General features: G+C 60.0%; 33 protein-coding genes and 1 tRNA gene. 19 read left to right on the forward strand and 15 right to left on the reverse strand.

All coding sequences use genetic code 11. The features are described 5' to 3' along the window. Positions 1 to 234: 234 nt before the first annotated feature. The 5 genes from ACP7EE_RS26265 to pvdM all read right to left on the reverse strand — a co-directional run bounded on the left by ACP7EE_RS26265 (position 235) and on the right by pvdM (position 8,180). A complete protein-coding gene (locus ACP7EE_RS26265) occupies positions 235 to 2,715 on the reverse strand; it encodes a TonB-dependent siderophore receptor (protein ID WP_426205170.1) in 2,481 nt (826 codons plus the stop codon). Positions 2,716 to 2,830: 115 nt separating this feature from the next. Then, entirely contained in the window at positions 2,831 to 4,480 is a 1,650-nt protein-coding gene (locus tag ACP7EE_RS26270; protein ID WP_426205171.1) for a cyclic peptide export ABC transporter, read from the reverse strand. A 108-nt stretch (positions 4,481 to 4,588) separates the two neighbouring features. After that, complete coding sequence (locus tag ACP7EE_RS26275) at positions 4,589 to 5,479, reverse strand: formylglycine-generating enzyme family protein (protein ID WP_426237854.1); 891 nt, start codon at positions 5,477 to 5,479, stop codon at positions 4,589 to 4,591. Positions 5,480 to 5,514: 35 nt separating this feature from the next. Beyond that, positions 5,515 to 6,813: an aminotransferase class V-fold PLP-dependent enzyme gene (locus ACP7EE_RS26280; RefSeq protein ID WP_426237856.1), complete on the reverse strand. Its 1,299-nt coding sequence runs from the start codon at positions 6,811 to 6,813 to the stop codon at positions 5,515 to 5,517. Next, entirely contained in the window at positions 6,810 to 8,180 is a 1,371-nt protein-coding gene (pvdM, locus tag ACP7EE_RS26285; RefSeq protein WP_426237858.1) for a pyoverdine-tailoring dipeptidase-like protein PvdM, read from the reverse strand. The genes ACP7EE_RS26280 and pvdM overlap by 4 nt, the downstream gene beginning before the upstream one ends. Before the next feature lie 208 nt (positions 8,181 to 8,388). On the opposite strand from pvdM, the gene ACP7EE_RS26290 reads away from it, so the two are divergent. Next, positions 8,389 to 10,014 (forward strand): PvdJ/PvdD/PvdP-like protein, encoded by a 1,626-nt coding sequence (locus ACP7EE_RS26290; protein ID WP_426237860.1) that lies wholly within the window; start codon positions 8,389 to 8,391, stop codon positions 10,012 to 10,014. Between the two features lie 57 nt (positions 10,015 to 10,071). On the opposite strand, the gene ACP7EE_RS26295 is transcribed toward ACP7EE_RS26290, so the two are convergent. The 3 genes from ACP7EE_RS26295 to ACP7EE_RS26305 are packed head-to-tail and all read right to left on the reverse strand — an operon-like array spanning position 10,072 to position 14,608. Continuing rightward, complete coding sequence (locus ACP7EE_RS26295) at positions 10,072 to 11,466, reverse strand: efflux transporter outer membrane subunit (RefSeq protein WP_426237862.1); 1,395 nt, start codon at positions 11,464 to 11,466, stop codon at positions 10,072 to 10,074. A 7-nt stretch (positions 11,467 to 11,473) separates the two neighbouring features. Continuing rightward, complete coding sequence (locus tag ACP7EE_RS26300) at positions 11,474 to 13,444, reverse strand: MacB family efflux pump subunit (RefSeq protein WP_426205177.1); 1,971 nt, start codon at positions 13,442 to 13,444, stop codon at positions 11,474 to 11,476. Then, positions 13,445 to 14,608: an efflux RND transporter periplasmic adaptor subunit gene (locus ACP7EE_RS26305; protein ID WP_426237864.1), complete on the reverse strand. Its 1,164-nt coding sequence runs from the start codon at positions 14,606 to 14,608 to the stop codon at positions 13,445 to 13,447. Positions 14,609 to 14,913: 305 nt separating this feature from the next. Between ACP7EE_RS26305 and ACP7EE_RS26310 the strand changes: the two genes are divergently transcribed. The 11 genes from ACP7EE_RS26310 (at position 14,914) to ACP7EE_RS26360 (ending at position 29,865) form a co-directional block, all read left to right on the forward strand. Further along, on the forward strand, positions 14,914 to 15,396 hold the full coding sequence (locus ACP7EE_RS26310) for a sigma-70 family RNA polymerase sigma factor (RefSeq protein ID WP_426237866.1): 483 nt from the start codon (positions 14,914 to 14,916) through the stop codon (positions 15,394 to 15,396). A 134-nt stretch (positions 15,397 to 15,530) separates the two neighbouring features. Continuing rightward, on the forward strand, positions 15,531 to 16,865 hold the full coding sequence (locus tag ACP7EE_RS26315; RefSeq protein WP_426237868.1) for a lysine N(6)-hydroxylase/L-ornithine N(5)-oxygenase family protein: 1,335 nt from the start codon (positions 15,531 to 15,533) through the stop codon (positions 16,863 to 16,865). Positions 16,866 to 17,451: 586 nt separating this feature from the next. Next, on the forward strand, positions 17,452 to 20,151 hold the full coding sequence (mgtA, locus tag ACP7EE_RS26320) for a magnesium-translocating P-type ATPase (RefSeq protein WP_426237870.1): 2,700 nt from the start codon (positions 17,452 to 17,454) through the stop codon (positions 20,149 to 20,151). A 70-nt stretch (positions 20,152 to 20,221) separates the two neighbouring features. Next, on the forward strand, positions 20,222 to 20,938 hold the full coding sequence (locus ACP7EE_RS26325; RefSeq protein WP_426205182.1) for an MgtC/SapB family protein: 717 nt from the start codon (positions 20,222 to 20,224) through the stop codon (positions 20,936 to 20,938). Between the two features lie 135 nt (positions 20,939 to 21,073). After that, a complete protein-coding gene (locus ACP7EE_RS26330; protein WP_426237872.1) occupies positions 21,074 to 21,460 on the forward strand; it encodes a response regulator in 387 nt (128 codons plus the stop codon). A gap of 121 nt (positions 21,461 to 21,581) precedes the next feature. Next, entirely contained in the window at positions 21,582 to 22,205 is a 624-nt protein-coding gene (locus tag ACP7EE_RS26335) for a response regulator (RefSeq protein WP_426237874.1), read from the forward strand. Positions 22,206 to 22,215: 10 nt separating this feature from the next. Beyond that, positions 22,216 to 25,434, forward strand: a complete 3,219-nt coding sequence (locus ACP7EE_RS26340; RefSeq protein ID WP_426237876.1) for an ATP-binding protein — start codon at positions 22,216 to 22,218, stop codon at positions 25,432 to 25,434. A gap of 150 nt (positions 25,435 to 25,584) precedes the next feature. After that, on the forward strand, positions 25,585 to 26,451 hold the full coding sequence (locus ACP7EE_RS26345) for a pirin family protein (RefSeq protein WP_426237879.1): 867 nt from the start codon (positions 25,585 to 25,587) through the stop codon (positions 26,449 to 26,451). Between the two features lie 159 nt (positions 26,452 to 26,610). Further along, entirely contained in the window at positions 26,611 to 28,053 is a 1,443-nt protein-coding gene (locus ACP7EE_RS26350) for a mechanosensitive ion channel domain-containing protein (protein ID WP_426237881.1), read from the forward strand. A gap of 75 nt (positions 28,054 to 28,128) precedes the next feature. Beyond that, entirely contained in the window at positions 28,129 to 28,923 is a 795-nt protein-coding gene (locus tag ACP7EE_RS26355; protein ID WP_426237884.1) for an exodeoxyribonuclease III, read from the forward strand. A 99-nt stretch (positions 28,924 to 29,022) separates the two neighbouring features. Further along, a complete protein-coding gene (locus ACP7EE_RS26360; RefSeq protein WP_426205189.1) occupies positions 29,023 to 29,865 on the forward strand; it encodes an arylamine N-acetyltransferase family protein in 843 nt (280 codons plus the stop codon). Here the strand turns inward: ACP7EE_RS26360 and ACP7EE_RS26365 are convergent. From ACP7EE_RS26365 to ACP7EE_RS26375, 3 genes are read right to left on the reverse strand one after another with little or no spacing between them, the layout of a single operon-like run. Next, a complete protein-coding gene (locus tag ACP7EE_RS26365; RefSeq protein WP_426205190.1) occupies positions 29,847 to 30,272 on the reverse strand; it encodes a DUF4952 domain-containing protein in 426 nt (141 codons plus the stop codon). The two genes, ACP7EE_RS26360 and ACP7EE_RS26365, sit on opposite strands and share 19 nt — an antisense overlap. Further along, positions 30,273 to 31,022, reverse strand: coding sequence for a hypothetical protein (locus ACP7EE_RS26370; RefSeq protein WP_426237886.1), 750 nt, complete (start codon positions 31,020 to 31,022; stop codon positions 30,273 to 30,275). It lies immediately after the preceding gene. A 46-nt stretch (positions 31,023 to 31,068) separates the two neighbouring features. Next, positions 31,069 to 31,563 (reverse strand): PAAR domain-containing protein, encoded by a 495-nt coding sequence (locus tag ACP7EE_RS26375; protein WP_426205192.1) that lies wholly within the window; start codon positions 31,561 to 31,563, stop codon positions 31,069 to 31,071. A gap of 216 nt (positions 31,564 to 31,779) precedes the next feature. On the opposite strand from ACP7EE_RS26375, the gene ACP7EE_RS26380 reads away from it, so the two are divergent. Then, a complete protein-coding gene (locus tag ACP7EE_RS26380) occupies positions 31,780 to 33,300 on the forward strand; it encodes a nucleobase:cation symporter-2 family protein (RefSeq protein ID WP_426237888.1) in 1,521 nt (506 codons plus the stop codon). A 64-nt stretch (positions 33,301 to 33,364) separates the two neighbouring features. On the opposite strand, the gene ACP7EE_RS26385 is transcribed toward ACP7EE_RS26380, so the two are convergent. Further along, a complete protein-coding gene (locus ACP7EE_RS26385; RefSeq protein WP_426237890.1) occupies positions 33,365 to 34,114 on the reverse strand; it encodes an NADPH-dependent F420 reductase in 750 nt (249 codons plus the stop codon). Positions 34,115 to 34,215: 101 nt separating this feature from the next. Here ACP7EE_RS26385 and ACP7EE_RS26390 point away from each other — a divergent pair, with 101 nt between their 5' ends. The 4 genes from ACP7EE_RS26390 to ACP7EE_RS26405 all read left to right on the forward strand — a co-directional run bounded on the left by ACP7EE_RS26390 (position 34,216) and on the right by ACP7EE_RS26405 (position 39,712). Beyond that, positions 34,216 to 34,599, forward strand: coding sequence for a winged helix-turn-helix transcriptional regulator (locus tag ACP7EE_RS26390; RefSeq protein WP_426237892.1), 384 nt, complete (start codon positions 34,216 to 34,218; stop codon positions 34,597 to 34,599). 130 nt (positions 34,600 to 34,729) lie between these two features. Further along, positions 34,730 to 35,350 (forward strand): TetR/AcrR family transcriptional regulator, encoded by a 621-nt coding sequence (locus ACP7EE_RS26395; RefSeq protein ID WP_426237894.1) that lies wholly within the window; start codon positions 34,730 to 34,732, stop codon positions 35,348 to 35,350. A gap of 175 nt (positions 35,351 to 35,525) precedes the next feature. Then, the gene (locus ACP7EE_RS26400) at positions 35,526 to 36,647 is read left to right on the forward strand and encodes an efflux RND transporter periplasmic adaptor subunit (RefSeq protein ID WP_426237896.1); all 1,122 of its coding nucleotides are present in this window, start codon (positions 35,526 to 35,528) and stop codon (positions 36,645 to 36,647) included. Continuing rightward, the gene (locus tag ACP7EE_RS26405; RefSeq protein WP_426237898.1) at positions 36,644 to 39,712 is read left to right on the forward strand and encodes an efflux RND transporter permease subunit; all 3,069 of its coding nucleotides are present in this window, start codon (positions 36,644 to 36,646) and stop codon (positions 39,710 to 39,712) included. Before ACP7EE_RS26400 ends, ACP7EE_RS26405 begins: the two co-directional genes overlap by 4 nt. A gap of 74 nt (positions 39,713 to 39,786) precedes the next feature. Here the strand turns inward: ACP7EE_RS26405 and ACP7EE_RS26410 are convergent. Continuing rightward, positions 39,787 to 39,862: transfer RNA gene (locus ACP7EE_RS26410), tRNA-Asn, on the reverse strand. 221 nt (positions 39,863 to 40,083) lie between these two features. Between ACP7EE_RS26410 and ACP7EE_RS26415 the strand changes: the two genes are divergently transcribed. Beyond that, entirely contained in the window at positions 40,084 to 40,314 is a 231-nt protein-coding gene (locus ACP7EE_RS26415; RefSeq protein WP_420648719.1) for a hypothetical protein, read from the forward strand. Here ACP7EE_RS26415 and ACP7EE_RS26420 read toward each other — a convergent pair. After that, complete coding sequence (locus ACP7EE_RS26420) at positions 40,311 to 40,511, reverse strand: hypothetical protein (RefSeq protein WP_420648718.1); 201 nt, start codon at positions 40,509 to 40,511, stop codon at positions 40,311 to 40,313. The genes ACP7EE_RS26415 and ACP7EE_RS26420 overlap by 4 nt on opposite strands. Before the next feature lie 112 nt (positions 40,512 to 40,623). Continuing rightward, on the reverse strand, positions 40,624 to 41,820 hold the full coding sequence (locus tag ACP7EE_RS26425) for an amino acid aminotransferase (protein WP_426237900.1): 1,197 nt from the start codon (positions 41,818 to 41,820) through the stop codon (positions 40,624 to 40,626). Positions 41,821 to 42,156: 336 nt separating this feature from the next. On the opposite strand from ACP7EE_RS26425, the gene uvrB reads away from it, so the two are divergent. Continuing rightward, the gene (uvrB, locus tag ACP7EE_RS26430) at positions 42,157 to 44,172 is read left to right on the forward strand and encodes an excinuclease ABC subunit UvrB (RefSeq protein WP_420648716.1); all 2,016 of its coding nucleotides are present in this window, start codon (positions 42,157 to 42,159) and stop codon (positions 44,170 to 44,172) included. Positions 44,173 to 44,407: the final 235 nt, after the last annotated feature.

Here is a 44,407-nt window from a genome sequence, read left to right on the forward strand (position 1 = left end):
GAGGCGATGCCCCTGATGGGCGCCGTAGCGAGGGAACACTGAGCCTAAGCGAGGTGCCGTACGTCAGGGAGAAGCCTTTTGGGTTACCTTTTTGGCGTTTGAAAAAGGTGACCCGCCGTCAGGGCGGAACCCTAAGAAGCCGTTACCGCAGCAACGGATAATCACCCAACCCCCAACCCCCAGCCAAAAAAAAGCCCCACCAAAGCAGGGCTTTCTTACAAACCAAACGAAAAATCAGAAATCAGCCTTGACCGACATCACGAAGTTACGCGGATCGCCATAGAAGTTACCAAAACCTTCAGTACCGATGGTGGCGTAGTAGCGCTTGTCAAACAGGTTGTTGCCGTTGAGCGCAACCGACCAGGTGTCGTCGATGCGGTAGCCGATGCGACCGTTCCAGACGGCATAGCCGGCGCCTTCAATGTTGTCGCCGCCCAAGGGCGAGGTGCGGTAGGTGCCGGTCTGCGCGTTGACGCCGGCGCCGATGGTCACGCGATCCAGCGGACCGCTCAGGCTGTAATCGCCCCAGACGCGCAGCAAGTGGCGCGGCACGTAGGAGTTGTAGACCACGCCGTCCTGGGTCGCGTCGGCATCTTCCAGTACTTTGGTCTGGGTGTAGGTGTAGCCGGCCAGCAATTGCAGGCGGTCGATCACTTCACCGCTGATTTCCGCTTCGAAGCCCTGAGCGCGGACTTTGCCGGAGTTCATCGAGCAGGAACTGTCTTCGCAACGTAGATCATCCTGTGCCGCATCTTTCTGCACGGTGCGGAACAGGTTGAACTGGCTGTTCAAGCGACCGTCGTACCACTCACCCTTGATCCCCAGCTCGTAGCTTTGCCCGACCAGCGGTTTGAGGGTGCTGCCATCGAAGCTCTTGTAGCCGCCCTGCGGGGTGAAGATATCGGTGTAGCTGGCGTAGGCCGTCAGGTTGTCATTGAGATCCAGCAGAATCCCGGCGAACGGGGTGACCTGGCCGGTTTCGGTGGATTTGGTGTTGACCGGGGTGCCTTCGCCACGGAAGTACTGCACCGAATCGGTATCGGATTTGTACCAGCTGACACGGCTGCCCAGCACCAGCGTCAGTGGGTCGGCCAGTTTCAAGCGGGCGATCGAGTAAGCGCCGTATTGCTTGATGTGCATGTCCACCGGGCCGCCACGGGAGGCGTTGGCCAGGTAGTAGCTTTCGTCAGGCTGCGGCAGGTGGTGATTCGGATTCAGCACGTTCTGACGCTGTGGCAGTGCCGCCACGGCGTAGAAGTCATCCTTGTGCGAGCGGCTGGCGTTGGCGCCGACAGTCAATTCGTGCTGCTGGCCGAAGGCGTCGAATTTGCCGTCTACGTAAGCGTCCAGACCGTAGTCGGTCTGCTCGTAATCGTAGGTGCTGCCCAGCATCAAGGTGTTCGAGCTGGTGGCACCTACCGGTACCGCGCCACTCGGGAAGGCGTATTCCATGTCCTGGGTGTTGCGCGAGAAAACCCCCGCGACCTTGAGCGACCAGTCGTCATTGAACTGGTGTTTGACATCGCCGAAGTAGGTCGCGCGTTTGCTGCGCTGGTTGTTCCACGAAGTGTTCAGGCAAGTGGAGCGCTTGAGGTGCAGGTCGGAGCCATCGGCGTAGCGTGGCAGGCCGCCCCAGCACGGCGTGGCATCGACGTCTTCATAGGCCATGCCCAGACCGAGCGTGGTGTCGGGGCTAAGGTCGAAATCCAGAGCGCCGTAGTAGATCTGATCCTTGCGGCTGGCCACGTCGTAGAAGTACTGGCGGGTCTGCTGGGTGACCACTGCACGGCCACGGATGGTCCCGGCGTCATTCAACGGGCCGCCGGTGTCGACCTGGCCGCGATAGTTGTCCCACGTTCCCGCCGACAGCGACAACTGGGTGTGCGGGGTGTCCTGACCGCGCTTGCGTACGAAGTTGACGCCACCGGCTGTGCCGCCCGCGCCTTTCATCATGCCGGCTGCACCGCGCAGCACTTCGACGCGATCATAAATTGCCATGTCGCTGTTGAAACTGTCGGCCTGCACGTAGCTGCTGCCGATATCCAGCGGCACGCCGTCGTACTGGTACTGGCCGGTCATGCGGAAACCGCGCGAGTAGAAATACTTGCCGCCCATCGGCGAGTCATAAACGGTGATGCCCGGCGTCTTTTCCATCACTTGTTCGATGGTGTTGAGGTTCTGGTCATCGAGCATCTTGCGGGTCATCACCGTGACCGATTGCGGAGTCTCTTTGAGCGAGTGCTCGCCCTTGCCAATGGTCACCGCGCCGGTGGTGTAGGAGTTGCTGCCTTCGGTGGTTGCCGTCAGGTGCTGCCCGCTGATATTGGTGGGTGCCAATTCCATCGCACTGCCGGTTGCCGGTGCGATCACGGTCACGGTGTTGCCGTCACGCTGATGACGCAGGCCGGTGCCCTTGAGCATGGCCGCGATTGCCGCATCGTCTGCGTAGCGACCGCTGAGGGCGCTGGAGCGCAGACCTTGCAGGCTTTCCGGGCTGTAGAGAATTTGCACGCTGGTCTGCTGACCGAGGGTCTGCAGGGCCTGAGCCAATGGCTGCGCCGGGATGTTCAGCGTCCATTCCTGAGCCTGGACATAGGGGGTGACGGCCAGCGTCATTGCCAGGCCGAGGCCGGTGGTGGCCAGTCGGGAGCGCGTCGCGCCGTGCATGATCAAGGCGCGGGCCAGAGGGCGGAGCATGAATCGGGATGCGGACATGAGGTTAAGACCTTGGCAGGTATAGTTGTTAATGGTTCTTATTCATCTCATTAAGACGAGGAAGCCGCGGTAAACCGGAAAACAATTTTTCCCGGTCTGGCCGCGGCTTCGTCGATCAAGCGCTCTGCAGTTCGCTTTTGACCTTGCCGGCCTCCATGCGCACCAGTTGATCGGCGACGTCGAAGTACCGGTCGTCGTGGGAAATCACGATGATGGTTTTGCCCAGTCGTTTCAGGTCGGGCAGCAACTCGGTGTAGAAAATCCGTCGAAATGTCGGATCCTGATCCGCTGCCCACTCATCGAACACCAGCACCGGACGCTCTTCGAGCCAGGCATTGACCAGCGCCAGACGCTTGCGCTGGCCGGTGGACAGGTCGGTAGTGCTGAACGCGCCGTCGCGCACGCTGACCTTGTGCGCGATTTCCAGCCGTTCGAGGTAACGCGTGGCGTCTTGCGGCACCTGACGGTCGCCCTGGATCAGGTCGTCGAACAAGTAGTAATCGGCAAAGATCGTGGTGAAATTCTGGCGGTAGTCATCGCGGTTCAGCGCGCTGATCGGCTGGCCATTGACCTGAATCTCGCCTTCGGTCGGCGCGTACAGCCCCAGCAGCAGTTTGATCAGAGTGGTTTTGCCGCAGCCGTTTTCGCCAACGATGAACACGATGTCTCCCTGCTCGATACGCAGGTTGACCGGCCCCAGACGAAACGGCTCGCTGCCTTCCACGGCCGGGAAGGCGTAGCGCACATTCTTCAGTTCCAGGCTGTTGACCGCGCCAGGTTTGCTGCCTTGGTCGTCCAGCAGCAGATGCGGCTCAGGCGAGGAAAACTGCTCGCTCAATTCGGCGATCCGGCGAAAGGCGATCTGCGCGCGGCTGATGATCGGCAGCGTACTGACCAGATGTTCCAGCGGCCCTTTCATGTACAGCAGCACCAGCACGAAGCCGCTCATGACCGCTTTGTCGCTGCTGGGCCAGAACGATTGCAGCGCCAGGGCCATGCCGATCACCACAAAAAACAGCATCGAGCCAAACGACTTGGCGATCACGAAGGTGTTGATCGATTTGATCTGGGTGTCGCAGATCTTCTCGGCGGTCTTCTGGATGCCCGAGACGAACATGCGTTGGCGGCGCGGGCGATGAATACGCAGTTCCTTGGCGCCTTCGGCAATCGCGTTGTAGTGCTTTTGCAGCTCGTCCTCGGAGTCCCGCGCGGCATAAAAACCGCGCATGCCCTTGGCCCGGGCAATCGCCTGAATGGTCGTGCCGATCGCGATCGCCACCAGCATCATCAGGAACATCGGCCACGACAGCATCGCCAGATAACCCAGGCAGCCGAGGGTCACGGTCAGGGAAATCGCCAGTGGCGCAAACGCAAAAGCGAAGTCGCTGATGGTATCGACGTCGTGGGTCAGTACCGGGATCAGGCGATGGCTGCGGTAGCGTTCGATCTGGTCGATCGGCGCCGACAGCACTTTCTCTCCGAGGTCTTTGCGCAGGCGCGCGATGATGTGCTGACCGACGTAGTTGGTGCCGATGTCGGACAGGATCGTGGTCAGCAAGGCGAGCACACACAGGCCGGCAAAAATCATCACGACAGTGCGGGTCAGGCCGTCGGATGAGTGCAGGGCGTTGTTGATGGTCGCCAGCAGCACGGTGACGCTCAGGCCGCCGAGCATGCCAAGCATGATGGACACGGAGACGATCAGTCGGAAGGGCTTGAGCAGGGCGAACAATTCGTTGATCGCCCCACGCGTTGGCTTGGTCATGGAGGATTCCTGCTTCGGTGCGGAGGGAGTGCCGGTACTTAAGGAAAACGATTGATCACGGGGTTTCTTTAGACGACCGCAGACAGGCTGCGGTCGTGGCAGCGAGGATCAGAGATCGCGCACTACGCGAAAGCCGAGCCAGTCGCCCTTGCTGGTCGGCCAACTGCTGTTGCGGTTGCCGGAACGGGAAAATACCGGGGCTTCGCCCCAATCGTTGCCGCGCATGACCTGGCGCTCACAATTTTCCTGAACCCATGGGCTGCCATCGGCGGGCACGCCGGAGTAGTCCTTGTGGTAACAGTCGGCGGTCCACTCGTAGACATTGCCGTGAGCGTCATACACCCCGAACGCGTTGGCCGGGAACGTTCCGGCGGGCGAGGTGAAGTTGTAGCCGTCGGCGGCGCCGTAGGTGTTGGCGTGGCGCGAAATCTGATAGTCGCTGCCCTTGTCGAAGGGGAACGGGAAGGAACCGGTGCTACCGCCACGCGCGGCGTATTCGCGGATCGACTCGCTCGGCAAGCGATACGCATGACCGGTCTTTTTCGACAGCCAATCGATGTAGCCCTGGGCTTCGGCGACATTCATGCACACCGCCGGATCGCGCTCGGTCTGCTTGAATTCGGGCTTGCCGGCGGTGCAGCGGCGACCGGGGCGGTCGTCAAAGTCGTAGGGCTTGGCCCCGGTTTCGCGCACATACGCGTCCCATTGGCCGACCAGTACCTGAAAGCGGCTGATGGCGAACGGCTTGCTGAACGTCACTTCATGGCGTGGACTTTCATCCGGCTCGCGACCGACTTCGTCGTCCGGCGTGCCCATGGTGTAACTGCCGGTCGGCAACACCACCATTTCCGGGCAATCCTTGCAGTCCTTGAATACTTTGCCCGCAGCGGGTGGAGTGGTGGCGGCGTGCGCGGTGCCGGGCAGGAGTGCCGCGCAGAGGGCGCTCAGGGCCAGCGCGGGCAGTGCCGTGAACGGGTTGAAGGCGTGAGGCTTTTTCATGAGTCTTCTCTGTTAAAGGAAACGGGTGCGCAGCGTCAGGCGCGCAGCGTTTTGCCCAGCACGGCGACGAACCGATCCACTTCGGCTTCGCTGTTGAGCAGGCCGGGGGCAGTGCGAATCACCGGTCCCGCGTCACGGCTGACCGCATCGCAGATCACGCGGTTTTTCATCAGCAGCGCGGCCACTTGATCGCTGTCGCGACCCTTGACCCGGAAGAAACTGAAACCTGCGCTGAACTGCGGATCGAGCGGGGTCACCAACTCGATGCCCGTCTGTTCCGGCAAGCGCTGTTTCAGATAACTGTTGAGCTGGTGGATGCGCGCCTGGACCTCGACCTTGCCCAATTGCAGATGCAGCTTGAAGGCTTCGTCGACGGCCCAGCGATGCTCGAACGCGTGATAGCCGCCCGGCGTCATGGTGGTGCCAAAGTTCGTGGCTTCGGAGAAGGTCGGCACGCTCGGGCTGACGTATTTGAGCTGTTCGCTGCGGCTGCAGACGATGCCTGTGCCGCGCGGCCCGAACATCCATTTGTGCGTGCCGGCGATGAAGAAGTCGCAGTTCATCTGCGGGAAACTCAGGTCTTCGACGCCGAAACCGTGGACGCCATCGACCACGTAGATCAGCCGATCCGGGTCTTCGCGATCACGGTTGTGCTGATCGACGAGGGCGGCGATCTCACTGATCGGCAGCTTCACGCCGCTGCCCGAATGCACCCAGGTCATACCAAGGACGCGGGTTTCGCGGCGGATGTTTTTGTTGATGGTGTCGAGCACCTGATCCATCGATATGTTTTGCGGGCGCTCGAACAGTGTCAGCTTGCGTACCCGCGTGCCGTCGCGCGCGCTACGAAAGTCGAGAATGTTGCGGGTGGAGTAATGCTCGTGAACCGTGGTCAGGATTTCCTGATCGGGACGCACCTGCACGCTGCCATAAATCATCGCCAGCCCTTCGGTGGTGCTGCCGGTGAGGGCGATCTGGCCGGGCTTGGCTTGCAGGTATTTACCGGCCCAGACCCTGACGTTTTCTTCGCGCTGTTCGGTGACACCCAGATCCCAGTCCATCGCCAGTCCCGGATTGCGGTCAATCGCCGCGCGATGCATGGCGATGGCGTCGCGTACCGGTTTGGGATGCGAGGTGACGAGGAAATTGGCGAAGTGGATTGCCTCCGGATCCTGCTCGAACAGCTGGCGCAGTTGCGCCCACTTATCGGCTGGCACGGCTGGCTGGCTGCTGCCCTGGGTCTGCGTCCGGGCCTGGGCGGTCAGGCTGGCACCGAGGGGCAGGGCGGCGGCGAGTACGCCGGCCTGCTTGAGAAATGTGCGCCGATCAGTCATGGCTGGCTCGCGTCCTGACGCACGGCAAGCGCAGGTCTGGCGGCTTGCTGCACCTGTTCCCAGACCCGCAGGAAGTTGCCGCCCCATAGTTTGGCGATATCCGCTTCGGAGTAACCGCGCTGGATCAGTTCGGCGGTCACGTTGCGGATTTCCCCGACGTTTTCCCAGCCCTTGAGACCGCCACCGTCATTGAAGTCCGAGGCGATGCCGACATGGTCGATGCCGATCTTGCGCACGGTGTAATCGATGGCATCACCGAGATCCTTGAGGGTGGCTTTCGGTTCTTCTTCAAGGATGCCGTAAAGGCCGCTGGCGTACTGGCCAAGCTTTTGTTCCGACCATGCGGTGATGATCGGATCGCCCGGCATCAAGGCCATGGCGAGGTTGGGCAGCGGCGGCAGATCGAAGCGCGCACGCAACGCGTTGAGCTTGTCCTGAGTGCCTTGGGTCAGCGGCTTGAGGTATTGCGAAAACCCGACCACCTGCACCACGCCGCCGCTGTTCTTGATCAGTTGCAGTTCTTTGTCACTGAGGTTGCGCGGGATGTCCACCGCCGCCCTTGGCGCCGAGTGCGAGGCCACCAGCGGCGTTCGGCTGAGTTGCGCGACTTGCTCCAGACCCTTGGTCGACATCTGCGAAACGTCGATGATCACGCCCAGATCGTTGAGGCGGTGCACGGCTTGTTTGCCGATGTCCGAGAGGCCGTCGAGGGCATCGGGCGAATCATTGAAAAACGGCAGGGGGCGCGAGGAGTCCGCCCAGCTGTTGTTGCCGATGTAACTGAAGCCGAACATGCGCATGCCACGGCCGGCCCACAGGTCGAGTTTGCTCAGGTCATTGCCCAGCGGATAGGCATTGAGCATGCTGATGAAAATCGCGAACTTGCCTTCGCCGTGCAGGCGGCGGAAATCATCGGGGGTGTAGGCGATGCCGACCTGATTGGGGAAATCGCGTACCAGACCCGAGATGATTTTGAAGCGCACTTCCTGCTGATTGCGTGCCTCTTCGACAAAGCCATCGGTAGGGCGGTGGGGCGCGTTCGGGCCGTTCCACATTTCCGGCCAGCCAAACACCGTCAAGGCTGCACCGGACAGTCGTCCGCGGTTGGCCTTGATCAGATCGAATTGCCCGGAGCCGTCCTTGTCGGCTTCGTTGCCATGGGCGCCGAAACTCAGCGGCACGGTGATATGGCTGTCGAAGGAAATAATCCGCTCCTGCAGTTCGGTTGCCTGTTTCATCACCTTGACCGGGTAGCCCGGGTTGTTCCGGAACCAGTAATCCCAAGCCAGATAGCCCGCGCCGGCGCTGATTGCCAAGGCCAGCGGCAGGCCGATGTATAGAGCCTTTTTCGAACGTGGTTTTGTCATTGCCATCTCAGTCAGGTTCGCCGTCAAGGTGCAGGCGCAGGGGCCTTTGCTATCTGGGAGGAACGACTGAGAGGCGGAACAATTTAGTGCCTCGCAAAACAACCGCGGCAGCCGGCGCGGGATCTTTTCCGGCAGTCGATAAATTTACTGCCCCAGCAAACGTTCTAGCTTGGATAAAGCCTGCTTCATGGCTGACACAGGTAGGGCAATGACGATCTCTCGACGCTGGTTCATGGCGGGCATGGCGCTCACGGGCGCTGCGCTGCCTGCCGCTTTTTATGCACATCGTGAGCTGACTCGCGAGGACGAGCCGATCACCCCGGGCGAGGCCACGGTCGACCTCGCGGATACGGCCGGTCAGCAGTTGGCGGACAATCTGCGCGGGATCTGGGACATCCGCTTCACGGGTGCTGATGCCGGGCTCGCCGGTCTGCCCCGTGACGGCGTGGAACTGTTTCTTGATATTGCCCACCGTGGCCGTGGCTTGCGCGGCTGTCTCGACACCGGCAGCCGTTTGCGCACGGAGGCGCCGCCGCAGTATCTGGTGATTGGCGATCTGGCGCCTGGCAATGGCGCCGAGTTGTATTGGCGGCTGATGCGCACCGATGCGCCGCAAGCGCCGGCGGTGTATGAGCTCAAGGTGAAACTCGACGAAGTCTGGGCCGCCTTCGGCAATGCCGGCAGCGGCACGCTCACCGGGCAAGTGCTGAACCTCGATCGTCCCTTGGGGTTGCCGGAGCTGGACAATCGTTTCATCGCCATCAAACGCCGGTTTCCCGAGGCGCGCGAGCGCACTGGCCTGAACCCGACATTGCTGGCGTGGCTGGTGTCCCCCGAGCATCGGTTGTTCCACCAGCTCTGGCATGCCTCGCGGGACAAGTGGCACAAGCTGTCCGAGAAAAAGCGGGACGCGCTGCGCGGCATTGGCTGGCAGCCCGGGCCGCGAGACAAGGAGCGCGATGCCCGTGGTCCGCGCAAGGATCGCAATGGCTCGGGGATCGACTTCTTTTTCATGCACCGGCACATGCTTGGCATTGCCCGCTCGATGCAGGATCTGCCCTCGTGGTTGCGGTTCCCCGCGCCGCAACCGGAACTCGAACGTGATCGTCAGGGTTTCGCCCGCTACTTCGACAATCACGACGGCGACGCCTTGCCACCGACCTGGGTGACCGAGGGCGACGACGAATACACAAAATGGGTCAGCGACATCAAGGCCGCCGAGACCTATCACAGCAATTTTCAGGTGTGGGAGTCGCAATACAGCGACCCGCGTTATCTGTCGAAGCTGACCCTTGGCCAGTTTGGTTCGGAAGTCGAACTCGGCCTGCACGACTGGCTGCACATGCGTTGGGCCTCGGTGGCGCGCGATCCGTCGAACGCCATTCCGGTGCCGATGGCGCGGGATCAGGCGGACTTCGCGGCGCGCTGGTATGCGCCGGAAAACGACTTCCTCGGCGATCCGTTCTCATCTCATGTGAGCCCGGTGTTCTGGCGTTTCCATGGCTGGATCGATGATCGCGTCGAAGACTGGTTCCGTGCCCACGAGCGGTTTCATCCGGGCGAGGTGAGCCGGCTCGAGGTCAACGGCGTGCCGTGGTTTGCCCCCGGGCGCTGGGTGGAGGTGGACGACCCTTGGCTTGGCCCGGACACCCATGGTTGCAGCACTGTTCCCGGCCTGCAGATGGGGCGCTCGGTGGAAATGGATCCGGAAACCATGAAGCTGGCGTTGCGCATCACCTTTGGTGACGAAGACAACATGGCCGATCTGTTGCGCAAGGTGCCACAACGACCGTGGTACGCCCGGCATCTGAAGGTCAAGGGACGCCAACTCTGAGCACAAAAAAATCGCAGCCCGGGCTGCGATTTTTTTTGCCTTGAAAAATGCCTGAACTCAAATGACTTGCCAGCCTCCGCCCAAGGCTTTGTACAAGGCGATGCTGGCTTGCAGGCGTGACAGGCGCAGTTGCACATTCAAGTCCTGGGCGGCATACAGCGTGCGCTGGGTCTGCAACACCGTGAGCAGATCTTCGGCACCGGCCTGATAGCGGCTCTGGGCGATGTCGAAGGCGGTTTGTGCCTGACTCAGTTCTTCGGTTTGCCACTGTCGCTGTTCGTCGAGGCCGCGAATACTGGTCAGGGCTTTCTCCACGTCTGCAAAGCCGTTGATGATCGCGCCGCGATAGGACTCGAGTAATTCTTCCTGGCGTGCGCTGGCCTTGTCGCGTTCGGCACTCAGTCGACCGTTGTTGAAGATGGGCGCCACCAGCCCCGACGACAAGTTGTAGAACGTCGTACGCAACAGATCAGACGCCAGATCGGCCCCGGTGCCGAGGCTCGCGGTCAGCGTGACCTTGGGCAACATCGCCGCGCGCGCGACGCTCACGTCGGCCTGCGCGGCAGCGAGTTTCGCCTCGGCACTGGCGATGTCCGGGCGCCGTTGCAACAGCTCGCTCGGCACACCGCTGGCAATCTGCGGCCAGTGCAGTTGTGCGAACGGTTGGCGAGGTATCGCCAGCGTTTGCACCGGTTGGCCGAGCAGGGCGGCGAGGGTGATCAGCGCCTCGCGCGCCTGCTGGTGCACCAGTGGTAATTTGCGTTGCTGTTCGGCCACCAGACTCTTTTGCTGGGCCAGTTCCAGCGCCGTGGCGCTGCCAGCGTCGTAGCGGGTTTGCACCAGATGCAGGACGCTTTGCGCATTCGCCAGATTGAGTTCGGCGATGCGTGCCTGCTCGCGCAGTGCCAGCGCCTGGGTGTAACTGTTGGCGACCGCGCTTTGCAAGGTCAGTTGCACCGTCGAGCGATCGAACTCACTGGCCTGCACGCCAAATACCGCGCTGTCGCGGGCCGCACGTTTGCCACCCCAGAAATCGATTTCGTAACTGGCGCTCAACTCGGCGTCGTAGTAATCGAGCGAGCGGTTGTCTGGATTGACGTCGAGTTGGCTGTAGCCTTTGCCATGCAACAATTTCTGGCGATTGGCATTCAGGCCGGCTTTGATTTCAGGCAGTAGCGGCGCACCGGCAATCGTGGCGCTGGCCTCGGCCTGTCTGACCCGGGCGACAGCGGCGGCCAGATCGTGGCTGCCGAGTTGCGCCTGTTCGATCAGGCGTTCGAGTTCCGGACTGCCGAACTGCGTCCACCATTGTCGATTGTCTTGCGTGGCTGCTTGAGCAGCGGGCGATTGCCAGGCAGCAGGCGCTTGCACGCCACTTTCGGGACGCGCCGCCGGGGTGCTGCAAGCCGCCAGCAACAGGCTGGCGGCGAGGAGTGTCAGGTGGGCTTTCATAGGTCGATCATTCACTGGTAAGGGCCTTGACCGGATCGAGCCGAGCGGCTTTGCGGGCAGGCATGAAGCCGAAGATGACGCCGGTGGCCAGCGCGCAGCCGAAGGCGCCGCAGACCGCGATCCACTGGAATGCCATGGCCACGCCGCCGAGTTGCAGCGCGCCGCCGACCAGCAGCGCCAGACTGATTCCGGCAATTCCTCCGACCACCGAGAGCATCACCGCTTCGGTGAGGAACTGGCGCAGGATGTCGCGCTGGCGGGCCCCGGTGGCCATGCGGATGCCGATTTCACGGGTACGCTCGCGGACGGTCATGAGCATGATGTTCATCACGCCGATGCCGCCCACCAACAGGGAAATGGCAGCGATCGCCCCGAGCATCAGTGACAGCGTGCCCTGGGTGCGTGCCTCGGCCTGAATCATCGCGGCATTATTGGTCAGCTCGAAATCCTTCTTGCCGTTATGCCGGCGCAGCATCGCTTGCTCGATCGCCTGCTCGGCCTCCTTGACCTTGCGCGCGTCTTTGGCGGCGATCACCACGTATTCCGGATTGCGGCTGCCGAACAACCGGGTGCTCGCGGCGGAGTAGGGCACGGCGATGCGGTTATCGCTGTCCGAGTCGCCGGAGCTGGAGCCTTTTTCGGCGAGCACACCAAGCACCTGAAACGGTACGTTTTCGATCAGGATGTACTGGCCCACCGGGTCGGCCACATCCTTGAGCAGCTTCTCGCGCACCTTGGCACCGATCACCGCCACGGCTGCGGCGCTGTCTTCGTCGGCCTGAGTAAAGTAACTGCCCTGAACCACCGGCCAATTGAAGATGCTCGGGAAATTGGTGTCGTTGCCGCCCACGTAACTGGAGTGGTCAGCACTGCCGAAGCGCACGCCTGCGGTTGCACCATTGACCGGCATGATGCGATCGACCTGAGGCAGAGCAGCCAGCTCGGCGACGTCGTCAAGGGTGATGATGCCCGGTGGCGTGCGCGGGTTGGGCGCGGCGCCACTGAGGTAGATGATGTTCGAACCGAAGGCGCCCATCTGCGCCATGACCTGGCGTTTGCTGCCTTCGCCCACGGCCAGCATCACCACCACCGATGCCACGCCGATGACAATTCCGAGCAAGGTCAGGGCGGTGCGAAAACGGTTGACCCACATCACACGCCACGCCGCTTGCACCGCGTCCAGCAGTTCGCCTTTCCACGCGCCAGTCTGGGTGCTGCCGCTGTTCAGGCGCTGGCGCAGATCCACCGCTTGCAATGCGCCGGGATCGGGATTGTGCGGGGAGACTGAATGCTCGGCGCTGTCGCTGATGATCAGGCCGTCGCGGATTTCGATGATGCGGTTGGCACGCTGCGCGACCTCGCGGTCGTGGGTGATGAGTATCACCACGTGACCCTGGCCGGCGAGTTCGTCGAGCAGGGTCATGACTTCCGCGCCACTGTGGCTGTCGAGGGCGCCGGTGGGTTCGTCGGCGAGGATGATATGGCCGCCATTCATCAACGCTCGGGCAATCGAGACGCGTTGCTGCTGGCCGCCGGACAACTGATGCGGCCGGTTGCCGGTGCGCTCGGCAAGGCCCAGGCGGCCAAGCAATGCGCTGGCCCGGGCATGCCGCTCGGCAGCCGGGGTACCGGCGTAAATGGCAGGCATCTCGACGTTTTCCTGAGCTGATCCGGAAGGGATCAGGTGGTAGCCCTGGAACACAAAACCGAACGCCTCACGCCGCAGCCACGCCAGTGCATCGGTGTCCAGTTGTGCGACGTTTTCACCGGCAAACAGGTACTCGCCGCTGGTGGGACGGTCGAGGCAGCCGAGGATGTTCATCAGCGTCGACTTGCCGGAACCGGAGGCGCCGACGATGGCGACGAATTCGCCGGCATGAATCGATAAATCGATACCGCGCAATACCTCCACCAGTGGGCTGTCGTTACCGCCGTAAGCTTTGCGGATCTGACGCAGATCGATCAGGGGCGTGTGCATTCAGCCTCCGCTGCCGGTGGCCGGGCTGCTCAATACCTGTTCGCCTTCGGCAAGCCCTTCGAGGATTTGTGTGCGCAAACGGTCGCTGATACCGGTGCGTACTTCGCGCGATTGAATCTCGCCGTTGGCGGCAACAATCTGTGCGCGTTGCCAGTCCGTGCGGTCGCTGCGTTGCAGGGCGGCAGAGGGCAGGGTCAGGGTGTTTCGCGCCTGTTGGGCGACGAAGAACACCTGAGCGGTCATGTCGGTCATCAGGGCGTTGTCGGCGTTTTCGACATCGAGCAATACGGTGTACAGCACGACACGTTCGCTGCCGCTGCGGCCGCTGGTGGGGCTGGCGCCCTGACTCTGTTCGAGCGGACGCGGCGGCACCGGCAGAATCTGCCGCACGGTGCTGCTCCAACGCCGGGTACCGCCGCTGAGGGTGGTGAAGTACGCGGTCATGCCCGGTTTCACATGGCCGATATCGGCTTCGGAGACTTCAGCCCACACCGTCATCGGTGACAGGCGCGCGATGCGCAGAATCAGCGGGGTCTGCTGCTGCGCGTTGAGGGTCTGGCCTTCGCGGGCACCCACGGCCACCACGGTGCCGGTCATCGGTGCATAGATGCGTGTATAGCCGAGCTCGGCTTCGTCGCTGCGCAGGCTCGCCTGGGCCTGGCGGATCTGCGCCTGAAACATATCCACTCGCGCCTGAGTCGCGCGAACCTCGGCGCGGGCAGTCTGCACGTCTTCTTCGCGAGTGGCGCCGCCAGCGGCAAGCTTTTGCTGGCGCTGATATTTCTGTTGCGCCAGATCGTGCTGGGCGCGTTGTTCCTGCAACTGGGCCTTGAGGTTTTCAATGGAAAAACGCCCGGCGTCGAGCTTGGCCTTTTGCGTGGACGGATCAATCTCCACCAGCAACTGACCTTCCTTGACCGCATCGCCGGCTTCGACGTGGATTTTCTGGATCTGCCCGGACGCTTGCGCGCCGACATCCACGTAGCGCCGTGGTTGCAGGGTGCCCAGCGCAGTCACGCTGTTTTCGATGTCGCCGCGCGTCACCTGCACGGTAGCCAGCGTGTCCCGGCCCGGCGGCAGGACTTGCCAGGCGGCTGCGGCAATCACAGGGATCAGACAAAGGGCGGCGAACAGGGCGCGTCGGGCGGGGCGGGGACGTTTCATGCAGGGTTCCGGCCAGTGAAATTCGGCCCGTCGTTCAGCTGGCTGAACGCTGCCGCAAGGCGCGACAGACACGGGGAGCTGTCCTGTAAACGATGAGTGAGCGCGGGAATTTAAGCGTCAACACACCAAGTTACAGGTTGCCGGGCAGGACTATTTGGTCAGCAAAGACAATCACTACTTTAAATCTATATGAGAATTACTATAAATTACGCACCTCAAGCTGCCACCATCTTGCTATTGCACTCCAGGCGTTAGCAGAGCGGTGTGCTCAAGGACAGAAACCGCGCTTTTCGCGGCCGGGAGTCATGTTGGAAAACTACTATCGCGAGCTGGTGTGTTTCCTGAACGCCAAGCTGGGCAACCGTCAGGTTGCCGAAGATGTGGTGCATGACGCCTTTGTACGGGTGCTGGAACGCTCCAGTGATACACCGATCGAGCAACCGCGGGCTTTCCTTTATCGCACCGCGCTGAATCTGGTGATCGACGACCATCGGCGCAACGCCTTGCGTCAGGTCGAATCGCTGGAAGTGCTCGACAGTGAAGAGCGCTATTTCACGCCGTCCCCCCACAGCACTCTCGATCACAGCCAGCGTCTGGAAATGCTCCAGCGCGCCTTGGCGGAGCTGCCACCGCTGTGTCGCGACAGTTTTCTGTTGCGCAAGATCGAAGGCCAGTCGCACCCGGAGATCGCTGCGCATCTGGGGATTTCCAAGGCGCTGGTGGAAAAGCACATCGTCAACGCGATGAAACATTGCCGACTGCGCATCAAACAATGGGATGCCCATTGAGCTGTTGCGGTTAAATTTTATTTCACTGTCCTCGTTCCTACTCAACAGACGACCTGCTGTTCCCGCTCAAGGGCCGGCCGGTCACCCAAGCTTTCCCTCCCGCTGTTGAGGGGTTCATCCAGAGGACACTGGAAATGACACAGGCAATTGCATCGCCCATCGTTCACGACCTGATCGGCGTCGGTTTCGGCCCTTCGAACCTGGCGCTGGCCATCGCTTTGCAAGAGCGTGGGCCGACGCAGGGCGAACTGGATGTACTGTTTCTCGACAAGCAGCCTACTTACAGCTGGCACGGCAACACCCTGTCGACCCAGAGCGAGTTGCAGATTTCCTTCCTCAAGGATCTGGTGACCCTGCGCAATCCGACCAGTCCGTACTCGTTCGTCAACTACCTCAAGCAGCACGGGCGCCTGGTGGATTTCATCAACCTCGGCACCTTCTACCCGTGCCGCATGGAGTACAACGACTACCTGCGCTGGGTCGCCGGGCAGTTCACCGAACAGAGCCGATACGGCGAAGAAGTGCTGACCATCGAGCCGGTGCTGCACAACCATCAGGTTGAAGCGTTGCGAGTGATTTCCCGTGGCAGCGACGGCCAGCAATTCGTGCGCACCGCGCGTTCGGTGGTGGTCAGTGCTGGCGGCACGCCGCGCATTCCCGAAGCGTTCAAAGCGCTGAAGGGTGACGGCCGGGTGTTCCACCATTCGCAGTACCTGTCGCAAATGGCCAAGCAACCGTGCGTGAACAATCAGCCGATGAGCATCGCGATCATCGGTGGCGGGCAGAGCGCGGCGGAAGCATTCATCGATCTGAACGATTCGTTCCCGTCGGTGCAGGTCGACATGATCCTGCGTGGCTCTGCACTCAAGCCGGCGGACGACAGCCCGTTCGTCAACGAAGTGTTCTCGCCGGAATTCACCGACCTGATCTTCCAGCAGAAGAGCAGCGAGCGTGAGCGTCTGGTCAACGAGTACCACAACACCAACTACTCGGTGGTCGACATCGACCTGATCGAGCGCATCTACGGCATCTTCTATCGCCAGAAAGTTTCCGGTGTCGCGCGTCACGCGTTCCGCACGTTGACCACGGTCGAGAAAGCGACCGCGACCGACAACGGTATTGAATTGGCAGTGCGTAACAACGCTACTGGCGAAGTCAGCGTGCGCACGTACGACGCCGTGGTGCTGGCCACCGGTTACGAGCGGCAGATGCACCGCAAACTGCTGGCGCCGCTGGAAGAATATCTGGGCGACTTCGAGGTCGATCGCAACTACAGACTGATCACCGACGAACGCTGCAAGGCCGGGCTGTACATGCAGGGTTTCTGCCAGGCCAGCCACGGTCTGAGCGACACGCTGCTGTCGGTCCTGCCGATCCGCGCGGACGAGATTGCCGGCTCGCTGTATGAGCATGGCAAGCATCGTGGGCATCGTTCGATGGCGGATCTGTTGTTGGCGACTGCCAGCTAAATTTTGGTTGCCTGTAGGCCGTCATCGCTAGCAGGCTAGCTCCCACATGGATCTTCGTCGGACACAAAATCTGTGTTCACTGGAGATCACCTGTGGGAGCTAGACTGCTAGCGATTGGCCCTCAAACCACACCAAAATCTGAATCCTGAACCCTTCCTGAACATCCACCACATTCCCCAACCTCATTCCTTTTGCAGGTTTACTCTCCAGAAATCGGGGCGTAAGCTTCGCGCGTTTTCATCAATAGCGGAGACCCACAGTGGGTACTTGTTCGAGTGACAGTTGTCGGCCGGTCTCGGTAACCGGCAGATTCTCGGCAAGATAACGCGCAGCTTTTTGTGCCGTTGTCTCGCCGAACAGCGAGCAGCGGCATCCCGATCCTGACCGATTCCGGTCATGTCCCGACGTCCTTCTCATCGACACTGAAAAGCGCGTGATTACGACCTCATCGTCGTCATCGCAGCCCTATCGACACGCCTGTCTTTTCTGACTGGCGCGCCACGCCTTGCCGTGCCGGTTTTCCGGTGGGCAGAGGCAGGCTCGTACCTGCTTGACGGTTTCCCGGCTGACCATAGGGGCAACAGCCATGAAACTTACGCTCAAGGAATTTTTCGCAGGCTTTCTGCGTAACCGCCACATCGCCCGGCACTTCCGCCGCCTGGCGTTGCTGGACACCATCAACGACACCACGGTCAGCCGTGAAGTCCCGCCCACGCTGGCCAACGTGCTGGTCGATGCCGCGCATTGCGACAGCGGCCCGCTGCTGTCGTCGCTGGGCACTCACTCCGACGGCCTGACCGACATCGAAGTCGAAGCACTGCGTGCACAACACGGCCTCAATGAAGTCGAACACGAGCAGCCGCTGCCGTGGTGGACCCATCTGTGGCACTGCTACAAAAACCCGTTCAACCTGCTGCTGACCCTGTTGGCGGTGATCTCGTGGCTGACCGAAGACCTCAAAGCCGCCACCGTGATTTTCTCGATGGTGGTGCTCTCGACCCTGCTGCGCTTCTGGCAGGAAAGCAAATCCAACCAGGCTGCCGACGCGCTCAAAGCAATGGTCAGCAACACCGCTACGGTGCTGCGCCGCGATGCGCCGCGCGCTGAATTGCCGATCAAGCAACTGGTGCCGGGCGATCTGATCGTGCTCTCGGCCGGTGACATGATTCCCGCCGATTGCCGGGTGCTCAGCGCCAAGGATCTGTTCGTCAGTCAGGCAGCGATGACCGGTGAGTCGATGCCGGTGGAGAAATTTCCACGCCAGCCCGATCGCGACACACGCAATCCGCTCGAACTGGAAAACATCCTGTTCATGGGCACCAATGTGGTGTCCGGTACGGCGGTGGCGGTGATTCTTACCACCGGCAAAAGCACCTATTTCGGAGCGCTGGCGCAACGGGTTGGCGCCACCGATCGCGCGCCGACTTCGTTCCAGCACGGCGTGAACAAAGTCAGCTGGCTGTTGATCCGTTTCATGTTCGTGATGGCGCCGCTGGTGCTGTTCATCAACGGTTTCACCAAGGGTGACTGGACCGAAGCGCTGCTGTTCGCGCTGTCGATTGCCGTGGGCCTGACCCCGGAAATGCTGCCGATGATCGTCACCTCGACCTTGGCCAAAGGTGCAGTGTTTCTGTCGCGCAAAAAAGTCATCGTCAAACGCCTCGACGCGATCCAGAACTTTGGCGCGATGGACGTGCTGTGCACCGACAAGACCGGCACTTTGACTCAGGACAAAATCTTCCTCGCACGCAATGTCGACGTCTGGGGTGAAGACTCGGATGACGTGCTGGAAATGGCTTACCTGAACAGCTACTACCAGACCGGCCTGAAAAACCTCCTCGACGTGGCGGTGCTGGAACACGTGGAAGTCCACCGCGAACTGAAGGTCGGCACGGCGTTTCGCAAGGTTGATGAGATTCCGTTCGACTTCAATCGGCGCCGGATGTCGGTGGTAGTCGAAGGGCGCGGTCAACCGCATCAACTGATCTGCAAAGGTGCAGTGGAGGAAGTGCTGGCGGTGTGCAGCCGTGTGCAGCACGGTGATGTCGAGGAAGCCTTGAGCGATGAATTGCTGGCGAAAATTCGTCAGGTCACAGCAGCATTCAACGCTGAAGGCTTGCGCGTGGTGGCGGTGGCCGCTCGGTCAATGCCGGACGGTCGCGACACTTACAGCCTGGCCGATGAGCAGGAACTGACGCTGATCGGTTATGTGGCTTTTCTCGATCCACCGAAAGAAAGCACCGCGCCAGCGCTCAAGGCGTTGGCCGCACACGGTGTGGCGGTGAAAGTGCTGACTGGGGATAACGAACTGGTCACGGCGAAAATCTGCCGCGAAGTCGGCCTCGCCCAGCAAGGCCTGCTGATGGGCAACGACATCGAGCGCATGAGCGACGCGGAACTGGCGGTGGCGGTGGAAACCACCAACGTGTTTGCCAAGCTGACGCCGTCGCACAAGGAACGCATCGTGCGCATCCTCAAGGGTAACGGCCACGTAGTCGGCTTCATGGGCGATGGCATCAACGACGCCCCGGCATTGCGCACCGCTGATATCGGCATTTCCGTGGACAGCGCGGTGGACATCGCCAAGGAAGCCGCCGACATCATCCTGCTGGAAAAAAGCCTGATGGTGCTGGAGGAGGGCGTGCTCGAAGGACGGCGGACCTTCGCCAACATGCTCAAGTACATCAAGATGACCGCCAGTTCGAACTTCGGCAACGTGTTCTCGGTGCTGGTGGCCAGTGCGTTCATTCCGTTTCTGCCGATGCTGCCCATGCACCTGTTGGTGCAGAACCTGCTGTACGACATTTCGCAGATCGCGATCCCGTTCGATAACGTCGATGAAGAAATGCTCAAGCAGCCGCAGCGCTGGCAGCCCGGTGACGTCGGGCGCTTCATGCTGTTCTTCGGGCCGATCAGTTCGATCTTCGACATCACAACTTTTGCTTTGATGTGGTACGTGTTTGATGCGAACACTCCGGATCACCAGACGCTATTCCAGTCCGGCTGGTTCGTGGTCGGGTTGCTGACCCAGACGCTGATCGTGCACATGATCCGCACGCCGAAGATTCCGTTCCTGCAAAGCCGCGCAGCCATGCCGCTGCTGGTCATGACCGGAATCATCATGGCCGTGGGCATCTTCCTGCCGATGGGACCGCTGGCGCACTATTTCAAACTGCAGGCGCTGCCGTCGCTGTACTTCGTGTTCCTGCCGATGATTCTGCTGGCGTACATGGCACTGACCCAAGCGGTGAAAGGCTTCTACATCCGCCGGTTCGGCTGGCAATAACAGCACTGCCAATTTCTGTGGCGAGGGAGCTTGCTCCCTCGCCACAGGTCGGTTCATCAAGGATTTCATCATGCAAGCCATCAACAATCTCAACCTGACCTCGCTGATCGATACCCTCGTCAGCCTCAGCGCGGCGTTCATTCTCGGCGGTCTGATCGGCTTTGAGCGCCAGTACCGGCAACGCACGGCGGGCCTGCGCACCAACGTGCTGGTGGCGGTCGGTGCGGCGATTTTTGTCGACATGGCCAACCGTCTCGCCGGTGCCGAAGGCGCGGTGCGCGTGGTTGCTTACGTGGTCTCCGGGATCGGTTTTCTCGGCGCCGGGGTGATCATGCGCGAAGAGGGCAACGTGCGCGGCCTCAACACAGCCGCGACTCTTTGGACATCCGCGGCGGTCGGCGCCTGTGCCGGCGCCGATCTGCTTGCCGAAGCAGTGCTCGGCACACTGTTCATTCTCGCGGCCAATACCTTGCTGCGACCGATCGTCAACAACATCAACCGCCAGCCACTGGACGTGGTCTCGGCAGAAGTCACCAACATCGTCTACGTGATCGCCCGGCGTTCGCAGAAAAAAGCCGTGCTGGCCTTGCTCGAAGCCGAGCTGGAGCGCAGCAACTACCCGGCCAGCGATGTCGATGTGCATGCGTTTGGCGCCGACGAAATTGAGGTCGAAGCCACCCTGGCGACCACCTCGGTGGACGGTGATGAACTGGATGCACTGGTGGCGCGGATCTCGACTTCTACGCTGGTGGTGCAGGCGTTCTGGAGTCCGAGCACGACCGAATAAGCGTTGCTGGCCAACGTATCGCAACGCAACAACCCGGATGAATGACTGGTTTTTTAGGAAAAGTCCTACAGAAGACTTCGCGTGGCGTGCGTAACCTTGGCGACCCTGAAGCAGCCACCGCCCGGGTAATCCACCGTGATCCACAAAGACTTGCGCATTCTGATCGCTGATCCACAGCACTTTCAGCGAATGATGATCGAGCGATCGTTCAATCGCCTCGGCTACTACCGCATCGCTCCGGTGCAATCGCTTATCGAACTGCTGACCCTGGTTGACAGCGAGTGCACGACGTTCGATGTGGTGCTGGTGAATGCAGATCTGGCGGCAGGTTCGCTGAATCTGGCGGAATACTTCCTCGATAACCCGCAGGTTCGTCAGTGGCTGATCTATAACGAGCCTTTGAGTGATGCGGCAACGCCGGACCTCCAGACAATCGAGCGTTTGATGTCGCGGGTCGAAGCCTCACTCGAGCAAGAGGTGTTGGTGTGGAACGAGGCGTTGCCCATGCAATGCAGGGCGTGAACACCGTTTTCAGCCGGCCGCAACTGTCAGATCTGACAGGTAGATTGATCGCGCTTCCCGTGCAACAGTCGCTGAGCAGCCACCGTGGCGCCAGCGTCCTACGTCTGTATGGGGAGTGGTAATGAATAAATCGCTGATTGTTGACGATCATCCGGTGATCCAGAGCGCCGTCAGTCTGATTCTGCAAGCGTTGGGCTTCGGCACGATTTATCTGGCGACCAGCGGTGTGGAAGCCTTGTCGGTGATTCGCGAACACCAGCCGGATATCGTGATCCTGGACTTGAAACTCGAAAAAGGGAGCGGCTTGGAGGTGCTTGAGCGTATCCGGTCGAGTGGCTTGAGTAGCCGGGTGCTGGTCTACTCGGCAGCGGGAGATGACCACTACATGCAGCGCTGCAGGCTCGTCGGGGCAATGGGTTACGTCAACAAGGCAGCGCCATTGCAGCAGTTGCGCGATGCCATCAAGGCTCTCATGACCGGTTACACCTTTTTCCCTGAATCCGCATTCAACGGGAGCAGAGGTACGCCACACAGCAGTGAGCGCCAGATGATCGGTCAATTGTCCGATCGGGAACTGCAGATTCTGGTCCAGCTGGCCGCTGGCAAAGCCAACAAGGACATCGCGGTCGAGATGTATCTGAGCCATAAAACCATCAGCACTTATAAAACCCGCCTGATGCTGAAACTTGGGCTGAGCTCGCTGGTGCTTTTGCGCGAATTTGCCACGCGTAACGGGCTGATCTGATGGCGCGCGCATGAGGCCGTGGCGGCTGATCCTCGCCGTACTCCTGATGATCGTGACCGCTGCGTCGGCCAGCGAGGCGCCGCTAAAGCTGGAATTGCTGGCCCGCGCCAGCCCCGAGAATATCCATCTGCAACTGGACGGCCGAGACAGACGTTGGCTGCGCGAGCATGGGCCTTTGCGCATTGGTGTTTCCGGCCACGACTATCCACCGTTCGAACTCACACGCGATCAGCGTGTACTGGAAGGACTCTCCGCCGATTACGCCGACATGCTCGGGCGTTTGCTGGGGATCCCGATCCAGCTGCTGCGTTATCGCGACCGAGATGCCGCCATGCGTGCGCTCAAGTCGGGCGAACTCGACCTGCTGGCCACTTCTAACAATTACGAGATCGCCGATTCCGAACTGGTGCTGTCGCGTGCCTATGCCGAAGATCAACCCATGTGGGTAATCCCGCACAACACGTTGCTGCCCACGGCCCTGACGGGCAAGCGCATCGCAATGGTTGAAGATTACCTGCCCCTGTCCGCCGTCCAGAACGCCTACCCCAGCGCGGTGATCGTCAGTTATCCGTCGATTCTGCACGCCCTCGGCGCGGTGGCATTCGGTTGGGCAGACCTGTATCTCGGCGACTTCATCAGCGCCAATTACCTGATCAACACAAATTATCGCAACGACCTGCAATTGGCCGGGCCTGCCGGACTGGACGCCAACCCGTTCGCATTTGCCCTGGCGCGCAGCAATGGCCGACTCAAACGCAACGTCGATCAGGCGTTGCTGGCCATTCCCATGGAGCAGCGTCAGATCATCGAGCAGCGCTGGAGCGCCGGTCGCGCCGACATGAGCGGACAGTCAAAGATCAGCCTCAGCTCCAGCGAGCGGGAATGGCTAACTCGCCACCCAGTGGTGCGGGTCGGCGCGATCGATGATTTTGCCCCGTTGACGTTCTTCGACGCAGAGGGACGGTTGCAGGGGCTCAGTTCGCAGTTACTGAATCTGATCTCTCAGCGCAGCGGCCTCACATTCGAGATCGTGCGCGGCAAATCGCTGGATCCGCAGATCGAACAGCTGCAGGCCAGGAAACTCGATCTCTTGCCAGTTGTAGCACCGAGCAACGAGCGCCAACAGGTGCTGAGATTCACCCGCGACTATCTCAGCAATCCGTTTGTGCTGGTCAGTGCGTCGAAGGCCGGCAGTCCGCAAGACCTCGATGAAATGGCGGGCAAGCGGCTGGCGATCTATCGCGGCCATCCGTTACGCGACTACCTGCTCGAACACGCACCTCTGATAAAACTGGTCGAGGTGCAAAGTCCTGCGGCCGGTATGGAGGCAATCAGCAAAGGCCAGGCGGATGCTACCGTGAGTTCGTTGATGGTCGCCCGCTATCTGATTGCCCGGCAGTACCGCGCACGCATGCGGATCGCCACCACGGTCGGCGATCAACCGGCCCGAATTGCCTTGGCCACCGCGCCGGATGCACGGCAATTGCATTCGATTTTAAACAAGGCGCTGTTGAGTATTTCGCAGCAGGAAATGGACGACTTGATCGAACTCTGGAGCCATGACGCCCCGCGTGAAGGCAGCTATTGGGATGAGCACCGTGAAGAAATTGCGCGGTGGTTCACCGGTGCTGCGCTGCTGTTGCTGCTGGCCCTGCTGTGGATCGCTTTTCAGCGCCGACAGATCCGTCAGCGTCAACAATGGCTGCAAGAGTTGCAGCAAGCCAAGCAAGCGGCCGATGACGCCAACCGCGCCAAGACGACTTTTCTGGCCAGCATGAGTCACGAAATCCGCACGCCGATGAGCGCGGTGATCGGCACTTTGGAACTTGCCCGCAAGCGTGCCGATGAAGGTGTGACTGATCATCTGGCTATTGAAGTGGCAGCCAGTGCCGCCCAGCACGTGATGGAGGTGATCGGCGATATCCTCGATATCGTGCAGATCGAAGCCGGGCGAATGTCTCTAGTGCCTGAGCGCGCCAATTTGCGCGACGTAGTGTTATCGGTCTGTCGGATTTTCGAGGGCCTGGCAGGGGAAAAGTCCCTGCGGTGGAACGTCGATGCTGATCCGCGCAGTGACATCGAGGTGCTGATCGACCGGACGCGATTCATGCAGGTTTTGTCGAACTTGCTGAGCAACGCGATCAAGTTCACCGACAGTGGCGAGGTGAGTTTGCAACTGCGCGTGGCTGCCGGTGGGGAAGGCCTGCTCTCGGTCAGCGTATTTGTCAGAGACACCGGTATCGGCATCAATGCCGCAGACCTGCGGCAGTTGTTCAGTCCGTTTGTCCAGGTTGGCAATCATCCCCAGGCACCGCGAAGTGGTTCCGGGCTGGGTCTGGCCATCAGCCGCACGCTGTGTGAAATGATGGGCGGGCAGATACGCCTTGCCAGTGAGCCGGGGCGGGGGACGCGGGCCAGCATACAGGTGCAACTGCCGATAGCGTCCGCGCGAGCCGCCGACGTTGTAGCGGCGCAGGTTACTGCGCCGCAGCATCGTCAATTTGAAGTTTTAGTGGTGGACGATAACTCGGTAAACCGTTTGGTGCTGTGTCTGCAATTGGAAGAGTTGGGGCACCATACGTGTAGTGCCAGCGATGGCTCAGCGGCCTTGGTATTGCAGCAAGGGCGGCATTTTGATGCAGTGATCACCGACATCAATATGCGCGGGATCAATGGTTATGAGGTTGCGCAAGCGATTCGCGAAGCAGAGGCGAGAGCTGGCGGGGGACGCTGTCTGATTCTTGGCTATACCGCCAACGCACAAGTCGAGGAAAAGCAACGCTGCCTCGATGCCGGCATGGATGATTGTCTGATCAAACCGATCCGCCTGGACGATCTGGACCGGGCTTTGAGCCGCGCAATACCCTGCGCTGGCGAGACTGTCCGTTCTCAGGCCGACGCCTCGGCCGAGATCGACCTTGGCCCCTTGCGGCAATTGGCGGGCGACGACCATTCGCGCATTGATCGTCTGCTCGATGAGGTTTTACGCAGCCTGCACGTCGACCTGCAATGTCTGCACGACTTGAGCCAGCAACACGATCACGCAGGCCTGAGCGATCTGGCCCATCACATCCAGGGCGGCGCGCAAATGGTCGGTGCGGCGCGGGTGGTGAATGCATGTCACGACCTTGAGCAGGCGTGCCGCAATGGCGAGTCAGTGGCACTGGCGACCGCAGTCGATGCACTGCGCGAAGCCATGCACAGCCTCGCGCAGCGTATTCACTCCTGATAGATCAGTCGGTTGGGGCGCCATGCCTTGGATCGAAGATCTGCGTCTATCGTTCTGCTGGTAGAACGATGCGGCTGCTTTTAACCGGCTAGTGCGACACAGGTTGCAGATTTATGATGAATGCATCAGACCTTTCTTTCAGGAGTCCGAATGAAAAACATCATCGGTATCTACACCAGCCCTCGCGGCCATTGGGTCGGCGACGGTTTTCCGGTGCGTACGCTGTTTTCCTACGACAACCTGGCGCAGCACATCAGCCCGTTTTTGTTGCTGGACCACGCCGGCCCTGCGGAGTTTTCTCCAACCACTGAGCGCCGTGGCGTGGGTCAGCATCCGCATCGCGGCTTTGAAACGGTAACCATCGTCTACAACGGCGAAGTCGAGCATCGTGACTCCACCGGCAGTGGCGGCAAGATCGGCCCAGGGGATGTGCAGTGGATGACCGCTGCTTCCGGGATTCTCCACGAGGAATTTCATTCCACAGACTTTGCCAGAACCGGCGGCACGCTGGAGATGGTCCAGCTGTGGGTCAACCTGCCGGCCAAGGACAAAATGGCCGCTCCGGCTTACCAGACGATTCTTGACGGTGACATCCCGAACATTGCGCTCAAGGACGATGCCGGCAGCCTGCGCCTGATCGCCGGTGAGTTCGACGGCCACACAGGCCCGTCTCGCACCTTCACGCCGATTGATCTGTGGGACCTGCGCTTGAACGCCGGCAAGCTGCTGACGCTTGATCTGCACGACGGTCGCAACACCGCGCTGGTTGTGTTGCGCGGCGCTGTGCGGATCAACGATCAGCAAGTCGCTGCTGCTGGCCAACTGGTGTTGTTCGAACCCGCTGGCCACGAGCTGACGCTGCAAGCCGAGGCCGATGCCATGGTGTTGGTGCTCAGTGGTGAGCCGATTGATGAACCGATCGTTGGTCACGGCCCGTTTGTGATGAACAGCGAGCAAGAGATCCATCAAGCCTTCGCTGACTTCCAGTCCGGGCGGTTCGGCCGGATGCCTGTTTAAGCTTGAATAAAACCTGTTGGAGCGCGCCTGCTTCAGTGGGTTTTTGCATAGGTTGTGCATAGGTTTTGAGGAACCCGCCCATCCCGCCAAATCAATTACTCCTACACTGAGCCCCATCTGTGCGATCTTCTCGCGATTGGCCCCTGTCGGAGTTGTTTGATGCTGTCTCTGCTCACCGAACATCCGTTGTTTTGTGCATTGATCCTGATCCTCGTCGACCTCGGGCTGTGGCGCCTGATCAGCTCGCGCGGCAGCGAGTGGAAGCTGCTGGTGCGGGTACTGATTTTCACCCTGTTCAGCATCGTGCTGTTCAACGAAGGTCTGAACCCGATGGAGCCAGCGCCGTGGGCAGACAACGTGCCGCTGCACCTTGCGGCGACCGGCTTGCAGATTGGCTGGTGGCTGTTCGGTGCGCGCACGCTGACGGTGCTGATCGGTGCGGTAATGATGCAGCGGGTCGGGCACACCGGGCGCTTGTTGCAGGATCTGCTCGGCGCGGTCATCTTCCTGATCGCGATCATTGCGGCATTGGCTTATGTGCTGGATCTACCGGTCAAAGGCGTGCTGGCGACTTCCGGCGCTTTGGCGATCATCGTTGGTCTGGCGTTGCAGAGCACCCTCAGCGACGTGTTTTCCGGCATCGTTCTCAACACCACCAAGCCTTATCAGCTGGATGACTGGATTTCCATCGACGGCACCGAAGGGCGGGTCACCGATATCGACTGGCGCGCCACGCGTCTGCAAACCAGTCAGGGCAGCATGGCGGTGATTCCCAACTCGCTGGCGGCCAAAGCCAAGATCATCAACTTCAGCCGCCCGAGCGACATGTTCGGGATCTCCATCAGCCTGCAAGTCAGTCCGCATGCGCGGCCGAGCACGGTGATCGAAGCGCTGGAGCGCGCCATGCAGGGTTGCCGTCCCTTGCTCGACCACCCGGCGCCGAACGTGTCACTGAAAAGCTCGGCCAGTGGCGGCGTGGAGTATGAAATCAGTGGCTTCGTCGCTTCGATGAACGAAAAGCGCACGGTGCGCAATCAACTGTTCGATCTGGCCTATCGGCACTTGCAGGCATCTGGAGTGAACCTGTTGTCGAGCGTCGAACCCAGCCCGCCCGCGCATCTGTCGCGGCCACGCGGGTTGCTCGACAGCTCGCCGATTTTCTCCACGCTGCGTGAGGAAGAAAAAGAAACGTTCAGCCAGAACATGACCCTGCAAACCTTCCGTGCCGGCGAGACGATTCTCGGCGCAGGCGAGGTCAGCGATCACTTGTTCATCATTGAATCCGGCGTGGTCAGCGTGACTCTGACGCGCCACGGCGTGCCGTTCGAGTCGGGGCGCATGGGGCCGGGCGAGGTGATCGGCGAGGCCGGGATTCTTTCCGATTCATCAGTGCCGGCCGCTTTCGCCGCGAAAACCTTCTGCGCGATGTACCGCATCGAGAAGACCTATCTCAAGCCATGCCTGGACGCCCGTCACGACATCAACGACGCCATGCAGACCCTGCTCGATTATCGCCTGCACAAGGCGCAAGCGCTGACGCAGGACGCGCCGGTGATCGTGCCGAAGAAAGGCTTTCTTCAGTGGCTGCGCAATCGGGTCTGAGCAGGCAAATCCAACGCAACCACTTCGGCACGGTGGCGGTCACAGCTTAACCGTCACTGGCAGGAGCTTGCGTCGATGAAAAAGCTGCGGATCGCCACCTACAACGTCAACGGCCTGCGCGCGCGGCTGCCGAATCTGCTGGATTGGCTCAAGCGCGAACAGCCGGACATCGTTTGCCTACAAGAACTGAAACTGGTCGACAGTGCATTTCCGGCTGCAGAACTTGAGGCGGCCGGCTACGGTGCGATCTGGCACGGCCAGGCGGCGTGGAACGGCGTGGCGATTCTCGCCCGTGATGCGCAACCACTGGAGAGTCGCCGCGGCTTGCCCGGCGATCCGGATGACAATCAAAGCCGATATCTGGAAGCCGCCGTGCACGGCATTCTGGTCGGTGGCCTGTATCTGCCCAACGGTAACCCGCAGCCGGGGCCGAAGTTCGATTACAAACTGGCCTGGTTCGAACGCTTGATCAGCTACGCCAAGGATCTGCAACGCAGTGATCATCCGGTGGTGCTGGCCGGTGATTACAACGTGGTGCCGACCGACATGGATATCTACAACACCCGTTCATGGCTCAAGGATGCGCTGCTGCAACCCGAAAGCCGCGAGTGTTATCAACGTCTGCTCGATCAGGGCTGGACCGATTCGCTACGGCATCTGTACCCCGAGGATCGGCTGTACACGTTCTGGGATTATTTCCGCAACCATTGGCAGAGCAATTCCGGGTTGCGCATAGACCACTTGTTGCTCAATCCGGCGCTGAGTCCGTATCTGCACGAGGCCGGGGTCGATGCGTGGGTGCGCAATGAACCGCACGCCAGCGATCACGCGCCGACCTGGATTCGCATCGATTCGCGCAAGCGTCGCTAGCGGCGATTGGCGAAATCAATTGTCGAAACGTGGCGCAGATCCCGTATACATGGCGACCATCAGCGGAACGATCCGCAGCCACTGCATAAGGACCGAGCAATGAGCGAGCCACGCCTGACGGACGTCAAACTTTATCTGCAACGCCTGGGTTTCGAGCAACCTCCCGCGCCGACACTCGATACCTTGCGCCAATTGCAACTGCGCCACACCGGGGTTTTTCCCTTCGAAAATCTTTCGACCATCAGCGGCGAAGCGGTGCTGATCGATCTGCCATCAGTGCAGCAGAAAATTCTGCACGATGGACGGGGCGGTTATTGCTACGAACTCAACAGTCTGTTTCTGGCGCTGCTGCTTGAGCTGGGTTTCGATGCGCGTGGTATCAGTGGTCGGGTAGTAATGGCTCAGCCCGAAGGTGCATGGACGGCGCGCACGCACCGCGTGAGTCTGGTGACCATCGACGGGGTGCGTTACATCACTGACGTAGGCTTCGGCGGCATGGTGCCCACCGCACCGTTGTTACTCGACACTGAAAGCGAGCAAGCCACGCCGCACGAACCCTATCGCATCGAAAAGCAAACTGACGGTTACATGCTCTCGGCCAAGGTCGCTGGCGAGTGGCGCCCGATGTACCTGTTCGATCTGCAGCGCCAGGAAGACATCGATTTCACCCTCGGCAACTGGTACGTCTCGACGCATCCGGAATCGCCGTTCGCTAACCGTCTGATGGTCGCGCGCACTGGCGATGGCTGGCGGCGTACGTTGAACAACGGGAGTTTCGCGATTCATCGTATGGGTGCCGAGAGCGATCGGCGCGAGGTGGTGGATGTAGAGGATCTACTCGATCTGCTTGAGATTGAGTTCGGAATACGGGTCGCGAGCCCGCAGTTGTTGAGGCCGGTGCTCAGACGCCTTATCGACCCCGGTCAGGGATCCTCAGCGTAAGCATCGACCTGGATAATGAAGTGATCGATACTGGCCCACGACTCTCGTTGCCTGACCTCTGTTTCCTCTGAGCCAATGCTGATCAGGTAGTTGATGCCTGTTGTTGGATCTCTGAAGCCATTTTGGGTCGAGTCCCAGACACAACAGGCGCGCGTGATCGGCGATATCCCGAAGTGCTGCTCAAGGTACTTTTCGGCTTTCGAAGCATTGGCTCCGGAAACTTCATAGCTGGCTGAAAATGGCTGGCCCATGCGGTCCAGTGCCTGCTTGCAGCCTTGAAATTCAACAAATGATGGCTTGTCTCCGAGCCTCGACAGAAAGTCATCACAAGTAAAGTCGGCGCTGGCGCTGTTGGCAATCACCAACAACAGCGCGGGTATCAATCGAGCAAGGATTAGCTGTTTCACTTATTTCTCTACCAGCAGTTCGCCGACATATTTGCCGCCTTCACCTTTGACTCGTCGGCTAATCAGGTAGTCGTAGACGTCATTCCATTTGGCCAACTCATAGAAGGTTACGCAGCCCTCGGAAATGTGGCCAACGTGAATGTAACGGCTGCTATTGCCCTTCTTGCCCTGTAGTTCGATTGGAAACCAGACGTCTGTGCAATGCAGATTGGCTTTGACCTTGTAGCCGCCCGTCGGCACGTTGGCATGGGAGCGGTCGGGGGCCATGATCCGGTGGCGGCCAGGAGGTATCGGCGTGTAGTTCTCATCCCAGATGGTATTGAGTGTCACCTTGGCCGTCTGGCCGTTGAAGCTGACTTGCGCCCACTGCTGCAGGCGCCGGCCTTTGAACTCTGATACGGCATATGCCGGAGCACCCACATATTTGACTTTCACGGTTGCCTGGCCAGAGGTCGGGGCGTCCGTCAAAAACTGCATCGCGTTTTCGCTTTTCAGGCTGGCAGTCTCTCCGGCGAACTCCGAGTTGCCATCGGCAATCCGGAAATACGTCCGACCTCCGGACTCTTTGATGAGGGTGACTTTGGTGAACTCGCACAAGGCCACCAGCACGCCGGTCGAATCCAGCTTTACCGCCAGCCAACCGTCGTCGTTCGCGCGCTTGGTGTACTTGGTGATGACGGCTGCATTGTGAGTACTGCCGGACTGGGCGTTCGAGGTTGCCCGGTTATTGCTCAAGATTGCCTGCGCCATGCGAGTTACAGCTCCTTTAAGTTTTCAGCTGATCGACGTTGAATACTCAAGCAAGGTCGTCGGGTTCAAGATGAAGTTGCTCGCTGGCACGGGTGGATACCCGCCTGGTCAGTCCGAGTTCATTGGTTACTCCGCGAAATACGATGCCCGATGCCGTCGTGATTTTGTAAGCGAAGTCCGGGACCGGTTCCCCGTCGGCGTCCAGCAAAGTGAACTGCTCGTCGAAGCCCAAGTTGATCGGTAGAACGGGGCTGATCGGCGCGCCACCGCCGCTATGGCCAATGATGACGGTTCCGGAACCACCGACGATAACGTCGCCGTGGGAACCCAGGCTGCCTTGAATGGCTGCATTTTTTCCGTTGATAAAGACAGTGGCGGAGGTATTGCTACTGATTGCGCTGCCGCAGGAGGCGGGGTCACCCAGTCGGGCGGCTGGCAAGCCGTCAAAAAATACGTTTGGGGAGCCGGCGGTGATGGTCTGTCCGGCGTGTGCCGGGCAAGAGGTGGCGTCTGTTGCGCGTGCGGCTGGTTTTCCACTCATGCTGAAGTCCTTTTCTGGGCCTTGGGGGCGGGATCTACCGTTAGTCCATACGGCGTCGTGGCTGGATCCTGACACGCGCGGTGCGAGGACTCAACCTTGTTCGTCGGTTGCGGATTAGATGACGCACGGCTGTAAAGTTGTATACAACTCTATGGACATTTGTCCTGAGTCTTGCATACAGTGTGCGCATAACAAAAACCAGGGAACCCCCCAACCATGAAAACGCCCCATGTTTCACACCAACGGCCCGAGGACGAGAATCTCGGGGTCGGCGCGAATATGGCTTACGGCCTGCAACATGTTCTGACCATGTATGGCGGTATCGTCGCGGTGCCGCTGATCATCGGCCAAGCGGCCGGTCTGTCGCCGGCAGACATTGGTTTGTTGATTGCTGCTTCATTGTTTGCGGGGGGGCTGGCGACGCTGCTGCAAACCCTCGGCGTGCCGTTTTTCGGCTGTCAGTTGCCGCTGGTGCAGGGCGTGTCGTTCTCTGGTGTTGCGACCATGGTCGCGATTGTCAGCAGTGGCGGGGAGGGTGGCTTCCAGTCGGTGCTCGGCGCGGTGATTGCCGCGTCACTCATAGGACTATTGATAACCCCGGTGTTCTCGCGAATTACCAAGTTCTTCCCGCCGCTGGTCACCGGGATTGTGATCACCACTATCGGCCTGACGCTGATGCCGGTGGCCGCACGCTGGGCGATGGGCGGCAACAGTCACGCGCCGGACTTCGGCAGCATGCAGAACATCGGTCTGGCGGCGGTCACGCTGGTGCTGGTGTTGCTGCTGAGCAAGGTCGGCAGCTCGACCATCTCGCGCTTGTCGATTCTGTTGGCGATGGTGATCGGTACGGTGCTGGCGGTGTTCCTCGGCATGGCCGATTTTTCCACCGTCACCCAAGGCCCGATGTTCGGTTTCCCGACGCCGTTTCACTTCGGCATGCCGACCTTCCACTTCGCAGCGATCCTGTCGATGTGCATCGTGGTCATGGTGACGCTGGTGGAAACCTCGGCGGACATTCTCGCTGTCGGTGAAATCATCGGCACCAAGGTCGATTCCAAACGTCTGGGCAACGGCCTGCGCGCCGACATGCTGTCGAGCATGTTTGCACCGATCTTCGGCTCGTTCACTCAAAGTGCCTTTGCCCAAAACGTCGGGCTGGTGGCGGTGACCGGGATCAAGAGCCGCTTTGTGGTGGCCACCGGGGGCTTGTTTCTGGTGATCCTCGGCCTGCTGCCTTTCATGGGACGGGTGATCGCGGCGGTACCGACTTCGGTTCTGGGCGGCGCCGGCATCGTGCTGTTTGGCACCGTGGCGGCGAGCGGCATTCGTACGCTGTCCAAGGTCGATTACCGCAACAACGTCAATCTGATCATCGTCGCCACTTCAATCGGCTTCGGCATGATCCCGATTGCCGCGCCGAGTTTCTACGATCAATTCCCGAGCTGGTTCGCGACCATTTTTCACTCGGGCATCAGTTCGTCGGCGATCATGGCGATATTGCTGAATCTGGCGTTCAACCACTTCACCGCTGGTAACTCTGACCAGCAGTCGGTGTTCGCGGTGGCAGAGGAACGAACCCTGCGTTATCGCGACCTGGCAGCGCTGCGCGAAGGGGACTACTTCTGTGACGGCAAACTGCATGACTGCGACGGCAAGGAAGTCCCGGTGATTGAAGTGGACGCGGATCACGGCCACGGTGCACCGAAAGTGCTGAGTAAAAGCAGCGAGCATGTCTGAATGCTTTGAGGCGTGAAAAAGGGCCGGTCTGGTGACAGATCGGCCCTTTTCATTTAGACGGATCTCAGTCGACCGCGTTGAATCTCCGGTTAAATGCCACGACGTCGGCGTGGGAAGGATTACTGGCGAAGAGTTCAGGCAAGCGCACATTAAACTCCTCCCGTTTCGGCGCTGCGGCTCCTTTCACTGCTGCGGCCAGTGCCGGACGCATTTGAGCAGCCGTGTAATCGCAGCAGTAAGCTGGAGTGCATGGCTGTTGCCGCCATGAATCCTCAAGGCTTGCGCTGTCCACCGGATCGAAGCCAACGTCGTCAACGAGCTGCATCACGAGCGTTTTCTGATGGGCATCGTCGCCCGCCACGGCCACGCCCAGACGGCCCTCTGTCCCTTTCGGCTGACCAAGATTTTCCAGCGAGTAAGCCAGGAGATTATTGAATGCCTTGATGACGGGTCGGCCGATCTGCTCGCTGACCCAGACGCTTTCCGTCTGACCCGATTCCAATGCGCGAATCCGCGCGTCTCTCAGGCCTGGGTAGTAGTTGCTGGTGTCGACCACTGGAACCGAGGAGGGCAGTTCGGATAGCAGGTCTTTTGGCAGCGTTGCCATTGCAGGCAGAGGAACGGCAAGTATCACAGCATCGGCGCCGTCTATTGCGCCTTTGAGGTCGGCAGGGGTGACGCCGGCTTCTCTTGCAAAGCTGCTGACGGCAGCTTTGCCCCGGGAGTTGGCCACGCTGACTTGATGGCCAGCAGCGGCGAGCCGACGAGCAAGATTGCCGCCAATAGATCCGATTCCAACGATAGCGATTTTCATGGTTTGTCCAGAGACTCAAAGTCCGGCTACGGTATTATCGATGCTGCAAAATTCGCAAGAACCGACGTTTTTGTCTGTAACCCACCAAAAGGTAAGTGATGATGGATCGCGAGTGGGAATGTCAGAACCCAATACGGCGCCAGGCATGGTCCGCCGCTGTCAACGCCACGCTTCGCGTGCTGGAGGGAAAGTGGAAGATCGTCATCATCAATGAGCTGATGGCCGCCAAGGGCCGTCCGCTTCGGTTTTCCGAACTGGAGAAACTGATTCCTGATGTCACGCAGAAGATGCTGATCCAACAGTTGAAAGGGCTGCAACAAGACGACATCGTCCATCGAACCGTTTATCCAGAAGTGCCTCCACGGGTGGAGTACGCCCTGACAGAGCTCGGTCATGCACTTGCCCCGACGATGACTGCTCTCATCGACTGGGCTGAACTCCGGCACCTGCACCATGTAGAGCGTGCCAAAACCGATGCCCCATAGTGCCTCTCAGGCACGCCGTCCCCCCTCAGTGGAGGTCTGCCGCGTGACACCTGCGAAAGGGGCGGCTAATGACTAAATTACAATTTGGTCACAAGTTGTCAACCACCTTGGGGATGAGTAAGCTGCTCGCATGAATCAGCCATCAGTTTCTTCGCCCAGCGCCCGAGGCCCAGTCGATCACGACATTCGAGACCAGATTGTCGCGGCGGCCAACGAGCATTTCAGTCAGTACGGTTATGGCAAAACAACCGTTTCTGACCTGGCCAAGGCCATCGGATTTTCCAAGGCTTACATCTACAAATTCTTTGAGTCCAAGCAGGCGATTGGTGAAGCAATCTGTAAAAATTGCCTGACGGAGATCGTCACGGCAGTGGAGCAGGCCATCAACGTAGAGGGCATTTCGCCGACCGAACGGTTTCGGCGTCTGGTCAAAACCGTGATCGCTACAGGTGTGAGCCTGTTCTTCAACGACCGGAAACTCTATGACATCGCAGCGTTTGCGGCGTCAGAGCGCTGGCCCAGTTCGGAAGTCTATGACGCTCAGATCAAGAACTTCGTGATGCAAATCGTGCGTGAAGGGCGAGAACTGGGAGAGTTCGAGCGCAAGACACCGCTGGACGAAACGGTAGAGGCGATTCATCTCGCGCTGCGGCCCTTCATCAATCCTTTGCTCTTGCAGCACAACCTCGATGTTGTTGAGCAAGCCCCTTCTCTGATCTCCAGTCTGGTTCTGCGCAGCCTGATGCCTTGAACCTTTGCTGACGGATGCACTACGCATCCGTCTCAGCTTGTACGCCTGAAAAACCGATATCAGTCTTTTCTGCTGTGTTCTGATCCAGTGGAAAGTATGCACCTGTCCGATTTGTGACGATTGACTTAATTGGTCACTTGAATGAGCATGGCGCATCCGTTACCGGGAGATCTTTATGATCCTGCGCCATCGCATGTCACTCGCTGTCATTCTCGTCTTGCCGTTTGCCCTGGCCGCCTGCAACAAGGCCACGCCTGCCGATCCTCGCCTTCAAGTGCCTTTGGTGCGTATCGGTGTGGTTCAGCCAGCCGGGGCCGCTGCACGGATATTCACGGGTATCGTCGCGGCGCGCGTTCAGAGCGATCTCGGTTTTCGAGTGCCAGGGAAAGTCTCGGAGCGTCTGGTGGATGCCGGGCAGACTGTAAAGCGCGGTCAGGCACTCATGCGCATCGATGCCAACGACTTGACGCTGACGGCGAGGGCGCAGCAGGCAGTGGTTCTGGCGGCGACAGCTCAAGCCCGGCAAGCCGTCGATGATGAGCTTCGCTACCGTAAGTTGGTGTCCGTCGGGGCGGTGTCTGCTTCAGCGTACGCAGGGTACAAAGCGGCTGCCGACTCGGCGAAGGCCCAGCTCAACGCTGCCCGAGCTCAAGCTGATGTGGCAAAAAACGCGACCGGTTACTCGACGTTATTGGCTGATGCCGATGGCGTTGTGGTGGAAACCCTGGCTGAGCCGGGACAGGTGATTGGCGCTGGTCAGGTGGTGGTGCGTGTTGCTCACTCAGGGCTGCGCGAGGCGGTGATCCAGTTGCCCGAAACGCTTCGTCCAGCCCTGGGTTCTGTGGCGACGGTTGAGCTCTACGGACCCAACCAGCGTGGCGGCAGTGCTCGGTTACGTCAGTTGTCCGATTCTGCCGACCTGCAGACCCGAACCTTTGAAGCGCGTTATGTGCTGGAAGGGGATCTTTCCCAGGCCACTTTGGGTTCGACGATATCGGTGGGTATCGCGGATTCGAATGTGGTTGATGGCAAGGAATTACAGGTGCCCATGGGAGCCCTTTATGACGCGGGTAAAGGCCCTGGTGTCTGGGTGGTTGAGGGAGAACCTGAGCATGTGATGTGGCGCCCGATCAGCGTTCGCAGCCTGAATAACGAGGACAGCGTGCGCGTTACGGGCGATCTGCAAGTGGGTGATCGAGTTGTCGCACTGGGTGCGCATCTTTTGCGTGAGGGAGAGAAAGTCAGGACTGAACTTGTCGGTACGACGCAAAAGATGCTGGGAGAGGTGAGTCGATGAGCGGCTTCAATCTTTCGGCCCTGGCAGTACGCGAGCGCTCAATCACCCTGTTTCTGATCCTGCTGATTTCTGTGGGAGGGTTGTACGCCTTCTTCAAACTGGGGCGTGCGGAAGACCCCGCGTTCACCATCAAACAAATGACGGTGGTCACCGCCTGGCCTGGGGCGACGGCCCAGGAGATGCAAGACCAGGTGGTCGAAAAACTTGAAAAACGCATGCAGGAACTGCGTTGGTACGATCGGACTGAAACCTTTACTCGCCCTGGACTGGCGTTCACCACGGTTTATCTGCTGGATAGCACGCCGCCCTCAGCCGTTCAGGAGGAGTTCTATCAGGCGCGCAAGAAAATCCTCGATGAGCAAAAGGGTTTGCCGTCCGGGGTGATTGGCCCGATGGTCAATGACGAGTATTCCGATGTGACCTTCGCGCTCTATGCGCTCAAGGCCAAGGGTGAGCCGCAACGTCTGTTGGTGCGCGAAGCTGAGAGCTTGCGCCAGCGTCTGCTGCATGTGGCGGGTGTGAAGAAGGTCAACATCATCGGTGAACAGGCCGAGCGCATTTATGTCGAGCTGTCCTACGAGCGTCTGGCGACACTGGGCATTTCCGCACGAGACATCTTCAATGCGTTGAACACGCAGAACATGATGACGCCGGCCGGCTCGGTGGAAGCGAAGGGGCCGCAGGTTTTCATTCGCCTGGATGGTGCGTTTGATGACCTGCAGAAAATTCGTGATACCCCACTGATGGTGGAAGGCAGAACCCTCAAGTTGTCCGATGTGGCTGAGGTCAAGCGCGGTTATGAAGACCCTGCGACGTTCCTGATTCGCAACAATGGTGAGCCCGCATTGTTGCTCGGCGTGGTCATGCGCGATGGCTGGAACGGTCTGGATCTGGGGAAGTCGCTGGAGACCGAGGCGACAGCGATCAACCAGCAGATGCCTTTGGGCATGAGCCTGACCAAGGTCACGGATCAGGCGGTGAATATTGGCGCATCCGTCAACGAATTCATGCTGAAGTTTTTTGCGGCCCTGGGCGTGGTGCTGCTGGTGTGTTTTCTCAGCATGGGCTGGCGGGTCGGCGTTGTGGTTGCCGCGGCGGTGCCGCTGACCCTGGCGGCGGTGTTCATTGTGATGGCGGCCACGGGCAAGGACTTCGATCGAATTACTTTGGGGTCGTTGATTCTGGCCCTGGGACTGCTGGTGGACGATGCAATCATTGCCATTGAAATGATGGTGGTGAAGATGGAGGAGGGCTACGACCGAATCAAGGCCTCTGCTTACGCCTGGAGCCACACGGCCGCGCCGATGTTGTCGGGGACGTTGGTGACGGCTATCGGTTTCATGCCCAACGGGTTTGCCAAGTCGACAGCTGGTGAGTACACCGCGAACATGTTCTGGATCGTTGGTATCGCGCTGATCACTTCATGGGTGGTGGCCGTGGTGTTTACCCCTTATCTGGGGGTCAAACTGCTGCCGCAGATCAAAGTGCCTGAAGGCGGGCATGCGGCGATTTACGGTACGCCGAACTACCAGCGGTTCAGGCGCCTGCTGGGCAGTGTGATCCGCCGCAAAGGTCTGGTGGCTACATCCGTCGTTGGCCTGTTTGTAGTTGCGATTCTCGGCATGGGTGTGGTCAAGAAGCAGTTCTTTCCAACGTCCGACCGGCCCGAGGTGCTGGTTGAGGTGCAGATGCCTCACGGCACGTCTATCGAACAGACTGATGTGGCAGCGGCCAAAGTCGAGGCGTGGCTGGCTCGGCAGCCGGAGGCCAGGATCGTCACCGCTTACATTGGTCAGGGCGCGCCGCGCTTCTATTTGGCAATGGCCCCTGAACTACCCGATCCATCCTTTGCAAAAATCGTCGTGCTGACCGCGAGTCAGCAAGAGCGCGAGGCGCTCAAGCTGCGCCTCAGGCAAGCCGTGGCCGATGGCTTGGCGCCTGAAGCCCGGGTGCGCGTGACGCAGTTGGTATTTGGCCCCTATTCACCGTATCCAGTGGCCTTTCGGGTGATGGGCGCGGACCTTGCTGTGTTGCGGGATATCGCCGCGCAAGTGCGTGAAGTCATGACTGCCAGCCCCATGATGAGGACTGTCAACACCGACCTGGGCGAACGCGCGCCGGCACTTCATCTCACGCTGGATCAGGATCGTCTGCAAGCATTCGGCTTGACCTCGGCCGATGTCGCGCAACAGCTGCAATTTCTGCTCACGGGGGTGCCTGTCACCGAGGTGCGTGAGGACATTCGTTCGGTGCAGGTGGTCGCTCGCTCGGCGGGAGATACGCGTCTGGATCCAGCGAAAATTGCCGCCTTCACGCTGACCGGCGCCCATGGGCAGCGCGTGTCGCTGTCCCAGGTCGGCGCGGTGGATGTGCGGATGGAGGAGCCCGTTCTGCGACGTCGTGATCGTACGCCGACCATCACCGTGCGTGGTGACGTGGCTGAAGCTCTTCAACCACCCGATGTTTCCAATGCCTTGATAAAGCAGTTGCAGCCCATCATCGACAAACTGCCGGCGGGGTACCGGATTGAGTTGGCCGGCTCGATCGAGGAGTCGGGTAAAGCGAACAAGGCATTGCTGCCGTTGTTCCCGATCATGATTGCGCTGATGTTGCTGACCATCATCATCCAGGTGCGCTCGATGTCGGCAATGATGATGGTGTTCGCCACCGCGCCGTTGGGCCTGATTGGAGTGGTGCCCATTTTGCTGCTGTTCCAGCAACCGTTCGGGATCAACGCCTTGGTGGGGCTGATTGCCCTGTCCGGGATTCTGATGCGCAACACGCTGATTCTCATTGGCCAGATTCACTCCAATGAGCAATCCGGCCTGTCGCCTTACAACGCCGTGGTCGAAGCCACTGTGCAGCGCGCGAGGCCGGTGATTCTCACGGCGCTGGCGGCGATGCTGGCGTTCATTCCGCTGACCCATTCGGTGTTCTGGGGGACGCTGGCCTATACCCTGATTGGCGGCACGTTTGCCGGCACCGTACTGACTCTGGTGTTCCTGCCGGCGATGTACGCCCTCTGGTTCAAGATCAAGCCTGAGCCAGCGCATACGGAAGACTGAAACGAAAAAAACCCGCCGGAGGCGGGTTTCTTCGAGGATTCAAAGACTGGAAAAACCATCTCTGAATCTATGTTTGGCTCCACAACCTGGACTCGAACCAGGGACCCAGTGATTAACAGTCACTTGCTCTACCAACTGAGCTATTGCGGAATTGGTGCGTATGTTACTGATTCAAAAAGAGAAGTCAAGCATCAGTTATTAACTTTCACGATTCATCAGGACGGACGGTGGTTTGTCAGCGATTGGCGGTTACCAGAATCGCCCGAGAGGTCTACCATGGCCGCCCGGAAGTGGTCACACGCGCTGCCGGCCATTCGCCGAAAAGGTACGCGCCACATGAATCACACATCACTGCACATCGAGGTGTCCGCATGACCACCGCTCAAATCAGCCTGCCCAAGGGCGTCGGCCCGCACGCCGAAAAACTCTTCGATGCGATCACTCAGGCCAGCACCGCTGAAGAATTGAACCGCGCGGGCGGCAAGGCTGAAGGCTTTGTCCTCGGCCTGGAAACTGCCAAGGCCATCAAAAGCCAGATCGCCGAGTCGCTGTACGTGGTCTACGACGACGCTGCCACCCAGCGCGCAACCGAACTGGCTTAACCGCCGAACGTGACGGTGCCGAGCATCAGTTTGGCGTAGAGCATCGTCGCGCCGAGTTGCACCAGCCACAGCGCCAGGCCGCCGAGAAACACTCCAGCCGCGACTTGCAGCACCAGATTGTTGCTGCGTTTGGCCGGGGAGCGGGGGATGAAGTCATCCATTTCGTCGCGGTCGGCACGCAGGTCATCGTTTTTCATGTTGTCTCTCTGAAATATCGTCTGTGTGCAGTCTAGAGCTTATGGACGGTTTTCTTCAGACAAATAAAAACGGGAAGCCCTGAGGCTTCCCGTTTTTCGTCACGCAACCGGATCAGATCATCTGAACGATGGCATCGGTTACCGCTTTGATGTTGCGCTGGTTCAGCGCGGCCACGCAGATGCGGCCGGTGTCCAGAGCGTAGATGCCGAACTCGTTGCGCAGGCGATGCACCTGTTCGGTGGTCAGGCCGGAGTAGGAGAACATGCCGCGCTGACGACCGACGAAGCTGAAGTCGCGTTGCGGAGCCTTTTCAGCCAGCAGCTTGACCATCTGCTCGCGCATGCCGCGAATGCGCAGGCGCATTTCCGCCAGTTCGGCTTCCCACTGGGCGCGCAGTTCCGGGCTGTTCAACACCGCAGCGACAATGCTTGCGCCGTGGGTCGGCGGGTTGGAGTAGTTGGTGCGGATCACGCGTTTGACTTGCGACAGCACGCGCGCGCTTTCTTCTTTCGATTCGCTGACGATCGACAGGGCGCCGACGCGCTCGCCGTACAGCGAGAACGATTTGGAGAACGAGCTCGAGACGAAGAAGGTCAGGCCGGACTCTGCGAACAGACGCACAGCAGCGGCGTCTTCATCGATACCGTCGCCGAAGCCTTGGTAAGCCATGTCGAGGAAAGGCACGTGACCTTTGGCGCGCACGGCTTCCAGTACGTTGTTCCAGTCCGCCGGGCTCAGATCGACGCCGGTCGGGTTGTGGCAGCAGGCGTGCAGGACAATGATCGAGCCGTTCGGCAGAGCGTTGAGGTCTTCGAGCAGGCCGGCACGGTTCACATCGTGGGTGGCGGCGTCGTAGTAGCGGTAGTTCTGTACCGGGAAACCGGCGGTTTCGAACAGTGCGCGGTGGTTTTCCCAGCTCGGGTCGCTGATCGCCACGACCGCATTCGGCAGCAGTTGCTTGAGGAAGTCGGCACCGATTTTCAGAGCACCGGTCCCGCCGACAGCCTGAGTGGTGACTACGCGACCCGCAGCCAGCAGCGGCGAATCATTGCCGAACAGCAGCTTTTGCACAGCCTGGTCGTAAGCGACGATGCCATCGATTGGCAAATAGCCACGCGAGGCATGCTGAGCAGCGCGGGTGGTTTCGGCTTCGATAACGGCGCGCAGAAGTGGAATTCGCCCCTCTTCGTTGCAGTAAACACCAACGCCCAGGTTGACCTTGTCGGTGCGGGTGTCTGCGTTGAATGCTTCGTTGAGGCCCAGGATCGGATCACGGGGTGCCATTTCGACAGCGGAGAACAGGCTCATTTTTGCGGCGGCTCTGAATGGAGTGTGGAGGGACGTGTAGCGCTCCAGCCGAATGCACTAGAGCGGTGCACAAACGGGGAGCTAGTATAGAGGCCATCATCGACCGATGGCGACAGGCGAATCGGCTTTTGGCGTAAGTTTTTCCGATTATTTCTCGACCGTTAGTCGATTGCCCGTGTCAGAGACTTTACCGGATGTAGGACGTTTGCCTTGAAAGGCGAGGCAATCGACTCCACATTCAACACAATCTTCGTTTTTCCTCGGGCGACATTGCTCGTTTGCGGTCTTTTCCGTGGCGCGCCGGTTGATCCGCAGCGTCGCGACCCAGAGGTATTTATGTCCGAATTCCAGCTTGTCACCCGTTTCGACCCTGCTGGCGACCAGCCGGAAGCCATTCGCCAGTTGGTCGAGGGCATCGAGGCCGGGTTGGCGCACCAGACGCTGCTCGGCGTAACCGGTTCGGGCAAGACCTTCAGCATCGCCAACGTCATCGCCCAGGTGCAGCGCCCGACGCTGGTGCTGGCGCCGAACAAAACCCTGGCCGCGCAGTTGTACGGCGAGTTCAAGGCGTTTTTCCCGAACAACTCGGTCGAATACTTCGTTTCCTACTACGACTACTACCAGCCTGAAGCTTACGTGCCGTCGTCCGACACCTTCATCGAGAAGGATGCGTCGATCAACGACCACATCGAGCAGATGCGTCTGTCCGCGACCAAAGCGCTGCTGGAGCGCAAGGACTCGATCATCGTCACCACGGTGTCGTGCATCTACGGTCTGGGCAGCCCGGACACCTATCTGAAAATGGTGCTGCACATTGATCGCGGCGACAAACTCGATCAGCGCGCCCTGGTGCGCCGCTTGGCTGACTTGCAGTACACGCGCAACGACATGGATTTCGCCCGTGCGACCTTCCGCGTGCGCGGCGATGTGATCGATGTTTATCCGGCCGAATCCGATCTGGAAGCGATCCGCATCGAGCTGTTCGATGATGAGGTCGAGAGCATTTCCGCGTTCGATCCGCTAACCGGCGAAGTCATCCGCAAGATGCCGCGTTTCACTTTCTACCCGAAGAGCCACTACGTGACGCCGCGCGAAACCCTGCTCGGCGCCATCGAGGGCATCAAGGTCGAATTGCAGGAACGCCTGGAATACCTGCGCAGCAACAACAAACTGGTGGAAGCCCAGCGGCTGGAGCAGCGCACGCGTTTCGATCTGGAGATGATCCTCGAGCTCGGCTACTGCAACGGCATCGAAAACTACTCGCGCTACCTCTCGGGTCGCGATTCCGGCCAGGCGCCGCCGACCTTGTTTGACTACCTGCCGGCGGATGCCTTGCTGGTGATCGACGAATCCCACGTCAGCGTGCCGCAGGTCGGCGCGATGTATAAAGGCGACCGTTCGCGCAAGGAAACCCTGGTCGAATACGGCTTCCGTTTGCCCTCGGCGCTGGACAACCGACCGATGCGTTTCGACGAATTCGAAACCATCAGCCCGCAGACGATTTTTGTATCGGCCACGCCGGGCAACTACGAGGCGGAACACGCGGGCCGAGTGGTCGAGCAATTGGTGCGGCCGACCGGTCTGGTCGACCCGCAAATCGAAATCCGTCCGGCGCTGACCCAGGTCGATGATCTGCTCTCGGAAATCGGCAAACGCGTGGCGCTGGAAGAGCGGGTGCTGGTCACCACGCTGACCAAGCGCATGTCCGAGGACTTGACCGATTACCTTGCCGATCACGGTGTGCGCGTGCGGTATTTGCACTCGGACATCGACACCGTCGAACGCGTGGAAATCATCCGCGATCTGCGCCTCGGCGCTTTCGATGTGCTGGTGGGAATCAACCTGCTGCGTGAAGGTCTGGACATGCCGGAAGTGTCGCTGGTGGCCATTCTCGATGCGGACAAGGAAGGCTTCCTGCGTTCCGAGCGCTCGCTGATCCAGACCATTGGCCGCGCCGCGCGAAACCTCAATGGCCGGGCGATTCTTTACGCGGATCGCATCACCGGTTCGATGGAGCGTGCGATTGGCGAAACCGAGCGCCGTCGCGACAAACAGATTGCCTTTAACCTGGCCAATGGCATTACGCCGAAGGGCGTGTTCAAGGACGTGGCCGACATCATGGAAGGCGCCACCGTGCCCGGTTCGCGCAGCAAGAAGCGCAAAGGCATGGCCAAGGCTGCCGAAGAAAGCGCCAAGTACGAAGCCGAACTGCGTTCGCCGAGCGAAATCACCAAGCGCATTCGTCAACTCGAAGAGAAGATGTACCAGTTGGCGCGCGATCTGGAGTTTGAAGCGGCGGCGCAGATGCGTGATGAAGTGGCCAAGTTGCGCGAGCGCCTTTTGGCTGTTTGATCTTTATCGCTTCCGATGGCCTCATCGCTGGCAAGCCAGCTCCCACAAGGATCTCGGGTGCACACAGAATTTGTGAACGCTAGAGAAACCTGTGGGAGCTGGCTTGCCAGCGATGAGCATTGGTATCTACACATCTAAGTTCTTCGGCTGGCCATCCAGCCGATGGCTTCTTTAGCAAAAGCCGCCAGCTCCTCTGGGGTGTGTTGCTCCAACGTCTCACACATGGCCAAAAGCA

The sequence above is a fragment of the Pseudomonas sp. TWP3-2 genome (genome assembly GCF_049897765.1).
Taxonomy (GTDB): Bacteria; Pseudomonadota; Gammaproteobacteria; order Pseudomonadales; family Pseudomonadaceae; genus Aquipseudomonas.

Excerpts from the sequence above, each read along its gene's own strand:
- ACP7EE_RS26275 (WP_426237854.1), bottom strand. The coding sequence starts at position 5,479 with ATGAAAAAGCCTCACGCCTTCAACCCGTTCACGGCACTGCCCGCGCTG.
- ACP7EE_RS26345 (WP_426237879.1), top strand. The coding sequence starts at position 25,585 with ATGAAAAACATCATCGGTATCTACACCAGCCCTCGCGGCCATTGGGTC.
- ACP7EE_RS26375 (WP_426205192.1), bottom strand. The coding sequence starts at position 31,563 with ATGAGTGGAAAACCAGCCGCACGCGCAACAGACGCCACCTCTTGCCCG.
- ACP7EE_RS26380 (WP_426237888.1), top strand. The coding sequence starts at position 31,780 with ATGAAAACGCCCCATGTTTCACACCAACGGCCCGAGGACGAGAATCTC.
- ACP7EE_RS26340 (WP_426237876.1), top strand. The coding sequence starts at position 22,216 with ATGAGGCCGTGGCGGCTGATCCTCGCCGTACTCCTGATGATCGTGACC.
- ACP7EE_RS26280 (WP_426237856.1), bottom strand. The coding sequence starts at position 6,813 with ATGACTGATCGGCGCACATTTCTCAAGCAGGCCGGCGTACTCGCCGCC.
- ACP7EE_RS26370 (WP_426237886.1), bottom strand. The coding sequence starts at position 31,022 with ATGGCGCAGGCAATCTTGAGCAATAACCGGGCAACCTCGAACGCCCAG.
- ACP7EE_RS26355 (WP_426237884.1), top strand. The coding sequence starts at position 28,129 with ATGAAAAAGCTGCGGATCGCCACCTACAACGTCAACGGCCTGCGCGCG.
- ACP7EE_RS26295 (WP_426237862.1), bottom strand. The coding sequence starts at position 11,466 with ATGAAAGCCCACCTGACACTCCTCGCCGCCAGCCTGTTGCTGGCGGCT.
- ACP7EE_RS26310 (WP_426237866.1), top strand. The coding sequence starts at position 14,914 with ATGTTGGAAAACTACTATCGCGAGCTGGTGTGTTTCCTGAACGCCAAG.
- ACP7EE_RS26335 (WP_426237874.1), top strand. The coding sequence starts at position 21,582 with ATGAATAAATCGCTGATTGTTGACGATCATCCGGTGATCCAGAGCGCC.
- ACP7EE_RS26390 (WP_426237892.1), top strand. The coding sequence starts at position 34,216 with ATGGATCGCGAGTGGGAATGTCAGAACCCAATACGGCGCCAGGCATGG.
- ACP7EE_RS26305 (WP_426237864.1), bottom strand. The coding sequence starts at position 14,608 with ATGAAACGTCCCCGCCCCGCCCGACGCGCCCTGTTCGCCGCCCTTTGT.
- ACP7EE_RS26350 (WP_426237881.1), top strand. The coding sequence starts at position 26,611 with ATGCTGTCTCTGCTCACCGAACATCCGTTGTTTTGTGCATTGATCCTG.
- uvrB (WP_420648716.1), top strand. The coding sequence starts at position 42,157 with ATGTCCGAATTCCAGCTTGTCACCCGTTTCGACCCTGCTGGCGACCAG.
- ACP7EE_RS26415 (WP_420648719.1), top strand. The coding sequence starts at position 40,084 with ATGACCACCGCTCAAATCAGCCTGCCCAAGGGCGTCGGCCCGCACGCC.
- pvdM (WP_426237858.1), bottom strand. The coding sequence starts at position 8,180 with ATGACAAAACCACGTTCGAAAAAGGCTCTATACATCGGCCTGCCGCTG.
- ACP7EE_RS26290 (WP_426237860.1), top strand. The coding sequence starts at position 8,389 with ATGACGATCTCTCGACGCTGGTTCATGGCGGGCATGGCGCTCACGGGC.
- ACP7EE_RS26385 (WP_426237890.1), bottom strand. The coding sequence starts at position 34,114 with ATGAAAATCGCTATCGTTGGAATCGGATCTATTGGCGGCAATCTTGCT.
- ACP7EE_RS26265 (WP_426205170.1), bottom strand. The coding sequence starts at position 2,715 with ATGTCCGCATCCCGATTCATGCTCCGCCCTCTGGCCCGCGCCTTGATC.
- ACP7EE_RS26395 (WP_426237894.1), top strand. The coding sequence starts at position 34,730 with ATGAATCAGCCATCAGTTTCTTCGCCCAGCGCCCGAGGCCCAGTCGAT.
- ACP7EE_RS26270 (WP_426205171.1), bottom strand. The coding sequence starts at position 4,480 with ATGACCAAGCCAACGCGTGGGGCGATCAACGAATTGTTCGCCCTGCTC.
- ACP7EE_RS26420 (WP_420648718.1), bottom strand. The coding sequence starts at position 40,511 with ATGAAAAACGATGACCTGCGTGCCGACCGCGACGAAATGGATGACTTC.
- ACP7EE_RS26425 (WP_426237900.1), bottom strand. The coding sequence starts at position 41,820 with ATGAGCCTGTTCTCCGCTGTCGAAATGGCACCCCGTGATCCGATCCTG.
- ACP7EE_RS26400 (WP_426237896.1), top strand. The coding sequence starts at position 35,526 with ATGATCCTGCGCCATCGCATGTCACTCGCTGTCATTCTCGTCTTGCCG.
- mgtA (WP_426237870.1), top strand. The coding sequence starts at position 17,452 with ATGAAACTTACGCTCAAGGAATTTTTCGCAGGCTTTCTGCGTAACCGC.
- ACP7EE_RS26360 (WP_426205189.1), top strand. The coding sequence starts at position 29,023 with ATGAGCGAGCCACGCCTGACGGACGTCAAACTTTATCTGCAACGCCTG.
- ACP7EE_RS26325 (WP_426205182.1), top strand. The coding sequence starts at position 20,222 with ATGCAAGCCATCAACAATCTCAACCTGACCTCGCTGATCGATACCCTC.
- ACP7EE_RS26405 (WP_426237898.1), top strand. The coding sequence starts at position 36,644 with ATGAGCGGCTTCAATCTTTCGGCCCTGGCAGTACGCGAGCGCTCAATC.
- ACP7EE_RS26300 (WP_426205177.1), bottom strand. The coding sequence starts at position 13,444 with ATGCACACGCCCCTGATCGATCTGCGTCAGATCCGCAAAGCTTACGGC.
- ACP7EE_RS26315 (WP_426237868.1), top strand. The coding sequence starts at position 15,531 with ATGACACAGGCAATTGCATCGCCCATCGTTCACGACCTGATCGGCGTC.